Annotated in this window: 46 protein-coding genes, 1 pseudogene and 1 riboswitch (2 of these 48 cut by a window edge); of the genes and pseudogenes, 19 read left to right on the top strand and 28 right to left on the bottom strand. The window is 65.9% G+C overall.

Annotated elements, in window-relative coordinates:
* The 4 genes in view from rfbD to rfbB are tightly spaced (at most 14 nt apart) and all read right to left on the bottom strand, a layout consistent with a single transcriptional unit that may run on beyond the window.
* Positions 1-871 carry the 5' portion of a dTDP-4-dehydrorhamnose reductase gene (rfbD, locus tag ACZK5G_RS02690; protein ID WP_478465249.1) on the bottom strand. 23 nt of this gene lie to the left of the window's left edge, so 871 of the gene's 894 nt are visible here — the first part of the coding sequence; the start codon lies at positions 869-871; its stop codon lies off the left edge, out of view.
* A complete protein-coding gene (gene rfbC / locus ACZK5G_RS02685) occupies positions 868-1,425 on the bottom strand; it encodes a dTDP-4-dehydrorhamnose 3,5-epimerase (protein WP_197616420.1) in 558 nt (185 codons plus the stop codon). The genes rfbD and rfbC overlap by 4 nt, the downstream gene beginning before the upstream one ends.
* A complete protein-coding gene (gene rfbA / locus ACZK5G_RS02680) occupies positions 1,422-2,309 on the bottom strand; it encodes a glucose-1-phosphate thymidylyltransferase RfbA (RefSeq protein WP_478465247.1) in 888 nt (295 codons plus the stop codon). The genes rfbC and rfbA overlap by 4 nt, the downstream gene beginning before the upstream one ends.
* Positions 2,310-2,323: 14 nt before the next feature.
* Positions 2,324-3,379 (bottom strand): dTDP-glucose 4,6-dehydratase, encoded by a 1,056-nt coding sequence (gene rfbB / locus ACZK5G_RS02675; protein ID WP_478465245.1) that lies wholly within the window; start codon positions 3,377-3,379, stop codon positions 2,324-2,326.
* Positions 3,380-3,639: 260 nt separating this feature from the next.
* Here rfbB and ACZK5G_RS02670 point away from each other — a divergent pair, with 260 nt between their 5' ends.
* On the top strand, positions 3,640-4,386 hold the full coding sequence (locus ACZK5G_RS02670; protein WP_478465244.1) for an electron transfer flavoprotein subunit beta/FixA family protein: 747 nt from the start codon (positions 3,640-3,642) through the stop codon (positions 4,384-4,386).
* A complete protein-coding gene (locus tag ACZK5G_RS02665) occupies positions 4,386-5,324 on the top strand; it encodes an electron transfer flavoprotein subunit alpha/FixB family protein (RefSeq protein WP_014035895.1) in 939 nt (312 codons plus the stop codon). The genes ACZK5G_RS02670 and ACZK5G_RS02665 overlap by 1 nt, the downstream gene beginning before the upstream one ends.
* Positions 5,325-5,377: 53 nt before the next feature.
* Here ACZK5G_RS02665 and ACZK5G_RS02660 read toward each other — a convergent pair whose 3' ends face one another.
* Genes ACZK5G_RS02660 through ACZK5G_RS02645 form a run of 4 tightly spaced genes read right to left on the bottom strand, consistent with a single transcriptional unit; the run spans position 5,378 to position 10,304 of the window.
* Positions 5,378-7,021, bottom strand: coding sequence for a hypothetical protein (locus ACZK5G_RS02660; RefSeq protein ID WP_164080566.1), 1,644 nt, complete (start codon positions 7,019-7,021; stop codon positions 5,378-5,380).
* Between the two features lie 3 nt (positions 7,022-7,024).
* Positions 7,025-8,329, bottom strand: a complete 1,305-nt coding sequence (locus ACZK5G_RS02655) for an NAD(P)/FAD-dependent oxidoreductase (RefSeq protein ID WP_097048406.1) — start codon at positions 8,327-8,329, stop codon at positions 7,025-7,027.
* A complete protein-coding gene (locus ACZK5G_RS02650; protein WP_478465242.1) occupies positions 8,326-9,318 on the bottom strand; it encodes a lysylphosphatidylglycerol synthase transmembrane domain-containing protein in 993 nt (330 codons plus the stop codon). Before ACZK5G_RS02650 ends, ACZK5G_RS02655 begins: the two co-directional genes overlap by 4 nt.
* Complete coding sequence (locus tag ACZK5G_RS02645) at positions 9,315-10,304, bottom strand: glycosyltransferase family 2 protein (RefSeq protein WP_097048408.1); 990 nt, start codon at positions 10,302-10,304, stop codon at positions 9,315-9,317. The genes ACZK5G_RS02650 and ACZK5G_RS02645 overlap by 4 nt, the downstream gene beginning before the upstream one ends.
* Before the next feature lie 236 nt (positions 10,305-10,540).
* Here ACZK5G_RS02645 and ACZK5G_RS02640 point away from each other — a divergent pair, with 236 nt between their 5' ends.
* Together ACZK5G_RS02640 and ACZK5G_RS02635 are read left to right on the top strand one after the other, a co-directional pair.
* Positions 10,541-12,526, top strand: coding sequence for an HAD family hydrolase (locus ACZK5G_RS02640; RefSeq protein WP_164080564.1), 1,986 nt, complete (start codon positions 10,541-10,543; stop codon positions 12,524-12,526).
* A 16-nt stretch (positions 12,527-12,542) separates the two neighbouring features.
* Positions 12,543-13,742, top strand: coding sequence for a glycosyltransferase (locus ACZK5G_RS02635; protein ID WP_197616408.1), 1,200 nt, complete (start codon positions 12,543-12,545; stop codon positions 13,740-13,742).
* Positions 13,743-13,767: 25 nt separating this feature from the next.
* Here the strand turns inward: ACZK5G_RS02635 and galE are convergent, their stop codons facing one another.
* The 9 genes from galE to ACZK5G_RS02590 all read right to left on the bottom strand — a co-directional run bounded on the left by galE (position 13,768) and on the right by ACZK5G_RS02590 (position 24,193).
* Positions 13,768-14,781 (bottom strand): UDP-glucose 4-epimerase GalE, encoded by a 1,014-nt coding sequence (gene galE / locus ACZK5G_RS02630; protein WP_097048411.1) that lies wholly within the window; start codon positions 14,779-14,781, stop codon positions 13,768-13,770.
* A 42-nt stretch (positions 14,782-14,823) separates the two neighbouring features.
* Positions 14,824-17,088: a class I SAM-dependent methyltransferase gene (locus ACZK5G_RS02625; RefSeq protein ID WP_164080561.1), complete on the bottom strand. Its 2,265-nt coding sequence runs from the start codon at positions 17,086-17,088 to the stop codon at positions 14,824-14,826.
* Between the two features lie 16 nt (positions 17,089-17,104).
* Positions 17,105-18,532, bottom strand: coding sequence for an ATP-binding cassette domain-containing protein (locus tag ACZK5G_RS02620; RefSeq protein ID WP_197616405.1), 1,428 nt, complete (start codon positions 18,530-18,532; stop codon positions 17,105-17,107).
* Positions 18,522-19,385 (bottom strand): ABC transporter permease, encoded by an 864-nt coding sequence (locus tag ACZK5G_RS02615; protein WP_106550208.1) that lies wholly within the window; start codon positions 19,383-19,385, stop codon positions 18,522-18,524. Before ACZK5G_RS02615 ends, ACZK5G_RS02620 begins: the two co-directional genes overlap by 11 nt.
* Positions 19,386-19,416: 31 nt before the next feature.
* Entirely contained in the window at positions 19,417-20,592 is a 1,176-nt protein-coding gene (locus ACZK5G_RS02610) for a cystathionine gamma-synthase (protein WP_197616403.1), read from the bottom strand.
* A gap of 123 nt (positions 20,593-20,715) precedes the next feature.
* Entirely contained in the window at positions 20,716-22,086 is a 1,371-nt protein-coding gene (locus ACZK5G_RS02605) for a pyridoxal-phosphate dependent enzyme (RefSeq protein WP_032127973.1), read from the bottom strand.
* 299 nt (positions 22,087-22,385) lie between these two features.
* The gene (locus tag ACZK5G_RS02600) at positions 22,386-22,622 is read right to left on the bottom strand and encodes an HP1242/YdcH family protein (RefSeq protein WP_004154075.1); all 237 of its coding nucleotides are present in this window, start codon (positions 22,620-22,622) and stop codon (positions 22,386-22,388) included.
* A gap of 324 nt (positions 22,623-22,946) precedes the next feature.
* Positions 22,947-23,831 carry an OmpA family protein gene (locus tag ACZK5G_RS02595; RefSeq protein WP_107432729.1) on the bottom strand — a complete coding sequence of 295 codons (885 nt, stop codon included), beginning with the start codon at positions 23,829-23,831 and terminating at the stop codon, positions 22,947-22,949.
* The gene (locus tag ACZK5G_RS02590; protein WP_049398394.1) at positions 23,828-24,193 is read right to left on the bottom strand and encodes a DUF4398 domain-containing protein; all 366 of its coding nucleotides are present in this window, start codon (positions 24,191-24,193) and stop codon (positions 23,828-23,830) included. Before ACZK5G_RS02590 ends, ACZK5G_RS02595 begins: the two co-directional genes overlap by 4 nt.
* Positions 24,194-24,314: 121 nt before the next feature.
* Between ACZK5G_RS02590 and ACZK5G_RS02585 the strand changes: the two genes are divergently transcribed.
* The 3 genes from ACZK5G_RS02585 (at position 24,315) to ACZK5G_RS02575 (ending at position 28,291) form a co-directional block, all read left to right on the top strand.
* Positions 24,315-25,442 carry a PilT/PilU family type 4a pilus ATPase gene (locus tag ACZK5G_RS02585; protein WP_032127971.1) on the top strand — a complete coding sequence of 376 codons (1,128 nt, stop codon included), beginning with the start codon at positions 24,315-24,317 and terminating at the stop codon, positions 25,440-25,442.
* A 130-nt stretch (positions 25,443-25,572) separates the two neighbouring features.
* Complete coding sequence (locus ACZK5G_RS02580) at positions 25,573-26,850, top strand: putative DNA modification/repair radical SAM protein (protein WP_478465238.1); 1,278 nt, start codon at positions 25,573-25,575, stop codon at positions 26,848-26,850.
* The gene (locus tag ACZK5G_RS02575) at positions 26,831-28,291 is read left to right on the top strand and encodes a UdgX family uracil-DNA binding protein (protein WP_478465237.1); all 1,461 of its coding nucleotides are present in this window, start codon (positions 26,831-26,833) and stop codon (positions 28,289-28,291) included. The genes ACZK5G_RS02580 and ACZK5G_RS02575 overlap by 20 nt, the downstream gene beginning before the upstream one ends.
* Before the next feature lie 45 nt (positions 28,292-28,336).
* On the opposite strand, the gene maiA is transcribed toward ACZK5G_RS02575, so the two are convergent.
* Positions 28,337-29,005 carry a maleylacetoacetate isomerase gene (gene maiA / locus ACZK5G_RS02570; RefSeq protein ID WP_478465236.1) on the bottom strand — a complete coding sequence of 223 codons (669 nt, stop codon included), beginning with the start codon at positions 29,003-29,005 and terminating at the stop codon, positions 28,337-28,339.
* A 14-nt stretch (positions 29,006-29,019) separates the two neighbouring features.
* Positions 29,020-30,009, bottom strand: coding sequence for a fumarylacetoacetate hydrolase family protein (locus tag ACZK5G_RS02565; RefSeq protein WP_032127967.1), 990 nt, complete (start codon positions 30,007-30,009; stop codon positions 29,020-29,022).
* Between the two features lie 950 nt (positions 30,010-30,959).
* Between ACZK5G_RS02565 and ACZK5G_RS02560 the strand changes: the two genes are divergently transcribed.
* The gene (locus ACZK5G_RS02560; RefSeq protein WP_121504813.1) at positions 30,960-32,375 is read left to right on the top strand and encodes a DEAD/DEAH box helicase; all 1,416 of its coding nucleotides are present in this window, start codon (positions 30,960-30,962) and stop codon (positions 32,373-32,375) included.
* Between the two features lie 630 nt (positions 32,376-33,005).
* On the opposite strand, the gene ACZK5G_RS02555 is transcribed toward ACZK5G_RS02560, so the two are convergent.
* Both ACZK5G_RS02555 and ACZK5G_RS02550 read right to left on the bottom strand, forming a co-directional pair.
* Positions 33,006-35,600: a M14 family zinc carboxypeptidase gene (locus tag ACZK5G_RS02555; RefSeq protein ID WP_478465235.1), complete on the bottom strand. Its 2,595-nt coding sequence runs from the start codon at positions 35,598-35,600 to the stop codon at positions 33,006-33,008.
* Between the two features lie 74 nt (positions 35,601-35,674).
* A complete protein-coding gene (locus tag ACZK5G_RS02550) occupies positions 35,675-38,314 on the bottom strand; it encodes a TonB-dependent receptor plug domain-containing protein (protein WP_478465234.1) in 2,640 nt (879 codons plus the stop codon).
* Between the two features lie 192 nt (positions 38,315-38,506).
* Between ACZK5G_RS02550 and queD the strand changes: the two genes are divergently transcribed.
* Together queD and ACZK5G_RS02540 are read left to right on the top strand one after the other, a co-directional pair.
* On the top strand, positions 38,507-38,869 hold the full coding sequence (queD, locus tag ACZK5G_RS02545) for a 6-carboxytetrahydropterin synthase QueD (protein WP_005407953.1): 363 nt from the start codon (positions 38,507-38,509) through the stop codon (positions 38,867-38,869).
* A gap of 117 nt (positions 38,870-38,986) precedes the next feature.
* Positions 38,987-39,334 carry a phasin family protein gene (locus ACZK5G_RS02540; protein ID WP_132809089.1) on the top strand — a complete coding sequence of 116 codons (348 nt, stop codon included), beginning with the start codon at positions 38,987-38,989 and terminating at the stop codon, positions 39,332-39,334.
* Between the two features lie 681 nt (positions 39,335-40,015).
* Here the strand turns inward: ACZK5G_RS02540 and asnB are convergent.
* The gene (gene asnB, locus ACZK5G_RS02535) at positions 40,016-41,917 is read right to left on the bottom strand and encodes an asparagine synthase (glutamine-hydrolyzing) (RefSeq protein ID WP_478465232.1); all 1,902 of its coding nucleotides are present in this window, start codon (positions 41,915-41,917) and stop codon (positions 40,016-40,018) included.
* Positions 41,918-42,267: 350 nt separating this feature from the next.
* On the opposite strand from asnB, the gene ACZK5G_RS02530 reads away from it, so the two are divergent.
* Positions 42,268-42,957: a winged helix-turn-helix domain-containing protein gene (locus tag ACZK5G_RS02530; RefSeq protein ID WP_010484092.1), complete on the top strand. Its 690-nt coding sequence runs from the start codon at positions 42,268-42,270 to the stop codon at positions 42,955-42,957.
* Complete coding sequence (locus tag ACZK5G_RS02525) at positions 42,954-44,300, top strand: ATP-binding protein (protein ID WP_478465230.1); 1,347 nt, start codon at positions 42,954-42,956, stop codon at positions 44,298-44,300. The genes ACZK5G_RS02530 and ACZK5G_RS02525 overlap by 4 nt, the downstream gene beginning before the upstream one ends.
* Here ACZK5G_RS02525 and ACZK5G_RS02520 read toward each other — a convergent pair.
* Together ACZK5G_RS02520 and ACZK5G_RS02515 are read right to left on the bottom strand one after the other, a co-directional pair.
* Complete coding sequence (locus tag ACZK5G_RS02520) at positions 44,297-45,766, bottom strand: sensor histidine kinase (protein WP_478465228.1); 1,470 nt, start codon at positions 45,764-45,766, stop codon at positions 44,297-44,299. The genes ACZK5G_RS02525 and ACZK5G_RS02520 overlap by 4 nt on opposite strands.
* The gene (locus ACZK5G_RS02515; protein ID WP_014035866.1) at positions 45,763-46,482 is read right to left on the bottom strand and encodes a response regulator transcription factor; all 720 of its coding nucleotides are present in this window, start codon (positions 46,480-46,482) and stop codon (positions 45,763-45,765) included. The genes ACZK5G_RS02520 and ACZK5G_RS02515 overlap by 4 nt, the downstream gene beginning before the upstream one ends.
* Positions 46,483-46,626: 144 nt before the next feature.
* Between ACZK5G_RS02515 and msrB the strand changes: the two genes are divergently transcribed.
* From msrB to ACZK5G_RS02495, 4 genes are all read left to right on the top strand, one after another.
* The gene (gene msrB / locus ACZK5G_RS02510) at positions 46,627-47,199 is read left to right on the top strand and encodes a peptide-methionine (R)-S-oxide reductase MsrB (RefSeq protein WP_197617019.1); all 573 of its coding nucleotides are present in this window, start codon (positions 46,627-46,629) and stop codon (positions 47,197-47,199) included.
* A 2-nt stretch (positions 47,200-47,201) separates the two neighbouring features.
* Positions 47,202-48,971 (top strand): cytochrome c biogenesis protein DipZ, encoded by a 1,770-nt coding sequence (locus ACZK5G_RS02505; RefSeq protein WP_478465226.1) that lies wholly within the window; start codon positions 47,202-47,204, stop codon positions 48,969-48,971.
* A 14-nt stretch (positions 48,972-48,985) separates the two neighbouring features.
* A complete protein-coding gene (msrA, locus tag ACZK5G_RS02500) occupies positions 48,986-49,723 on the top strand; it encodes a peptide-methionine (S)-S-oxide reductase MsrA (RefSeq protein WP_164080445.1) in 738 nt (245 codons plus the stop codon).
* A gap of 205 nt (positions 49,724-49,928) precedes the next feature.
* Entirely contained in the window at positions 49,929-51,377 is a 1,449-nt protein-coding gene (locus ACZK5G_RS02495) for an aminotransferase-like domain-containing protein (protein WP_478465225.1), read from the top strand.
* Positions 51,378-51,452: 75 nt separating this feature from the next.
* Here ACZK5G_RS02495 and ACZK5G_RS02490 read toward each other — a convergent pair.
* Both ACZK5G_RS02490 and bioD read right to left on the bottom strand, forming a co-directional pair.
* Positions 51,453-51,557, bottom strand: a pseudogene (locus ACZK5G_RS02490) (dethiobiotin synthase); the annotation flags it as partial.
* A 573-nt stretch (positions 51,558-52,130) separates the two neighbouring features.
* Positions 52,131-52,814 (bottom strand): dethiobiotin synthase, encoded by a 684-nt coding sequence (gene bioD / locus ACZK5G_RS02485; RefSeq protein WP_478465223.1) that lies wholly within the window; start codon positions 52,812-52,814, stop codon positions 52,131-52,133.
* Positions 52,815-52,882: 68 nt separating this feature from the next.
* Here bioD and ACZK5G_RS02480 point away from each other — a divergent pair, with 68 nt between their 5' ends.
* A complete protein-coding gene (locus tag ACZK5G_RS02480) occupies positions 52,883-53,365 on the top strand; it encodes a GAF domain-containing protein (protein ID WP_005407940.1) in 483 nt (160 codons plus the stop codon).
* Entirely contained in the window at positions 53,362-53,724 is a 363-nt protein-coding gene (locus ACZK5G_RS02475) for a TfoX/Sxy family protein (protein ID WP_478465221.1), read from the top strand. Before ACZK5G_RS02480 ends, ACZK5G_RS02475 begins: the two co-directional genes overlap by 4 nt.
* 91 nt (positions 53,725-53,815) lie before the next feature.
* Here ACZK5G_RS02475 and ACZK5G_RS02470 read toward each other — a convergent pair whose 3' ends face one another.
* Positions 53,816-54,394, bottom strand: coding sequence for a histidine phosphatase family protein (locus ACZK5G_RS02470; protein ID WP_032128728.1), 579 nt, complete (start codon positions 54,392-54,394; stop codon positions 53,816-53,818).
* A 142-nt stretch (positions 54,395-54,536) separates the two neighbouring features.
* A riboswitch (cobalamin riboswitch) is annotated at positions 54,537-54,759 on the top strand.
* Between the two features lie 115 nt (positions 54,760-54,874).
* Here ACZK5G_RS02470 and btuB point away from each other — a divergent pair.
* Positions 54,875-56,719: a TonB-dependent vitamin B12 receptor gene (gene btuB / locus ACZK5G_RS02465; RefSeq protein WP_478465219.1), complete on the top strand. Its 1,845-nt coding sequence runs from the start codon at positions 54,875-54,877 to the stop codon at positions 56,717-56,719.
* Positions 56,720-56,946: 227 nt separating this feature from the next.
* Here btuB and gph read toward each other — a convergent pair whose 3' ends face one another.
* Positions 56,947-57,289: the 3' portion of a phosphoglycolate phosphatase gene (gene gph, locus ACZK5G_RS02460; protein WP_478465218.1), read on the bottom strand. It continues 314 nt past the right edge of the window; only the last 343 of its 657 coding nucleotides appear in the window; its start codon lies beyond the right edge, outside the window — the gene reads right to left on this strand; the stop codon is at positions 56,947-56,949.

Here is a 57,289-nt window from a genome sequence, read left to right as displayed (position 1 = left end):
GCTTCAGGCCGTCCTGCCATGTCGGCAGCACGATGCCGAAATCCTGCTGCAGCTTGCGGTTGTCCAGCACCGACCAGGCCGGACGCTTGGCCGGGGTCGGGTATTCGGAACTGGGAATCGCCTCGACGGTCGGCACCTTCGCCAACACGCCGGTCGCCAGCGCTTCGGCGAAGATCGCCTCGGCGAACCCATGCCAACTGGTCTGGCCGCTGGCCGTCAGATGCCAGGTGCCGGACAGCTGCCCCGGATGCTGCAGTGCCTGCGCGGTGACATCAGCGATCAGCGCAGCCGGTGTCGGCGTGCCGATCTGATCGGCTACCACACGCAACTGGTCGCGCTCGGCACCCACCCGCAGCATCGTGCGCAGGAAATTGGCGCCATGCGAGGCGTACACCCACGCCGTGCGGAAGATCAGATGGCGGCCACCGGCAGCGCGCACGGCCTCTTCGCCATCACGCTTGCTGGCGCCATACACACCCAATGGCGCGGTCGGCTCGTCTTCGCGGTAGGGCGTGGTGCCCTGGCCATCGAACACGTAGTCGGTGGAGTAATGCACGAAGGGCACGCCGTGCGCCGCACACCAGCGCGCGATCACGCCCGGCGCCTGCGCATTGGCGGCGAAGGCGGCCTCGGCATCCTGCTCGGCGCGATCGACCGCCGTGTAGGCGGCCGCGTTGACCACCACCGATGGCTGCAGGCGATCCAGCAATGCCGGTAGGCTGTCGGGCTGGCCGAAATCGGCGGTTTCGCAGGCACTTCCGTCGGGCAGTTGCCCGCTGCGGGTAGTTGCGACCACCTTGCCCAGCGGCGCCAGCGCGCGCAGCAGCTCCTGGCCGACCTGGCCATTGCCGCCGAACACCAGCACCGTCACGGGATGTAGACCGGCAGGCGGTCTTCGGCAATGTCCTTCAGGAAGGGCGCGGTGTCGTCTTTGGCCGACAGGGTCGGCGCACTGATCGGCCAATCCACTGCGATATCGCCATCGTTCCAGCGCACGCCGGCGTCGAAGTCCTTGAGGTAGACCTCGGTGCACAGGTAGCTGAACACCGCACGCTCGGACAATACGGCGAAACCGTGCGCAAAGCCTTCTGGAATCCAGAACTGCTTCTTGTTTTCCGCACTCAGCACCACCGCTTCCCACTGGCCGAAGGTCGGCGAGCCGCGACGGATGTCGACGGCCACATCGTAGACCTCGCCTTCGAGCACGCTGACCAGCTTGCCCTGCGGGCGCGGCCACTGGTAATGCAGGCCGCGCAGCACGCCCTGCGCGGAGGTGGAGACATTGCTCTGCACGAAACGGTCCGGCAGGCTCAGCGCAGCAAAGCGCTCTGCGTTCCAGGTTTCGAAGAAGTAACCGCGGGCATCGCCGAACACGGCCGGCTCGATGACCATACAGCCAGGCAACCTGGTTTCAATCACTTTCATGGAACGACTCCACGCAGGGCAAGTTTATGCAGGTATTCGCCGTAGCCGTTCTTGATCAACGGCGCGGCCAGTGTTTCCAGCTGTTCGGCAGTGATCCATCCCTGCCCGAATGCAATTTCCTCGGGGCAGCAGACCTGCAGGCCCTGGCGGGTCTGGATGGTCTCGATGAAGTTGGAGGCCTCCAGCAGTGACTGGTGGGTGCCGGTATCCAGCCACGCATAGCCACGGCCGAGCGCCTCCAGGTGCAGGTTACCTTCGGCCAGATAGCGCTTGTTGAGATCGGTGATCTCCAGCTCGCCGCGCGGCGACGGCTTCAGTTCGGCCGCGTAATCGCTGGCGTTGCCGTCATAGAAGTACAGGCCGGTCACCGCATAGTTCGAGTGTGGCTTTTCCGGTTTCTCGACCAGGTCGATGACCTTGCCGCTGGTGTCGAACTCGGCCACGCCGTAACGTTCTGGATCATTGACCCAGTAGCCGAACACGGTCGAGCCATCCACGCGCTCGTCGGCGCGCTTGAGCACCTCGCGCAGGCCGTGGCCGTGGAAGATGTTGTCGCCCAGCACCAAGCAGCTCGGCTTGCCGGCGACGAAGTCGCGGCCGATCAGATAGGCCTGAGCCAGGCCATCCGGGCTCGGCTGCACCGCATACTGGATGTCCATGCCCCACTGCGAACCGTCGCCCATCAACTGCTGGAACAACGCCTGCTCATGCGGCGTGTTGATGATCAGCACTTCGCGGATGCCCGCCAGCATCAGCACGCTGAGCGGGTAATAGATCATTGGCTTGTCGTACACCGGCAGCAGCTGCTTGCTGACGCCCTTGGTGATCGGATACAGCCGGGTGCCGGAACCACCGGCGAGGATGATGCCCTTGCGCTGGGTCATGGTGTCTCCTGGGTTCAGGCCGCGGTGCCGATGCGCTGCAGACGGTAGCTGCCGTCGAGCACGCCGTTGACCCATTCCTGGTTCTCCAGGTACCAGTCAACGGTGAAGGCGATGCCCTGCTCGAAGGTGTAGGCCGGTTCCCAGCCCAGGTCGTTCTTCAGCTTCGACGCATCGATCGCATAACGGCGGTCATGGCCGGGTCGGTCGGTGACGTAGGTGATCTGGCTGCTGCGCGGCTGGCCGTCCGCGCGCGGGCGGCGCTGGTCCAGCAGTGCGCAGATCGCCTGCACCACTTCAATGTTCTGCTTTTCCGAATTGCCGCCGACGTTGTAGGTCTCGCCGACCTGGCCCTTGGCCAGCACGGTGCGGATCGCTTCGCAGTGGTCGGACACGAACAGCCAGTCACGCACCTGCTTGCCATCGCCGTACACCGGCAGCGGCTCGCCGGCCAGCGCCTTGGCGATCACCAGCGGGATCAGCTTCTCCGGGAAGTGGTACGGGCCGTAATTGTTGGAGCAGTTGGTGGTCAGCACCGGCAGCCCGTAGGTGTGGTGGAACGCACGCACCAGGTGATCCGAAGCGGCCTTCGACGCCGAGTACGGCGAATTCGGGGCATACGGGGTGGTTTCGCTGAACTTGCCGCTCTCACCCAGGGTGCCGTACACCTCATCGGTGGACACGTGCAGGAAGCGGAAGGCCGTGCCCTGTTCAGCCGGCAGCGCCTTCCAGTAGTCGCGTACCGCTTCCAGCAGGCTGAGGGTGCCCACCACGTTGGTCTGGATGAAGGCGCCCGGACCGTCAATGGAACGGTCCACATGGCTTTCGGCGGCGAAGTTCAGCACCGCATCGGGCTGGTGCTCGGCCAGCAGGCGGGTGACCAGGGTCTGGTCGCCGATATCGCCTTGGACGAACAGGTGGTTCGAGTTGCCGTCCAGGCTGGACAGGGTCTTCAGGTTACCAGCGTAGGTCAGCACGTCGAGGTTGATGATCTTGACGCCGTGCGCCACGGCCTCCAGAACGAAGTTGCCGCCGATGAATCCGGCGCCGCCAGTGACAAGCCATGTGGGCACTACCTGTTCTCCTGATCGATGTATCGAAGTTCGGCGATACGGGAACCGTCCGATTCAACCGTACAGAATACATGGAGGGCCCCTGCGAACTGTCTGTCGAGCATGAACAAGGGCTCGGCGCGACTGTTTTTCCCGCAACGCAGCAAACCATACGCATTCGCATGGTAGCCCCAAGCCAGCTAGAATCGGGATCCCACCCCCGAACCGGTTGCTGCTCCAGGACCGGACGTTCTCTCCGTTATTGAAGGACCCCGTACCAGATGAAAATCCTCGTCGCGTACAAGCGCGTGGTGGACTACAACGTCCGCATTCAGGTCAAGCCGGACGGTTCCGGCGTGGTCACCGACGGCGTCAAGCTGTCCCCCAACCCCTTCGATGAAATCGCTCTCGAAGAAGCCCTGCGCCTGCGCGACAAGGGCATCGCCAGCGAAGTCGTGGTTGCCACCATCGCCCCGGCCGACGCCCAGGCGCACCTGCGCAACGGCCTGGCCATGGGCGCCAACCGCGCCGTTCATGTGGTCACCGACCAGGCCATCCAGCCGCTGACCGCGTCGCGCACCCTGCTCAAGCTGATCGAAAAGGAACAGCCGGACCTGGTGATCCTGGGCAAGCAGGCCATCGACGACGACGCCAACCAGACCGGCCAGATGCTGGCCACGCTGTGGGGCCGCCCGCAGGCGACCTTCGCCAGCAAGCTGGACATTGCCGACGGCAAGGCGACGGTGACCCGCGAAGTCGACGCCGGCCTGGAAACGCTGGAAGTCGATCTGCCAGCGGTGGTCACCACCGACCTGCGCCTGAACGAGCCGCGCTTCATCAAGCTGCCGGACATCATGAAGGCCAAGGCCAAGCCCTTGGAGACCCTGCAGCTGGCCGACCTCGGCGTTGAAGCCGCCGATACCTTCAAGACCACCCAGTACGCCGCGCCGTCCAAGCGTAGCAAGGGTGTGATGGTCAAGGACGCGGCCGAACTGGTTGCCGCACTCAAGCAGAAGGGGTTGCTGTAATGAGCAGGATTCTCGTCATCGCCGAGCACCACGACGGCAAGCTCAACGCCGCCACCGCCAAGACCGTCAGCGCCGCCGCTGCCATCAGTGGCGCCAGCATCGACGTGGTGGTACTGGCCGCCGATCCGGCTGCCGTGGCCGCAGAGGCCGCGAAGATCACCGGCGTCGCCAAGGTCCTGACCGTGGCCAACGCCGCCAACGCGCAGGCCATCGCCCAGGTGCTGGCGCCGCAGATCGCGCAGCTGGCCAAGGGTTACACCCACGTGTTCGGCCCGTCGACCACCTTCGGCAAGGACCTGATGCCGTGCGTGGCCGCCCTGCTCGGCGTCAACCAGGTCTCCGACCTGATGAGCGTTGAAGGCAGCCACACCTTCAAGCGCCCGATCTACGCCGGCAACGCGATCATCACCGTGGAAGCCCCGGCCGACCAGATCGTGGTCGCCACCGTGCGTGCCGCCTCGTGGCCGGAAGCCGCCCAGGGCGGCAGTGCCGCCATCGAAGCAGCCAGCGTCGACGCTGCCCTGCCGACCCACACCCGCTTCGTCGGCCTGGCCGCCGGTGCCAGCGACCGCCCGGACCTGCAGAGCGCCAAGCGCGTGGTCTCCGGTGGCCGTGGCGTCGGTTCGGAAGAGAACTTCAAGGTCATCTTCCAGCTGGCCGACAAGCTCGGTGCCGCCGTCGGTGCCTCGCGTGCCGCCGTTGACGCCGGTTACGTGCCCAGCGACCTGCAGGTCGGCCAGACCGGCAAGATCATCGCACCGGAACTGTATGTGGCGGTCGGCATCAGTGGTGCGATCCAGCACCTGACCGGCATCAAGGACGCTGGCACGATTGTCGCGATCAACAAGGACGGCGACGCGCCGATCTTCGAGATTGCCGATATCGGCCTGGTGGGGGATCTGTTTGCGATCCTGCCGGAGCTGGAAAAGGCGCTCTGATCTGCTGAAAGTGATGGCCGGCCCCGACAGGGCCGGCCTTTTTCATGTAGTGCTCAACGATCGATGTAGCGACCGGCGTCTGCCGTTTCCGCACCACCCAGCAGGCGCAGCATCAACATCACGCCAAATGCGATGTAGGCTGCCGCCTCCAACGTCGCCAGCAGGGACGGATAGTTCACACCCAATGCCACGATGTGATGGACCCTTTCCGGGCTGAAAAGCACTTTGCCGAAGATGCCCGCCATGTCCCCGACCTCGCCGGTTCCCCAACCCACCAACAGGAGGATCGACGCCAGCCAGACACCCGCGGCACGCCAACGGTCCTCAGCTTCGGCCACCAGCAGCATCAGGGCCGGGAACATCAGCATGGCCATGCCGAAGGTGTGCGCATAGGCCGCCTGGAACCAGGCAGTTAATGCTGCGGTCACCAGCGCGACAACCTGCCAGGCCCCCATGCCATCGGCAACGTGCTTCACCCGGTAAGCCAGGACCAGGAACGCAATGGTCAGGAAGGCCAACGGTCGGTTGATCACCACTGCATCGCCAAACAACGGGAACCAGGTGGCCCAGCCGATCCGCTGCGACTGCGGGTTCACCCCCAGTGACAGGGCATAGGCCGGCACCCGGCCGTAGCTCCAGTAGATGGCCAGGCTGGCCACTGTCACCGCGGCCGCGATCAGCAGGATGCGCCCCTTGAGTGCCTGCCTACGGGCAGCGAATAGGGCGATGGCCAATGCAGGGAGGACCAGCATGTGCTGAGGCTTGGCGAACACCAGGCCCAGCACCACCAGGCCCAGTCCGGCGGCCAGTGTTCCCGGAGCGAGAACCCGGCGCGCGCCCGCCACCAGCAGGGCCACCGCAATCACATCGACCTGGCCCAGGACCAGCGAATAGTAGAGGCCGAAGGGATTGAACAGCAGTACGAAGAACAGCAGGCGCGGATTGCCGCGCCAGCGCTCCTTGAACAGCAACTGCAATTCCAGGCACAGCCAGATATAGGCAGCCACGATCGACAGGCTGACCAGTGCATAGGGACGCAGATTCATCCCGATCGACTGCAGGTCGCTGTGGATGCCGGCCAGGGCCTGCATCCAGATCAGGCTCAGCGGGTTGTACGGGTAGATCGTCAGCGCCCCACTGGTACCGACCAGCACGTCATGGACGTAGTAGTTCAGGCCGAACTGCAGCCCGGTGATGACGCACCCGAAGGGACCCATGTCGATGATGCCGACCTTGAGCAGGGAGAACAGCAACAGGCCCGTCACCACCAGCAGATCCACCGGCCGCAACCACGGGAAGGTGGTGCGCAGCCGAACCAGCCACCGCCCTGCAACCTGGAGGCGCCACATCAGGACCATCAGGGCCAGCACTGCACCAAGGCCCAGCCAGCGGACCACCGCCAAATCCAGCGGACCACCGTCGGCACGGAACACCCGTACCTGGTCGTCGGCATGGCTGGACAGAGGTTGCCCGTCCTGGGTCAGGACATCACCTTCCCAACCCAGGCCACGCCCCCTCAGCACTTCTTCCGGGACCGGCCGTGCACGCTGGTCGAATACCTTCTTCCCACCGTCGTCCACCAGGACGTAATAGCTCTTTCCCCAGGTACCGTGCTGGAATGCCAGCACGGCGCGGCCAGCCACCAGGCACAGGTACCCCAGCAACAGGGTCAACAGAATCCGCGCGACGACGGCCATGATTCAGCCCCCGAGGATTGCGTGCGCCACTTTGCGACCTTCACGGATCGCATAGTTGGTACCACGATCTTCCGGGTAGATCTGCGCCATCGAGCACAGGTAGAAGCCCTGTTCCGGCCCGCGCACTTCCGGGATCAGGCGACTGTAGAACTTCTCGACAACCGGCTGGGACCAGCGCGCGCGCCAGAGGTGGTGCTTGGTGATCCACTCACGGCGCAGTGCAGGGAACATCTTCTGCAGATAGGGCAACGCGAAGTCGAGGAACTGATCACGGTCCATCGAATACAGCGCATCCGTATGCGGCAGGTACTTGGACAGGTAGACGATATGGCTGCCACCATAGGTCTCGGCACGCTCGAAGTTGGTGTGCTCGATGACGCCGACGAACGGGAAGCTGGGATCGTTGACGTTCAACCAATAGGTATCAGACAGCTTGCGGTCCATCTCCAGCACCAGGCAGACATTACCGATGTACTGGATGCGCTGCAACGACTGCACATACTCCGGCGACGCCCAGCCGGAGACCATGTCGGCCACCAGCGGCAGCGCGGTGGTGGCCAGCACTTTGTCGGCATCGATCGGGCCGGCACTTGTCTGCAACTGCCAGCCGTCACCCTTGGGGGCGAAGCTGTCGACACGGGTACCGGTGATGACCTTGCCCCCCAACGCCACGATGCGAGCCGCCAACGCCTCGGCAAGGCTGGCAAAGCCACCGCGGAAATAGGCCAGGCGCTCTTCACCGCCCTTGCCACGGCTACCGCCACGCAACTTCAGCTTGTTCCAGAACCATACGGCGGAAACCGTGTCGGCGTAAGGACCGAACTTGCCCTTCAGCAGCGGCTCCCACACCACCTCATAGACCTTCTCGCCGCCCAGGCTCTTCAGCCACTGGGACGCAGTCAGGCCTTCCAGCTCCATCCAATGCTTGACCCTGCGCGCGCGCAGGGCGAGCAGGCCCAGGCGGATGCGATCGACGAACGAAAGCGGTGTGAAGTTGAGCAGGTCCCAGGGCGTGGACAGGCGGAAGAAGTTGTTGGCGTAGTACATGCCGGTATTCGTCGGATTCACTTCAACCCGATCGTTCAGACCCAGCTCGTCGATGAGCTGCATGACCTCCAGGTCGTTGGTGAACCAGTGGTGATAGAAGCAATCCAGTTTTTCCCCACCGACGTCGAATGCCGCTGCCAGGCCGGCAACGTCGGCTTCTGCCTCCAGCACCGTCACCTGCACGCCATTGCGCGCCAGTTCATAGGCCGCGGTAAGACCGGTGAATCCGCCACCGATGATGGCAACGCTCTTGTTCTTCATTTCCTATCCTCGGAAGACGGCTTGCCCCGCATCGAGCGGGTCATCAGGAACAGACCGCCGATCACTGTCGGCGGCAGCCACAACATGAAATGGACCAGCAGGGCATAGACAGTCGATTCGGCAACACCGTTGCCCATCGCCGTCATCGCCCTGACCACGAAGTAGTCGAAAGTACCCACGTAACCAGGTGTGCCGGGGAGCAGCGTGGCCAGGGTTCCCAGCGGCAAAGCCAGCCAGGCTGCGGCGGCAACCGCGAGGCTGGCCAGCGCTTTGGCGCACATGTAGAACACCAGCCCCTCACCAGTCCAGGCCAGCACCGACCACAGCATCAGGCCAGCCATGGTGCCCTTGCCGGAAAGATGGCCGAGGGTATCGACCCCCTTCAACAGCTCATCCTGCACGCGGGCTCCGATGCGGGGCGAAATGCGCGAGAGCAGGCGACCGCCCCAGGCCAGCAACGGCGAGAACGCGCCCGGGAACAACAACACCAGGGCAATCACCAGCCCTGCCGCCGCCAGCGTCCAGATCCCGACACCGCCGGCCAGCGAATCACTGACGCCACTGACCCACAACGCAATGCCAAGCAGCAGCACGACCATCAGCAGGTCCAGCAGGCGCTCGACAAACAGGGTCGCCACCACAACACCGGAGGTGACTCCGAGACGGTCATTGAACGCAAAGGCACGGAGGATGTCGCCAGCGCGCATCGGCAATACATTGTTCATGGCGAAACTGCCCATGAATGGTCCCGCGCAGTCGCGCCAGCGCAGGGCGGCATTGTCGCGCGCCAGCATCCGGCGCCAGCGCTCGATGCGTGCCGAATAGCTCAGCAGGAAGCACAGCAGGGCCAATCCCAGCCAGCCCCAGCCGACGTTGGCAAAGGCATTGCTCAGCTGCTCGTAGCTGACCTGGCGCAGCACCAGCCAGCCGAACAAGCCTGCCACCCCCACCCCGACCAGCAGTCGCAGGACCTTTCGGGCCCCGCTCATTCGCCAGCCTCCGCCTGCCTGACGACTGTGGTGCCATCCCTTGTTTCCTGCACGATGTACAATGGGCGACGCTTTACCTCACGGTAGATGCGGCCGATGTACTCGCCCAGGATGCCAACGCAGATCAGCTGCACGCCCCCCAGGAACAGCACCGCGATCATCAGTGCGGTCCAGCCCGGCACCCATTCTTGGGTAAACAGGCGCATGGCCAGCGAATAGACGATGACCAGCATCGCGAGCAACGAGCTCAGCACGCCCAGCGTCACCGAAAGCTGCAGTGGCTTGGCCGAGAAAGACAGGATTCCGTCGGTCGCGAAGCGCACCATCTTCCGCAACGGATATTTGCTTTCGCCGGCAAAGCGCTTGTCGCGGCGATAGGGCAACGCGATCTGGTTGAAACCCACCCAGCTGACCATCCCGCGAACGAAGCGATCCTGCTCCGGCATCGACTTCAGCACCTCGACGACATTGCGGCTCATCAAGCGGAAGTCACCGGTATCCAGCGGGATCGGCACATCGGACAGGCGGTTGAGCACGCGATAGAAGACCCGAGCGGTAGCCAGCTTGAACCGCGATTCACCCGGGCGGTCCGTGCGGGTTCCATAGACAACGTCGAACCCCTCTTCCCAGCGATCGACCATTTCCGCGATGACTTCCGGCGGATCCTGCAGGTCGGCGTCGATCAGGACCACTGCATCGCCGCGCGCCGCGTCGATGCCAGCGGTCACCGCCAGCTGATGGCCGAAATTGCGTGCAAAGCCCAGCATGCGAACACGACGATCACTGGCGGCATAGTGTCTCAGCAGTTCACGGGTGCGATCCCGGCTGCCATCGTCTACGAATACCAATTCAACCTTCAGTCCACGGGCCTCAAGGGTTTCTGCGGTCTCGGAGAGGCGGCGCAGTGTCTCGGCCAGCACCTCTTCCTCGTTGTAGCAAGGTACGACGATAGACAACAATCTGCCGTCCGGATTGTTAATGCTCATTGCAGGGTCCTGGGTCCACATCCTTCGGATGAACGGCACACAGCCCATTCAGGCCGTGTCGTTTTTCAGCCGGAGATGATATCCGAGCCTCTCCACCTTTGCGCTACCGCGGTCCCGGGCGACGCTGATACCATCACTTTCCCCTCTTGCGTAATCCGCCCCCCCCTTTCGCTACAGGCCATTCGCGACAGTCCATGACCCAACAGCATTGCACCGATATCGACCCACAGCGGGTCATGAGTGAAATTGAACGCATTCAGCCTTCGGTGGTCTGCTTCGACTACTTCGATACCCTGGTATCCCGGGGCATCCACCCGGAGGATGTAAAGCGGCTGTGGGCCGAGGGAATTGCCCGCGTGTTTCCCGAGGGCCCCGACGGCCCCGAGCTGTATCGTCAGCGCAACGTCCGTGAGGCCGCCCATTGCGCCATTGATCGCGGCCCCGGCCTGGACAGCGAATTCCGTGCCAGCGAGGTCTATACCGAACTCTGGGATGCCAACCCGGGCTTGCAGTCGATGCCTCGTGCCGCATTCGCCACGCTGGCGCTGGACCTGGAAGTATCGCTGGAACTGTCTACCCAGCAGTTGGACGAACAGGTCGTGGGCCTGGTCCGGGAGCTCACGGCAAAGGGAGTCGAATGCTGGCTGGTCAGCGATTTCTATCTTGAAATCGACGTATTTCAGCGATTCCTTGCCCATCATGGGCTGGATTCGGCATTCAAACGCATGTTCGTCTCATGTGATTCGTTCACAACCAAGCGCGGCAGTGGAATGTATGCCCGTGTGCTTGCGGAAACGGGCATCACCGCAGATCGCGTGGTGATGATTGGTGACAACGAGCACGCTGATTTCAACAACGCCAGGGCCGCCGGCCTGCACGCCATCCACCTGGATCGCAGCCAGCGTCATGCCCACTACCAAGTGCTGGCTGAACGTGCCGCCGACCTTGCCGGCACCCGCTCCGACATCAATCGCCTGCTAGGTGCCGGCCCCGGCGTGTTCCGTGAGCTGGCGCTCACGCTCCACCTTTTCATTGATCGCCTGCACGCCCGCCTTGTCCGCGAAGGCGCCCATGACGTGTTCTTCCTGGCCCGTGAGGGCCAGTTCCTGAAGCGCATGTTCGATCACTATCAGAACACGCGGCGGCTTCAGGGCGCAGTTCGCATCCGAAGCCATTATCTGGAAGTCTCACGCCGTGCCACGCTACTGCCCTCACTGCAGCCACTGGCCGAGGAAGCCTTTGAGACGCTGTTCCGCCAGTACCGGCGCATTTCACTCAACGATTTCCTGTCCAGCCTTGGCCTGCAGTCGATGTCTGCGGAACTGGCCACGCGTCTTGGCGTGGATGCCGATGCCATCCATGACGACCTGCCGTCCAGCGAGGTCTTCTCTCGCCTTCGTGCCGACGCGCTGTTCCAGCAGACCTATGAGCAGGAGCGCCTGGCACGCCGCTCAGCATTCCTCGCCTATCTGGACAGCTTCGGCGCCGACACCGCAGTCCAGACCCTGCACCTGGTCGATGTGGGCTGGAAGGGCACCATCCAGGACAACATTTCGGCCATCGTGATCGGGGCGGATACCGGCCTGACAGCCGTACAGGGCCACTACATCGGTCTGGTCGCCAGCGGCTCGGCTTCGGACCGGAACCGGAAGGATGGCCTGCTGTTCTCCTGCATCGGCAGCACCAGCCGCAACTTCGCCATTTTCAACGAGAATCGAGCCCTGTTCGAAGTCGTGCTCGCGGCCGACCATGGCTCCGCATTGCGCTACGGCTTCGATGCCAGCGGCCTGCCCGTGGTCAGCCACCAGGAATTCAGCGAGGAATCGCTGTTCCGCAGCAAGGTCGCACCGCTGCAAGCCCAGTTGTGGGACCTGTTCGTCGAGCTGGACCGCGTCTTCCGCCACCACAACATCCCTGCCCGCGAGCTGGAACGCCTGGCTACGCACGCGCATGCACGCATGCTGCTGCAGCCGGACCAGGCCGCAATCGAGTGGTTCGAGAACGTTTACCACGTCGAGAATTTCGGCGTGTTCAATCATTCCACCTTCGATGTCGGCGCACATCAACCTTCGTTCATCGACAAGCTTCGTTTCTACCTGTCATTGCGCCGCAATGGCGTGGACAACCTTGGCTTCTGGCCCCTGTTGACCTGCCTGCAGCGCGGCGGCCGCTGGGTTGCCTCGCGCTACGCATCAGGTCGACTGCGCGGCATTGAAGATTGATCACCGGGAAGCATGAATGAAAATTGCGTTCTTTGTCGGCTCTGCCGACATCAGCGGCGGTACTTACGTGGTGTTCCAGCATGCACTGCATGCGATCCAGGAAGGGCATGACGTCACCCTTGTCCTGCAGTACCCCTATGTCGCGAGCCAACGCAAATGGCACCCCGCGCTCGATGTCCTGCGGATCGTGCAGATCTGGGACCTGGGTGAGGAGCACTTCGACCTGGCGATCGCCACCTGGTGGCGTACCGCCACCGAACTGCACAAGATCAATGCCGACCAGTATGCCTACTTCGTGCAGTCCATCGAATCGCGCTTCTACCCGGACGCGGAACGACCTCTGCAGTCGCTGGTCGACAGCACCTACGATCTGGGGCTGCCGGTCGTCACCGAGGCGACCTGGATCCAGGAGCACCTGCAGGAACGCCACGCCAACGATGCCCGCCTGGTGCGCAATGGCATCCGCAAGGACCTCTACCGCCTGGACGGCCCGGCCCACGCGCCGCGTGGTCGCGATCTGCGCGTGTTGGTCGAAGGACCCTTCGGCGTGTTCTTCAAGAACGTCGGCCGCAGCCTGAAACTGGCCAGGACCAGCCGCGCCGATCAGACCTGGCTGCTGACGTCCAGCCAGCTGCGCTGGTACCCGGGAGTCGACCGCCTGTTCTCAAGGGTTCCGATTGACCAGGTTCCCGCGATCTATCGCTCGTGCGATGTGATCGTCAAGCTGAGCTATGTCGAGGGCATGTTCGGGCCGCCTCTGGAAATGTTCCACTGCGGCGGCACCGCGATCGTCTACAACGTCACCGGCCATGACGAGTACATCCGCAATGGCGAGAACGCCTTGGTCCTGCAGCGTGACGACGAGGCCGGCGTGGTCAACGCGCTGAATCTGCTGAAGGACTCTCCGGACGAACTCCAGCGACTGAAGCACAACGCGATTGCCACGGCCGAGGCCTGGCCCGATTGGGATACCTCGTCGACCCAGTTCGAGGCAGTGCTTCGCCAGATGCACACGGTGCCGGCGGTCGACCGCACCGAACTGCGCGAACGCAACGAGCACTTCTGGGCGCGCTATGTTGCCGACGAGAACGAGCGTCTCAAGCACATCCCGCAACACGTAAGCCTGCGCAAGCGCGTGGGCGCGCGCCTGTACCGCATCCGCGCCATCCACGACTTCCGTCAGTGGTGCCGTTACATCGGCGAGGGCTGGTTCTGAACCAGCCTGCCACCCAGGACGCTGTTCAAGCGTCCTGATAGCCTCTCGGATACTGCGTCTGCCAGCGCCAGCTGTCCTCACACATGCGCTGCAGGTCGAACTGCGCCTTCCAGCCCAGCAACTGCTCGGCCAGGCCCGTATCAGCAAAGCACTCGGCCACGTCACCTTCCCGGCGCGGCGCGAAGTCCACCGCGATGCTCTGGCCCGACGCCCGCTCGAATGCATGCACCACCTCAAGCACGCTATAGCCGCGCCCCGTTCCCAGGTTCACGGTGAAGCCCCGCGGATGCTTCTGCAGGGCATCGATGGCGCGCACATGGGCCTCGGCCAGGTCGACCACGTGCACGTAGTCGCGCACTCCCGTGCCGTCACTGGTGGGATAGTCATTGCCGAACACGTTCAATGCGGTACGACGGCCAATTGCAACCTGCGAGATGTAGGGCATCAGATTGTTCGGCGGGCCGTTGGGATCCTCACCGATCAATCCGCTCTCGTGGGCACCGACAGGGTTGAAGTAGCGCAGCAGCGCTGCCCCGAACTCCGGCATGGAGGCGGTCAGATCGCCGATCATCTGTTCCATCACCAGCTTGGTACGGCCATAGGGATTGACCGCACCAAGGCCGGCCGACTCTGTGATCGGCGAGGTGTTGCCATCGCCATAGACCGTGGCCGATGAACTGAACACGAGTTTGCCGACACCTGCGTCCTTCATGGCCCGCAGCAGGCACAGGGTGCCGGTGATGTTGTTGTCGAAGTAGGAAAGCGGATCGGCGACCGACTGGGCCACCGACTTAAGCGCGGCGAAATGGATCACCGCCTCCGCACCGCTGCTGCGCAGCAGCTCGGCGAATGCCGGCTCGCGGATGTCCATCTGATGGAACTCGGGAGTGAAGCCGATGATCTTGGCCAGCTGGTCTACCACACGTGCCGAGGAGTTGCAGAGATTGTCCACCAGGCAGACATCGTAACCCTGCTCGACAAGCTTCACGCACGTGTGCGAGCCGATGTAGCCGGTGCCGCCAGTTACCAGGATCTTCATCCTTGTTCTTCCTTATTTCTTCGTACTTGCCGCTGGGATGGACTACTTGCCGAGCTTCTGGTTGAGGCTCGCAATGATCTGGTCACGCGCCGCGATTTCGGTATCCATATGGGTCATCACCTTCCAGCGAGCCTCCAGGAGGTCGGCCTGCCCCTGCAGAGCCTCATCGCGCGCGTCGATCAAGGCAGTCATCGAACGGATCGATTCATCGCGAGCATCGATCAGGTGCCCCTGCGATTGAATCACCTCATCCCGTTCGGACACCATCTGGTCCAGCGACTGCAGGATCTGCCAACGCTGGTCCAGCAGGCGCGCCTGGGATGCGATCGAGTCGGTACGCTCGCGGATCATCCATTTCCAGCATTGCCGGCTCTGCTCGAGCAGCCGCTCCTGGGGCAGTTGCCGCGCCGGAGACGACCAGCGCAGCGCCTTGATGCTGCGCGTTGCCGAGTCCAGAAGTTCCACACCGACGATCGACGCGAACTGCTGTGGCTGCTGCGAATCACCCAGGTAAGCCTCATGCCCGCACGCAAGCATCTCGAACGCGACTTCACTGGCCATGCGCCAGCGGGCCCGGGCCTGCTCCAGCCTACCGGCCGCTGCCAGCAACTGTCCGGCCTCGTAGGCAGCATCGACAATCTTGGTACCGATGGTCGGGCTGAACGAGCGCCAGTCAACGGCAACAACCGCATCAAGCGCTTCCAGGGCCCCCTCCAGGTCACCGATACGACGCAGCAGGGAGGCGCACAGATAGCGCAGCGAGATCGACCAGCGCACGGCGTGTGGCGACGGAATGGCGCAGTCCAGGTGTTCCACCATCCGCCTGATGAGGGCGTTGACCTCCGCGGCTGCCAGCTCCTGACGCTCAAGCATCTGGTAGCCGAGCACCGCCAATGCAGCCGCCACGTCCGGGGCACCCTCGTTCGCCGGCTCCCCCAGCACGCGCCGGGCGATATCGGCGAGTACCTGCGGATTGCGTGCGCGGAACGGAAACTCCACCAGCGCACGCAGCAGCCAGGGATTTCGATAGTCGCGGGCGAATTCCAGTACTTCAGCTGGCCTGTCACTGGATCCATAGACCGATTCGCGGTAGATGAATCCTGTCGCCAGCGGATCCCGCATCACGACCAGCAACAACTCGGCATCCTTCGGCACCGTGACCGCGGACTCCAGCCCGCAGGGAGAAAATGCACGGACCGCACCGCCCCTGCCCCGGGGAATGCCACCGAGCAAGCTGAAGGCCTGTTCCAGGTACCAGCCGGGCGGGAGCAGATCCTGCAGCTCGGGCCATGGCTCCGCAGCGTTGCCTCCATCAGCCACCAGCGACAGCAGTACGCGACCTCCAGGCGAGACCCCATCCTGCAAGGAGCCCAGCAGGCCCTCCATCGTCCCGCGCGTCACCGGGTCACCAAGCGCCGCGACAAAATCGACTTCAGGCGCTGCGCCGGCCAGCGTCGGGCGAAGACGGGGCTCCACTGCGGCGTAGGCCGCTTCAAAGGCCATACGTGCGGCGGGATCGATCACGCAGTACAGCGTGTCCGCCTCGGAGCGGCGTGACAGCAGATAGCTGCCTGCTCCAGTCGCTGCCGCCAGGTCCAGCACCCGGTCACCCGGCCGTACATAACCGGCCGCCCAGTGGTACTTGTAGAGTTCAGCGTCTGCCGCGATACCCGTGCTGCAGCAGGAGTCGTGCATTGCATCGCCCGCCACCGCTGGCATCGCCTCCAGCGCCAGCAGAATCACACCATCGTCGAAGTTCAGCGACTCGAAGTTGATCAGGTCGAAGTAGCCGGGGTGCTTGCGGAAGCCCGCGTTGAAGCACTTCTGCTCCCACCAGCTGCGCCCCTGGATGACCTGCCGGCCATCGCCCTCCGTCACGACCGCCGACACCTGCACGCGCACCAGCAGCTGCCCTCGGCAGATCCGCCGCAGCTCGGAGAGCACGCGCGGCACATCCGCTTCATCCAGGTACTCGATGAGGCCGTTGGCCACGACACAATCGAAATGGCCATCAGGATAGGGCAGTGACGTTGCAGCGGCGCAGATGAAGCGATCCGGCGCACGATGCTGCGCAGCAGTGATCGCGACCTGTGATACATCGACACCATGGGCGTCCAGGCCCTGCTTGAGCAGCTCGGTGACCAGCCCGCCGCGGCCACAGCCAACATCCAGCACCCTGCCTGCACCGGCAGTGGCCAGGATGGTCTGCGCGAACGCAGCAATTGCCGGATGGTCATCCTCCACTCCGGCGCTCCAGCACCGGTCCCAACGCAGCTGGTAGACCGCTACGCTCTCGTTCTCACCCATGTCCACACACCCATCGCTAACGATCCCAATCGGCCTGCATCCTCAGGTCGATGACACCGCCAAAGAAATGCTCGTCCCTGCGCATCAGCACCTGGAAGAACGCCGCTTCATCCATCCAGTGCAGTATGCGCTGGCTGGTGTAGTCCGGCCGCTCTTCAAACGACACAGCGGCCTGGATTTCATACAGATTGACACCGAGATCACAATCGCAGGTGAACGTGACGCTGAACCTCTCCCCCGCGGCGAACTGGCGGTTCCAGAAGACCTCGCCCTCTGCCAAGCCTGCCAGGCGCTTCATGTCCTGATTCAGGGTGCCCCACGAATAGATCTTGAAGCCTTCCTTGTTTCGAATGCGGATTCCGACATTCAAATTGCTGATCGCGACACGACTCTCGCATTCGACACGAATGGTGATGCGCTGCGAGGGGTAGTACACGGATACGTTGTCACCCGCCTCGTCCAGCGTCTCCACCTTCACCACGAAGGCCTGCTGGTCGCCGAAGGACATGTTGCCCGAGCGTGCGCCCTGGGCCACCTCGTCCTCTCCGACCGGCGGCGACGAAGCCGCATCGGCCTGCGTATCGAGGGGCAGCACGGGAAGCGAGGGCTCCGCTTCCTGCTTGTGGAGGGCTGCCGACGCCGCGATCTTCTCGGTCAATGACGAGAAGTAGCGCGACTCCTCCTCATGCAGCAGTCGCCGGTAGCTCACGATCACTTCCGAAGACGTTCCCCAGCCGATCTGCCGGCCATCGCGCAACAGCAGCGCCCGATTGGTCAAGGTGCGCACCGATTCCTGATCGTGGGAAACGAACAGCAACGATACGCCGTCACTGACGAGGCGCTCGATCTGCTGGAAGCAGCGCTTCTGGAACAGCGCGTCACCCACGGCCAGGGCTTCGTCAACGATCAGGATGTCCGGCCGCAGCTGCACCTGCACGGCGAATGCCAGGCGCACCAGCATGCCGCTGGAGTATGTCTTGACGGGTTGTTCCAGGTGGTCACCGATATCGGCGAACCCGGCGATGGCATCGAACTTCTCGTCGATCTCGGCTGGTGTCAGTCCCAGCAGTGCGCCGTTGAGATAAACGTTCTCGCGCCCGGAGTACTCGTGATTGAAGCCCGACCCGAGCTCCAGCAGCGCCGCGATGCGCCCGCTGGTGCGAACTTCACCAGTGGTCGGCGACAACGTACCTGTGATGATCTGCAACAGCGTGCTCTTGCCGCTGCCGTTGCGACCAACGATGCCAACCGCCTCACCGCGCTTGACCTCGAAATCGATGTCGCGCAGCGCCCAGAACTCACGGAACTGGTCGTGGCAAAGGCCCGGCGAGACACGGTTAAGTGCCGGAACGAAGAACTGCTTGAGCCGCTGACGCGGAGTGTCATACATCTCATAGCGCTTGCTGACGCCACGGACACTGATTGCTACTTCATCAGAGGACATCGGCAAACCCCTTCCTGGTCTTCTGGAACCACCAGAAGCCGAATATGGCAACAACACCGGCGATCACCGTACCCACCAGCAGCTGGCGGAAGTCAGGATAGGTTCCAAACACGATCACCTTGCGCGCATTCTCGATGATGAAGGTCAGCGGATTGAGCATCAGCCAGCCACGGTACTTCTCGGGAAGCGCGCTGATGGGATAGAACACCGGTGACAGGAACAGCAGGATCGTCATTGCCGTACCGGTCATCTGCCCCACGTCACGGACGAACACGCCCAGTGAGGCCAGGATCCATGACAGGCCCATGGCCGCAAGGACCAGGGGCAACATCACCAACGGCAGGAACACCACCGTCCAGTGCATCTCCTGCATGAAGGCCAGCTGCGCGGCAAACAACGCCAGGAGACTGATCGCCGCGTGGAACAGCGCCGAGCCCATCGAGATCAGCGTAAGAATCTCCAATGGAAACACGACGCGCTTGACGTAGTTCACATTGCCCACGATCAGACCGGGAGCACGGTTGATGCATTCGGCCAGGAAGGTATGCATGATCAGGCCGGAGAACAGGATGATCGCGAATGCAGCCTTGCCGCCCGGGGCATCAGTGCCCCAGCGGGCGTTGAAGATCACCGAGAAGAAGAACGTATAGATGACCAGCATCAGCAGCGGATTGAAGAACGACCACGCCAGGCCGAGCAACGACCCCTTGTAACGTCCGGTCACTTCACGCCGGGTCATCTGCACGATCAGACTGCGATGGATCCAGATGCTCCGCGCCAGCTTCCTGGGCGCATTGAACAGGTTGGTACGCTCGGAAATCGAGTTCGGTGTATGGACGACAACGTCTTTCATCGATGTGTGTGCTCCCGGGCTGGCCGCTGTGTCACGCGCCCAGCGCCCGTTCCAGATCCACCTGCAGATCCCCCAACTCTTCAACACCCACGCTCAGCCTTACCAGCGCGTCGCTGATACCCAGCTGCTCGCGCCGCGCGACCGGGATCGAGGCATGCGTCATCACCGCCGGATGGTTCACCAGGCTTTCCACGCCGCCCAGCGATTCGGCAAGGGTGAACAGTTCGGTCTTCTCGCAGAAGCGCTTGGCCGCCTCGAAACCGCCCTTGAGCACGATCGAAACGATGCCGCCGTAACCGGCCATCTGCTTGCCGGCCAGCTCATGCTGCGGGTGCGACGGCAGGCCCGGGTAGATCACCTTTTCCACGGCCGGGTGCTTCTCCAGCCACTGCGCCAGGGCCAGCGCATTGGCGCAGTGTGCCTTCATGCGCAGCGGCAGGGTCTTCAGGCCACGCAGGGCCAGGAAGCTGTCGAACGGGCCCTGCACGCCACCCACCGAGTTCTGCAGGAAGGCCATCTGCTCGGCCAGTTCAGCGTTGTCGCCGACCACGACCATGCCGCCGACCATGTCCGAATGGCCGTTGAGGTACTTGGTGGCCGAATGCAGGACCAGGTCCGCACCCAGTTCCAGCGGACGCTGCAGCATCGGCGAGGCGAAGGTGTTGTCGACCACCACGATCAGGCCATGGCGCTTGGCGATGGCGGCGACCGCGGCGATGTCGACGATCTTCAGCATCGGGTTGGTCGGGGTCTCGATCCACACCATCTTCGTCTTCGGCGTGATGGAGGCCTCGAACGCGGCCAGATCGGTCAGGTCGACGAAGCTGAAATCCAGCCCGGCGGTGCGGCGACGCACGCGCTCGAACAGACGGAAGCTGCCGCCGTAGATATCGTCCATTGCCACCACATGGCTGCCGGCGTCCAGCAGCTCGATCACGGTCGAGCTGGCCGCCATGCCCGAAGCGAAGGCGAAGCCACGGGTGCCGCCTTCCAGCGACGCCACGCAACGCTCATAGGCGAAGCGGGTCGGGTTGTGGGTGCGCGAGTACTCGAAGCCCTGATGCTCGCCCGGGCTGGACTGGGCGTAGGTCGAGGTGGCGTAGATCGGCGGCATCACCGCGCCGGTGCTGGGGTCGGGCGACTGGCCACCGTGGATGGCCAGGGTAGCCAGGGCCAGGGCGCGATCCTGGGAAGTTGCGTTGGACATGTTCTTTCCTGAGGGGCGCCGACGCACGGCGCCATCGAAGGTGCGGAAGTCTACCAGCGCGGCCTTAACGACCTTTGACGCGGATAAACCAGGATTCAGCAGTGAACGTCGGCGATCAGCGGCTTACTGCACGCGACGGCGCAGATAGTTCAGCAGATCGATACGGGTGATCAGGCCCAGGAAAGTGTCGCCGTCCATCACGATCGCCACCTGGCCGCGGTCGAACACCGGCAGCAGCGCCTCGATCGGGGACTTCACGTCCAGCCGGTCCAGCTTGCTGACCATCGCGGTGGCGACGGTGTCGCGGAAGCGTGCCTCATCGCCATACACGTGCAGCAGCACGTCGCTTTCGTCGACGATGCCGACCAGCTGCTCGCCGTCCATCACCGGCAGCTGCGATACGTCGTACAGCTTCATGCGCTGGTAGGCGGTGGTCAGCAGGTCGTTCGGACCGATCACCACGGTGTCGCGCTGGCCGTACGGGCGCAGGATCAGGTCGCGCAGGTCGCCGTGCTGCGGGCGCTGCAGGAAACCGTTGTCCAGCATCCAGTAGTCGTTGTACATCTTCGACAGGTACTTGTTGCCGGTATCCGGCACCAGCACCAGCACCTTCTTCGGCGTGGTCTGCTCCTTGCAGTACTTCAGGCCGGCGGCCAGCAGGGTGCCGGTGGACGAACCACCCAGGATGCCTTCCTTGCCCAGCAGTTCGCGTGCGGTGTGGAAGCTCTCGGCATCGCTGATGGCATAAGCCTTCTTGACGCGGCTGAAATCGGAGATCGACGGCAGGAAGTCCTCGCCGATGCCTTCCACCAGCCAGCTGCCCGACTTGTCGTTCAGATTGCCGTCGTTGATGTACTCGGCCAGGATCGAGCCGACCGGATCGGCCAGCACCAGCTCGGTCTTCGGCGACAGCTTGGCGAAGGCACGCGACAGGCCGGTCATGGTGCCGGAACTGCCACAGCCGAACACGATGGCGTCGAGGTCACCGCCCATCTGTTCGAGGATTTCCGGGCCAGTACCGAATTCATGCGCGGCCGGGTTGTCCGGGTTGCCGAACTGGTTGATGAAGTAGGCGCCCGGGGTCTGCTCGGCGATGGTCTTGGCCAGGTCCTGGTAGTACTCCGGATGGCCCTTGGCCACGTCAGAGCGGGTCAGGCGCACTTCGGCGCCCATCGCCTTCAGATTGAAGATCTTTTCCCGGCTCATCTTGTCGGGAACGACCAGAATGAGCTTATAGCCCTTCTGCTGGGCCACCAGTGCCAGGCCCAGGCCGGTGTTGCCAGCCGTGCCCTCGACCAGGGTGGCACCGGGCTTCAGGTCGCCGCGCTTTTCCGCCGCCTCGATCATCGACAGGCCGATGCGATCCTTGATCGATCCGCCCGGGTTGGCGCTCTCCAGCTTCAGGTAGAGCTCGCAGACGCCGGTGTCCAGGCGCTGGGCCTTGACGATCGGGGTCTGGCCGATGAGTTCGAGGACGGAAGAATGGATGGGCATTCGGAGGACTTTCGGTTCGCGCCGCACAGGGCCGGACCGATGATTATCCGACGGATGGCGATGAAAGTCAGGTCGGCAGGGCCGCAGCCCGTCCACCGTAAAAAGAGATGCGGACGGCCCCGGATCGACGAGGAGACCGGTACCGCCCGCATCGGTGAGCTGTGCCTGCAGGCCAAGGCACCACGGCCTGTGGTGCCTTGGCGCGGCCGCCTCATCGGCGGTGCCGCGATGCCGGGGCAGGAGCGCCCGGCGGGGCCATCGATGGCCGGGTCACGCCGTTCCGGGCGTGACGGGGTGCGTCAAAGCGTGGGGGACGTCATTGGGAGCGGTGTTTCGTACATTCGCAGAAGTCGTTGCTTGGCCAGCAGCTTCTCGCGCTTCATGCGACCCAGGGTGACATCATCGATCGGGAGTACACCCAACTCCGCGTCCATGCACTTCTTGTTCAACTTGCGGTGCTGGTCATGGAGTGCCCTGAACTCCGGATCACGCGCGCGACGGGCGTCGATCTCGCTCTGGGGCTGATCTTCAAACATGATGGACCTCCTTCGACAGATACACGAACGCCCCGGCCGCAAGGCACGGGGCGTTGTTCATGGAGGAGCGCCGGTCGATGGCCACCTGGACGCCTGCAACGACCTGCGGCACTGGCCTGCGCACGTCGATCTGCTGCGGTTCGCGCCCTGTTTGCATCGGCCCGGCCCTCCCATCGTCCGGTCCGCGGCATTGCGTCCCGGACGATTGACCCTACGCCTGCTCAAGGCGGGGTACAAGACCCCTGCGGCAAAAAGACCGAACCCCGCCGGGGCGGGGTTCAGGCTGAATGCTCATTGCAACGAAAAACAAACAATATCAAGCAATTAGGGGGCGATGATGACCTCGGCCGAGCGTGCCCGGGTGGACGCAGCCTTCTTGCCGCTGAGCTGGATCCGGTTGCTCGCGACACCGGCCGCGACCAGGGCGTCGCGCAGCGCTTCGGCGCGTTTCTGGCCGACGCCGTTGGCGCTGTCATAGGCCTCGATGCGCAGGCGGCCCTTCTTGCCGATGTTCAGGTACTCGGCCAGCGCCTTGGCCTGGTTGCGGGCCCCACCGGACAGGCTGGAGGCGCCAGCGGCGAATGCGTCACCATTGAAGGTGAAGACCTCACCACGGCCATCGAACTTCGAGCCCGGCAGCTTCTGCCCGGATACCAGCTCGGCTTCCTCGCGGGCCAGCTTGGCGGCGTTCTGCTGGGCAGCGCTGAGGCGCTGCTGCTGCTTGCCGGCCACGCTGGTCAGAGCATTCTCGGCATCCTGGCGGGCCAGGGTCTCGGCCTCGGCGGCCTGGCGCAGGCGCTCAGCCTCCTCGGCCTGCATCTGCGCCTGCATGCGCAGCTGCTCGGCCTCCTGGCGGGCACGGGCGGCATCGCGGCGGCTGGCCTCGATCAGCAGATCACTGCGGGTGCGCTCGAGGCGATCGACCTCACGCGCGGCCAATGCGGCACGCACGGCAGTCTCGGCAATCTCCACCCGGCGCTCGGCCAGGTAGGTGGCCAGCTCCTGGTCGCGGCGCTTGGCCTTGTCCAGGGTGGCGATGGCCTGCTGGGCCTGCATGCGCTCGAAGGCGCCCAGCTCAGCCGTGTCGGGATTGGCCTGGATGGCCATCAGACGCTGGCTCAGCTGCGCCACCATCGGGTTGTCGGCGGCCAGGGCCAGGGTCGGCAGCGTCAGCAGGGCAGCCAGGGTTGCGGCAGTCATCGGCTTCACCGGCGGTCCTCCCCGGTCGACAGCTGGCGCTGCAGCTGGTTGACCTCGTTGCGGCGCAACTGCAGCTGCGCGGTGACGGTGGCTTCCTCGCTGCGGGCGCGGGCCAGGTCGGCATCGGCAGCGGCGCGCAGGGCGATCGCCGGAGCGTTCTTGCGCTCGCGGCGGTCGCCGGCAGCACGCTGGGCCTGTTCCAGCCCCTGCCGGGCCAGCCCGATCAGGTCCGGGGCGTACTGGTCGGCGTCGGCCTGGGTGGCCTTGTCGACCGCCTGCCGGGCCTGGGCCAGTTCCAGTGCGCCGTCCTGCGCCCAGGCGGGGGCAGACAGTGCGAATGCAAACGCCATCACATACAGGCCATGGCGCATTCGTGCGAAGCTAAGTCGTTTCATTGGGGAGGCCGTACCGGTTGTCGGTTCACGGCCATTGTCGTCAAGCCGACACCGTGCTGGCAACGGGCGTCGGCCGTTTCGTTGGGGAAAATTCGCAATGGATATCGGCTACTTCCTGAAGCTGATGACCGAAAAGAACGCTTCGGACATGTTCCTGACCACCGGAGCACCGGTCTACATCAAGATCGAGGGGAAGCTTTATCCGCTGGGCAACACCGGCCTGCCGCCGGGCATGGTCAAGAAGATCGCCTACTCGCTGATGGACGAAGGCCAGGTGCCGCAGTTCGAGCGCGAGCTGGAGCTCAACATGGCCATCGCCCTGCCCGATGCCGGGCGCTTCCGCGTCAACGTGTTCAAGCAGCGCGGCGAAGTGGGCATGGTCATCCGCGCCATCCGCAGCCGCATCCCGAGCATCGAGGAGCTGAACCTGCCGCAGGTGCTGAAGGACGTCATCATGACCCCGCGCGGGCTGGTGCTGGTGGTGGGGTCCACCGGTTCCGGCAAATCCACCTCGCTGGCGTCGATGATCGACCACCGCAACAGCACCACCACCGGCCACATCCTCACCATCGAGGACCCGATCGAGTACCTGCACAAGCACAAGATGTCGATCGTCAACCAGCGCGAGGTCGGGCTGGACACCCATGCCTTCCACAACGCGCTGAAGAACGCGATGCGTGAAGCGCCGGACGTGATCCTGATCGGCGAGATCCTGGATGCGGAAACGATGGAGGCGGCGATCGCCTTCGCCGAAACCGGCCACCTGTGCCTGGCCACCCTGCACTCCAACAACGCCGACCAGACCATCGAGCGCATCCTCAACTTCTTCCCGGAAAGCGCGCACAAGAACGTGCTGATGAACCTGGCGCTGAACCTGCGTGCGGTGATCAGCCAGCGCCTGGTGAAGAACAAGGAGGGCCGTCGCCTGCCGGCCACCGAGGTGCTGATCAACACGCCGATGATCCGTGACCTGCTGCGTCGCGGCCAGGTGCACGAGATCAAGGCGGCGATGGAAGGCTCGCTGGAGGAAGGCATGGAGAGTTTCGACCAGTGCCTGTTCCGTCTGGCCAAGGCCGGCATCATCGAGCAGGAGGAAGCGCTGCGCGCGGCCGACTCGCGCGATGGCCTGGCCCTGAAGTTCCGCCTGTCCGAAGGCAGCAGTGGCGAGCACGACCCGTACGCGGATTTCTCGGCCGGGCAGCCAAGCATCACCCACGGCTTCTGACCGCACGAAAAAGGGGACGGAGGGGATTAAGTCGTAAGTGCATTTACGACTTAATCCCCTCCGTCCCCTTTTTCTGAAGAATTCAGGGGCGGTCTCATCCAATGAGACCCCTCATCCGTAGGTTTCCTCAATGGAAACCATCCGCAAGCTGGCCATTCTGGCCGATGCCGCCAAGTACGATGCCTCCTGCGCCTCCAGCGGCTCGGGCAAGCGCGATTCGCGCGTCAGTGGCGGTATCGGCAGCACCGAGGGCATGGGCATCTGTCACAGCTACACGCCCGATGGCCGCTGCGTTTCGTTGCTGAAGATCCTGCTGACCAACTTCTGCATCTACGACTGCGCCTATTGCGTGAACCGCGTCTCCAGCAACGTGCCCCGCGCACGTTTCAGCGTGGACGAGGTGGTCACACTCACCCTGGACTTCTACAAGCGCAACTACATCGAGGGCCTGTTCCTGTCCAGCGGCATCATCCGCAATGCGGACTACACCATGGAACAGATGGTGGAAGTGGCCCGGCAGCTGCGCGAAGAACACCGCTACGCCGGCTACATCCACCTCAAGACCATTCCCGAGGCCTCGCCGGAGCTGCTGGCCAGTGCCGGGCGCTATGCCGACCGCCTGTCCATCAACGTGGAACTGCCGACCGAAGCCGGCCTGAGCGCCTTGGCGCCGGAGAAGACGGTGCATTCGATACGCGGCGCGATGGGCGAACTACGCTGGCGCATCGAGGAAGCCAAGGAGGCGCGCAAAGCCCCCACAGCGATGGCACCGAGGGCCAGCCGCAGTCCACGCCCTCCCCGTTTCGCACCCGCCGGGCAGAGCACGCAAATGATCGTCGGCGCGGACGGGGCCAACGACCAACAGATCCTGGCCAGCGCCGATGCGCTGTACGGCAACTACCGCATGCGCCGGGTGTACTACTCCGCGTTCAGCCCGATTCCGGACGCCAGCCGGCAGCTGCCACTGCAACCGCCTCCGCTGCAGCGCGAACATCGCCTCTACCAGGCCGACTGGTTGCTGCGCTTCTACGGGTACGGCGTGGATGAGATTACCGATACCACCCAGGACGGCATGCTCGACCTGGATATCGACCCGAAAATGGCTTGGGCGATCCGTCACCCCGAGCGCTTTCCTGTAGATCTCAACCGCGCGCCGAAGGAAATGCTGCTTCGCGTACCCGGGCTGGGCGTGCGCAACGTGAAACGGGTGCTGATGGCACGCCGCCACGGTCGCCTGCGGGTTGCCGATGTAGCACGCCTGAAGGCACCGATGAGCAAACTGCTTCCGTTTGTGCAGCTGGCTGACCACCATCCACGCAAATCGCTGGACGATCCGGCGGCGCTGCGCGCGCAGTTGGCCCCACCGCCTCGTCAGGGATCGCTGTTTGATGCACCGCCCGCCGCCTGACGCGCAGCGCTGGTCGCTGCGGGTGGACCCGCAGTGGTCGCTGCAGGCCTGGCGCGATGCTGCGCGCGAAGCGTTGCTGCGAGGCGTGGCCCCGCCTCAGCTGGACTGGCTGGAAGGGAGCGAAACGTCGTTGCTGGATGCGCCGGCCGTGCAGCGGGCGCCGATGCTGGCTGATGCCAGTGCACCCAACGTGCCCCGCGATTTCCTGGAACTGGCGGCCACCTGCCTGTGCCATCGCGCCCCCCAGCGACTGGCCTTGCTGTATCGCCTGCTGTGGCGCATCGTCCATGGCGAGCGTTCGGTGCTGAGCAACCCCGCCGACGCCGATGTCCTGCGCGCAACGGCGCTCGCCCAGGCCGTCCGCCGTGACACGCACAAGATGAAGGCATTCGTGCGCTTCCGCGAGGTGCCTGGCCAGCCTGATGCGTTCATCGCCTGGTTTGAGCCACAGCACCACATTGTCGACCGGGTCGCGCCCTTCTTCGCGCGCCGCTTCACCGGCATGCGCTGGGCGATCCTCACGCCTTCGCGCAGTGTCGCATGGGACGGGCAGGCGCTTGCTTTCGGCCCCGGCGCACGGCGCGAGGATGCCCCGGCCGAGGATGCGCGCGAATCACTGTGGCAGACCTACTACGCCAACATCTTCAATCCGGCGCGACTCAATACACGCATGATGATGCAGGAGATGCCGGCAAAATACTGGCGCCACCTGCCGGAGGCCCAGCTGCTGCCACGCCTGGTGCGCGATGCGGCCGACCGCGTGCAGGAAATGCATGACCGTCCCGCGCAGGCACCGCAGCGCAGGATCCCCCTGCGTGCAGGTGTTGCGATGCCAGCAGCGGATGCCAGCAGTCTGGAGAAACTACGCGGACAGGCCAGCACCTGCCGCCAGTGCCCGCTGTGGGAGCAGTCCACGCAGACCGTGTTCGGGCAGGGGCCTGCAGACGCCCGCATGATGCTGATCGGGGAACAACCTGGCGACACCGAGGATCTGCGCGGACAGCCGTTCATGGGTCCTGCCGGTCAGCTACTGGACCGTGCGCTGACCGAATTGGGAATCGATCGCGCGGCGCTGTACCTCACCAACGCCGTGAAGCACTTCCATCATGAACGGCGTGGCAAGGTGCGACTGCACAAGCGACCGGAAAGCCGGCACATCCAGGCCTGCCGCCCCTGGCTGATGGGTGAGATCGCGCGCGTGCGGCCCCAGGTGATCGTGTGCCTCGGCGCGACAGCGGCAGCCTCGGTGTTTGGTCGTGGGTTCGACCTCTCACGCGACCGCGGACGCTGGCACACCCTCGAGGACGGCACCCGCGGCTATGCCACAGTGCACCCGGCATGGGTATTGCGGCAGACCGACGATGCGCGCCGCGAGGATGCCTATCGGCTGTTCCGCGATGATCTGGCCCGATTGCAACAAAAAGGGGACGGAGGGGATTAAGTCGTAAGTGCACAAACGACTTAATCCCCTCCGTCCCCTCTACTTTCAGGCGGCGTCGGGCTGGTTTTCCGGGCGTGCGCGGTCGAAGGCGTCCAGTGCTTGGCAGGCAGCTTCGATACGGCGCAGGGTCGGGTACAGCGCCAGGTCCAGACCGAAGCGATGCGCGTTGTACAGCTGCGGCAGCAGACAGATATCGGCCAGGCCGGGACGGTCACCGTGGCAGAAGGTGCCCGTCGCGCTGCTGTTGGCCAACATTGCCTCCATGGCAGCGAAACCCTCGGCGATCCAGTGCAGGGTCCACTGCGTGCGGGCGTCGGCAGGCACCTGCAGGGTGCGCTCCAGGTACTGCATCACCCGCAGGTTGTTGATCGGGTGGATGTCGCAGGCCACCAGCTGGGCCAGCGCGCGCACCCGCGCACGGCCGGCGGCATCGGCCGGCAGCAACGGCACCTGCGGGAAGCGCTCATCCAGATATTCGAGGATCGCCAGCGACTGGGTCAGTGCATGCCCGTCATGCAGCAGGGTTGGCACCAGCTGCTGCGGATTGAGTGCGCGATAGGCGTCAAGGTGCTGCTCGCCACCTGCGCGCACCAGGTGCACCGGCCGGGCTTCCCAGGCCAGGCCCTTCAGCTCCAGGCCGATGCGCACGCGGTAGGCGGCGCTGGATCGCCAGTAGGTGTACAGCACGATGCCGTCGTCGACCGGGATCTCCATCGCCGCCTCTCTGCTCAGGGCCTGGTGGCCTGTTCGATGCGCTGCTCGATCGCACCGAAGATGCTGTTGCCGGCGGCATCGAGCATCTCGATGCGGACCACGTCGCCGAAGGACATGAACGGCGTGCTCGGCTTGCCGTCGCGCAGGGTCTCCACCACGCGCTGCTCGGCGAAGCAGGAGGCACCCTTGCTGGTGTCTTCGTTGGCGATGGTGCCCGAGCCAACGATGGTGCCGGCGCTGAGCGGACGGGTCTTGGCCGCATGTGCGACCAGCTGGGCGAAGTTGAACTGCATGTCCACGCCGGCTTCCGGCGCGCCAAACCACTGGCCGTTGATGTGGGTCAGCAGCGGCAGGTGCACCTTGCTGTCCTGCCACGCGGCGCCCAGCTCGTCGGGGGTGACGAACACCGGCGACAGCGCCGAGCGCGGCTTGGACTGCAGGAAGCCGAAGCCCTTGGCCAGTTCGCCCGGAATCAGGTTGCGCAGCGAGACATCGTTGACCAGGCCGACCAGCTGGATATGGCCTGCGGCCTGTTCCGGGGTGGCGGCCATCGGCACGTCGTCGGTGATCACCACGATCTCTGCTTCCAGGTCGATGCCATAGTCCTCGCTGACCACCTTGACCGCGTCGCGCGGACCGTAGAAACCGGCGCTGGTCGCCTGGTACATCAGCGGGTCGGTGTAGAAGCTCTCCGGCACCTCGGCGCCACGGGCGCGGCGCACGCGCTCGACATGCGGCAGGTAGGCGCTGCCATCGACGAACTCATAGGCACGCGGCATCGGCGCGGCCAGCGCCTGCGGGTCCAGGTCGAACACGCCATCGGCGTCGCCCGCGTTGAGCGATTCGTACAGGGCGTTCAGGCGCGGCGCGATGTGGCTCCAGTCCTCCAGGGCCTGCTGCAGGGTGGCGGCAATGCCGGTGGCGCGCACGCCGTGGCGCAGGTCACGCGAGACGACGATCAGGGTGCCGTCGCGGCCGCCTTCCTTCAAAGAACCAAGCTTCATGGGTGGGTGTCCGGAGTCGTGGGCAAACAAGTTTCAAGTGTAATCAAATCTGCGTCGACGCCAAGCTGCAGCGCGGCATCGGCCCACCCTACCGTAGTGGGGGGTTCGGCAGGGTTGCACCCTGCACCTGCTTCCAGCCAGGGCAACGTCAACAGCAACAGCCGGCTCTGGGTTGTCTGTGAGCTGGGCGGGACGGTGTGGGTGGGCAGGACACGCCGTAAACCCGTCCCTGGGGGCTCGATGGCGCCATCCATGGCGCCAACGGTCCTGCCCACCCACACCGTCCCACCCCTGACAATTTCCCGATGACGGATCGAACATCCACATCATTCATCGTCGAAATCCGTCAGATATCGAAATTGATCGAATGAGATTCGACAGATCGCGGAAGCCTCTCGAAGGCGGGGTGGGTCCGGTTGCGGGGCGTGAGCCGCATGGATGCGGCGACCGAGCTTACATGGGTGAGGGCGCTTTGCTTGCGAAGCACCGCTTCGCAAGCGCCCGAACGCACAGCCGCCAGCGGCTGGGCCGGGCCCCGGAGGGGTACTTGCAGCGCCCCCCCGCAACCGGACCCACCCCGCATCCCTAAGGAAACCGGCTTTTGACGTTGACGTTGACGTTGCTTCAGCCTCTGCGGGTGCAGGGCGCAGCCCTGCAGAGAGCCCCCCTACCTGAACAGGCCTTTTTGCGTGAAGTCTCAAACATCGTTTAGACTTGCAGGGTCTGCAGCGGCCGTCCGTTTCCCTCCGGGACCGCCGGCGACCAGGGTCCGCCCTCTTCGCCCGCCCCCACTCCGACGCCGTTCGTCACGCATTCCAGCCTGCGCTTCGTGCCGGCTGCACCCAATTCTCGCAGCGCGGTTCACGGGAACGCTCCGAGTCAGCCGATCAGTTTGATCTGCCCCCGTCTGTCCGTTCGGACAGGCGTTTCTTGTACTTGGAGCAATCTCAATGTCTTTTGAATCGCTGGGCCTGGCGCCCTTCCTGCTGCGTGCGCTTGCCGAGCAGGGCTACGAAAACCCGACCCCGATCCAGCAGCAGGCGATCCCGCTGGCGCTGGCCGGCCGCGACCTGCTGGCCGGTGCACAGACCGGTACCGGCAAGACCGCTGCCTTTGGCCTGCCGCTGCTGCAGCACCTGGGCACCGCCTCGCAGGAAGTGCGCAGCGGCCCGCGCAAGCCGCGCGCGCTGATCCTGGCCCCGACCCGCGAGCTGGCCACTCAGGTGCATGACAGCCTGCGCGGCTACAGCAAGTACCTGCGCATCCCCAGCGCCTGCATCTACGGCGGCGTCGGCATGGGCAACCAGCTGGACATCCTGCGCCGTGGCGTGGACCTGCTGGTGGCCTGCCCGGGCCGCCTGATCGACCACCTGGAGCGTCGCAGCATCGACCTGTCCGGCATTGAACTGCTGGTGCTGGACGAAGCCGACCGCATGCTCGACATGGGCTTCCTGCCGTCGATCAAGCGCATCCTGGCCAAGCTGCCGAAGCAGAACCGCCAGACCCTGCTGTTCTCGGCCACCTTCGAGGACAACATCCGCCAGCTGGCGCTGGAGTTCATGCGCAACCCGGAACAGATCCAGGTGACGCCGAAGAACACCGTGGCCGAAACCATCACCCATCGCGTGCACCCGGTCGATGCCGGCCGCAAGCGCGACCTGCTGCTGCACCTGCTGGCGCAGGACAGCCGCGAGCAGACCCTGGTGTTCGCCCGCACCAAGCACGGCAGCGACAAGCTGGCCACGTTCCTGGAAAAGTCGGGCATCAAGACCGCGGCGATCCACGGCAACAAGAGCCAGGGCCAGCGCCTGCGTGCGCTGGGCGACTTCAAGGCCGGCCGCGTGACCGTGCTGGTGGCCACCGATATCGCCGCGCGCGGCATCGACATCAACGAGCTGCCGAAGGTGATCAACTTCGACCTGCCGATGGTGGCCGAAGATTACGTGCACCGCATCGGCCGCACCGGCCGCAACGGCGCGACCGGCCAGGCGATCTCGCTGGTGGCGCAGGATGAAGTGAAGCTGCTGCGCGCGATCGTGCGCCTGCTGGGTCGCGACATGGACATCCGCGATGTGCCGGGCTTCGAGCTGCAGACGCCGATCCGCTGGGGCAACAGCGCGCCGGGCAAGGCCGAGCACGAAACCGGTGAGCGCGCACCGCGCAAGAACCACGCGCGCCGTCCGCACGGCGATGCACCGCGCCATGCGCATGCGGGCCCGAAGAAGGCCGGTGGTGGTCGTCGCGAGGGCGGTGGCAATGGCCAGCAGCGTGCAGGTGCCGGTCAGGGCCAGCGTCGTGGCGGTGGCGGCAATGGTGGCGGCCGTGGCCGCGGCCAGGGTGGCAACGGCGGCGGTCGCGCCGGCTGATCCCAGCTGACAGCTGTTGTGCTTCCCGCTGCGCGGGAAGGCTATCGAGGGACGGCGCTGACGCGCCGTCCTTTTTTGTTGCTGGCTACCGGGTGATGAAGCACGCGGTGGCAGTACCGAGGGCGGATGGGCACGGGGGCAGCGCAGAACACGCTGTAAATACGTCCATGTAAGCTCGATGGCGCCATCCATGGCGCCAACGGTTCTGCGCTGCCCCCATGCCCATCCGCTTCAAGCATTGCCTGCGCCTTCTTCTCCCGCCGGGTAGCCGGGAGAAGAAAGATCAAATTCAAATTCAAATTCAAATTCAAATTCAAAGGCAAAAGCCGAAGTCGCAATTCCTGGCTTTGCTTTTGCTTTTGCCCTTGCTCCCGCCTTGGGGTTCGATGCGTCCGCGTCCGCAGGAAACTGTCGAGGGGAGGCCGGGCGGGCTGCGCAGGACCGTTGGCGCCATGGGCCCGAGGCATGCCTCGGGCGGGTTGGGCAGGACGCCCAACCCCGGCCTTGCCGTGTGCGCAGGACAGCGCACACGAGCAAGCGCCGATCGAGCTTACACGGACGTATTTACAGCGTGTCCTGCGCAGCCCGCCCGGCCTCCCCACCCATATATCAACTGAAGCGCGTGCAGCCTCAACCCCGCGCTTTACTCGGATTCACCAGATTCCCGAAGAAGATCGCGTTGATCAATAGCCGATCCGTCCCGTGCCAGTACTTGCGATGCGCCGGATCATCGGCAAACAGCACCACGTTGCCCTGCCCCTGCGCCGACACCAGCAGCCACGCGCTGCCTGCCACCCTCGCGCGGTTGCGCTCGGACAGATAACCATTCACCCGCGGCGGCGTGTCGATGCGCACCACCGTCGAGAACGGGTTCGCGCTCGGCTGCAACGTCACCGTGTTTTCCTTGTTGATCGCCAGCTGACGGCGTGGCACACCGAACGCCAGCGGATGACTGGTATCAACATCGGCACTGAGGATGTTGCCGCTGACCCGCTCGATCGCGGCGATGTCGCGCTGATCGCCGAATGCACGGCGGCTCTCGTCAGCGGTTTCTTCTTCCTTGCCAAGCTTCTCGCCGTCGGCCAGCTTCTGTTCGATCGCCCATTTCGAGGCACTGCCGTAGGTCACCAACGAACCACCGGCCTGCACCCAGCGCTTCAGTGCAGCCACCGCCGTGGCATCGACGCCGGCATAGGTTCCGCCGGACAACACGATGGTGGTGTAACGGTCCAGCGGCACTTTGCCCAGCTGCTGCGGATCCAGCTTGCTGGCCGGCAACCGCAGCTGCTGGTCCAACAGGAACCACGCCGATCCGATTTCGGTGGCGGCCACGCCCTCGCCCATCACCAGTGCCACCGAGGGCTTGCGCAGCGCTTTGACGCCGTCACTGCCGAGGTCGATGCCTTCGCGGCTGCGGCCACTGGACAGCGCGTGCACCTGCACACCTGCCTCGCGTGCGGCGGATGTCACTGCCTCAAGCAGCGCCGTGCCCTGCAGTGGTTGCCCGGCCACCGGAATCACCAGGCTGCCGGCGGCGAAGCTGGCCTCGCCCTGCGCCGTCGCGGTGGTGAACGGCTGGAATGCCGCGCGTGCATTCACGCCCTTGCCCTGCAGCGCGGCCAGCGCGCGCCCGGCATTGTAGTCGCGCCAGTCGATCGCGTAGGCGAATCCTGCCTGGCCGCCCAGCACGGTGCCCTGCTCCGCCGGCAGCGCCGCCACGCGTGCGCCGCCGTCGATGCGGCTGCGGCTACCGGCGAAGGCCACGCCGTAGGCCGGTGCAATCGCGTAGCTGGTGCTGCCGTAGAACACATCGCCCTTGATCGGCGGCGTCTCGGCAAAGATCGAATGCACCAGGCGGAACTGCGCCTGCTGCACCGGCACCACGTAGGCGCTGCTGGCATCGAAGCGCTGGCCGTCGACAGTGACTGCACGCTCCAGCGTGCGCACTTCGATGCGATGCAGCAGCAACAGTTCCAGCAGGCGCCGGGTCAGTGCCGGATCATGCGCGTCGCCGAATACGAAGCTCTTCACCGGCTGCTGTGCGGCCTGCTTCAACGCGCTCTGGAAGAACTGCTTCTGCAGGTCGAACAGGCCGCTGCGCTCGGCTACCGCGCCGCGCACCGTGCCCAGCCCGGTAGCCACCTGGTTGCGGATGGTGAACGGGAAGGTCAGCAGGCCGTTCACCGATTCCTGCACGCGGCCGCGCGAGCTGGCCTGCTCGACGGTAACGCCGACAGCACCATGGAAGTCCGGGTAGGTGGAGCCGTAGACCGGCGAGAAGTTGTCGAAATTCTCGCCGGTGTAGTACAGCGACCCCAATGCATCCAATGCCTGCGCCTGGTACTTGGCCAGGGTCTTGTTGAACTCGTACGACGCCGCCGGAATCAGCGGGCTGTGCATGCTCTTCGGCGAGGGCTCGAAGTAATAGGTGCTGTCCTTGCCCATCTCGTGGAAATCGATCTGCACGTTCGGGTACCACTGGTGGAACACCTCCACCTTCGGCCGCGAGTCCTGCTGGGTCAGGGCCAGCCAGTCGCGGTTGAGATCGGTGAAGTAGTGGTTGGTGCGGCCCTGCGGGAACGGCTCGACGTGTTCCTTGTCGGCCGGGTCGGCCGAAGCCGGATCGGAGGCCCACGCGTTGTGCCAGTTGGCAGCACGATCACGGCCGTCCGGGTTCTGCGCCGGGTCGAACAGCACCACCGCCTGCTGCAGCCATTGCTGGGTTTCGGCACTGCGGTTGGCCACCAGGTAGTACGCCGTCAGCATCGCCGCTTCGGCACTGGAGGTCTCGTTGCCATGCACGCTGTAGCCCAGCCACACCACCACCGGGCTGTCACCGGCGGCGCTGCGCGGCTGCGCCGGATCGGCCAGGGTCGCGTGCTGCTGGCGGATCTGTTCCAGCCGCGCGTGGTTGCCTGCAGCGGTGACGGTGGCGATCAGCAGCGGGCGACCTTCATAGCTGCGGCCGATCTCGCGCACACTGATCTTGTCCGAGCGTTTCGCCAGTTCCTGGAAGTACGCCACCAGCTGGTCGTGCCGGGTGTAACGGCTGCCGATCGGGTAGCCGAGGAACTGCTCCGGCGTGGGCACCGCTGCATCGAACGCCGCTGCGTCGGTCACCTGCGGGAAGAAGTACGCGCTCTGTGCCTGCGCCGGCTGCGGCGAGGACAGTGCGGTGGCGGCGGCAAGCAGCAACGGAAGAACGGCACGGCGATGCAAGGACACGATGACTCCCCTGGAACACAACGGCAGACAGTCGCGCGGCCGGTCCCTTCAGGTGACCGGCCGCGGCGGATGGATCAGAAGCGGTAATCGAAGCCCAGCGTGAAGTAGCGGCCACGCAGGTCGTACTGGCTGAAGTCGTACGGCGCGCGGATGCCCGGGAAAGAGGCGTCGTACGGCGGCGTCTTGTCGGCCAGGTTCTGCACCTTGGCGTACACCGTCAGCTTGTCGATGCCGGTGTAGGCCAGGTACAGGTCGTACTGGCTGTAGCTGTCGACACGCTGCTGCACGGCCTTGGCGGCGGTACTGGCTTCCTGGCGGTAGCTGCTGGTGTAGTACCAGGTCACGGCTGCGTTGAAGTCGCCGTACGTCCAGTCCAGCGTGGTGGTGGCCTTGTCCTTGGGCAGGGTTGCGCCCAGGTTGCTGCCGGCGTAGTCCACCAGTGGGCCGCCGACCACGGTCGGGCGACGGTAGTCGCGCACGTGGGTGTAGGCCGAGGACACGGTGAAGTCGCCCAGCGCAGCGGTCGGGATGCGCTGGCGCAGCTCGACGTCGATGCCCGAGGTCTTCAGCTCGCTCAGGTTCTGGTAGCGGTTGTAGACCGCCTGCAGCTTGCCGCGCTCATCGCGCTGCACCGCACCGGCCACGTTGTCGTTGACCAGGGTCTGGGTGTTGTTGGTGCCGACCAGGTTGTCCAGCTGGATACGGTAGTAGTCCACGCTCAGGTTGGTGTTGGCCCACGGCGACAGCACCACGCCGAAGTTCACGCTCTTGGTGCGCTCGGGCTTCAGTTCGTTGTTGCCGACGGTGAAGAAGGTCGGGTTCTGGCGCGAGCCCGGCACGTCCGGATCACGCGGATCGACCACGCTGCCGTAGGCGATGCTGGTGCTGTTGGAGTTCTCCGACAGCGACGGCGCACGGAAGCCCTTCGACGCCGAGGCACGCACCAGCAGGAAGTCGAGCGGCTGCCAGCGCAGGCCGATCTTCGGCGAGAACGCATCGCCGAAATCATCGTAGTGATCGGCGCGCGCGGCAGCGGACAGCTCCAGCGTCGATGCCAGCGGCACGTTCACTTCGGCGTAGGCCGCACTGACCTGGCGTTTGCCGTGCACTTCGGCGATCGCCGGGCGCACCTGCAGGCCGGCATCGATCTGCCACGGATTGTTGGAATCGAGCTTCTCACGGCGCCACTCGGCACCGGCAGCGAAGCCGATCTCACCTGCCCAGGTATGACCCAGGCTGCCGGAGATCTTCGCGTCGATGCCCTGCAGCTTGGACTCAGCCGGACGCAGTGTGGCGATGTTGATCGAGTCACGCACCGACTGCGGCGTGGCGGCCGGGTTCAGCAGGTTGTAACTGCCGGTGACCAGCGCATCGGCCAGCGCCCAGCGGTTGGCGAAGCCACCGGAGACGCTCTCGCGCTCGCTGCTGCGCGCGCCGAACGCTGCGACCTCCCAGTCCCACTTCGCGGTGGTGCCACGCAGGCCGAACACGCCGCGGTAAGCGGTGGAGCGGTTGGTCTTGAGGGTGCCGCCAAGGTCGAAGAAGGTGTATTCGATCGGGATCGCACGTCCGTACGGGTTGTACGGGTTGCTGGCCGGCAGCAGCGACGACACCGGCTCGGCCAGGCCACTGTCCGCGTTCAAGGCGAAGCGGCCACTTTCCAGAGTGAAGAACGGGCTGCTGCCGAACCACGCGGTGCTTTTGATCTGGCTGTACAGCACTTCGCCGAAGGCTTCGACGTTGTCGTTCAGGCGGAAGGTACCGTTGGCATAGGCCTGGTAGCGCTTGGTCGAAGGGATCAGCGTGGTGAACGGCGCCTGGTTGAAGCCGCAGGTATCACCGGCCAGGCCGTCGATCGGTGCGCTGGCGACGCGGGTGGTACCAGCCGGGCAGTTGCCGCTGGCATCGAGCATCGGCACCGACACGCCGTTGACCAGGTAGCGCGCGCCCTTGGCCGACCAGCCGTTCCAGCGGCCGCCGGGCTTGTCGGTGTAGATGCCGCTCTTTGTCAGGTTGCGTTCGTCCTGATCCAGGCGTTCGCGGTTGTAGCCCTGCAGGCTGAAGAGGATGTTGTAGCCGTCGGTATCGAGATCACCGAGGCCGCCGACGAACTTCAGGTTCTGCTCGTGCAGGCCGCCCTGGTCGGCGCCGCCGAAGCTGCCGCCGATCTCGGCGCCTTCGAAGTTCTGCCGGGTGATGATGTTGACCACACCAGCCACGGCATCGGAGCCGTACACCGCCGAGGCGCCGTCCTTGAGCACTTCGATGCGCTCGACCGCAACCAGCGGAAGCGCGTTGAGATCGACGAAGGTGTCGGACAGGCCGCCGGCCGGGAAGCCGTAGTTGGCCAGGCGGCGGCCGTTGAGCAGCACCAGTGTGTTCTTCTGCGACAGGCCACGCAGGCCGATGCCGGCCGAGCCGGAGGCCCAGCCGTTGTTGGTGGTTTCGTTGCTGGCGTTGCCGGTGTTGGCCGAGATCGAACGCAGCACATCGGCCACGGTGGCCTTGCCGGTCTGTTCCAGCTGCTGGCGGCCGATCACCTGCACCGGGTTGGAGGCCTCGGTATCGGTGCGCTTGATGTTGGAACCGGTGACGCGCACGGCGGCCAGGGTGCTGGCTTCGCCACTGGCGTCGGCGGAGGTTTCGGCGGCGGCGGACAAAGGCGCGGCCAGAGCGACGGCCAGGGCCGCCACGAGCAGGGTGTGCTTGGGCATGACGATGTGGGGGAGGTGGTAAGGGCGACGAAGTTCCGCAGTAGTCCATGCCTGGCCGGGGCCCGGCCAATAACATCTCTTCATACGGATATAAGAGAAACTAACATCTCTTCATCCGGATGAAAAGACTTACTTCACGAAAGTCCAACATCCGCTCAGGCTGGCCGGCCACCTGCGGCGTACAATCGCGCCATGGAAATCTTCAAAGTCTTCATGCTCGAGGCGGCGCACCGCCTCCCCAACGTGCCGCCGGGGCACAAGTGCGCGCGCCTGCACGGCCACTCCTTCCGGGTGGAACTGAAGGTCGAGGGCGAGCCGGGTGCGCAGACCGGCTGGATCATGGATTTCGGCGACGTGAAGGCGGCCTTCCAGCCGATCTACGACCGCCTGGACCATCACTACCTCAATGACATCCCCGGCCTGGAGAACCCGACCAGCGAGAACCTGGCGGTGTGGATCTGGAACGAGCTCAAGCCGAGCCTGCCGGCGCTGAGCGAGATCACCGTGCACGAAACCTGCACCTCGGGTTGCCGTTACCGCGGCCCGACGGCCTGATCGACTCATTGATCTGAAAGGTGTTTCAAAGGCGCCCTGGGCGCCTTTGTTATTTTTGTTGCATTGCCGCATCAACGGCGTATGCTGCACTGCATCAAGCCACTCCCTGATGCCCCCATGGCCACCGCCTTCAGCGATCGCTTCAGTGATGCCACCCGCCAGCTCGCCGCCGCGGCAACGCGCGCGAACCGGTTGGCGTTGGAGAACGCGGAAAGCATGTTCGGGGTGCAGCTGAAGGCGATGGAGCGCAACCTGACCGCGACCGGCGGCTGGCTCGGCGAGCTGGCCCGCAGTGACGACGCGGCCGGGGTGCTCAACAAGGGCGCACAGCTGTGGCAGGACAACCTGCAGCGGCTGGGCCAGGCCCAGCAGGACGTGGTCGGGCTCGGCCTGCAGGCCGGCAAGGCCTGGTCCGAACTGGTGCACGGCTACAACGAATCAACGGCGGACGCGAACAACCACTGACGCGACGCAACGCTCATTGCGTGGGTCCCTCCCCCCACGCAATCCGGACCCGGCAGATCCCTCCCTCTGCCGGGTCTTTTTTTGCCTGGCGTTTGGACTGAAGAGCGCTTCTTCGCCTGGATTCCCTGCGAGCTGAGGGGCCCCGCCGGGGCAGGCAGGGGCCTGGGCAAATGTCCCCCGGCGCCGGCCGTTGGCCGTCACCTCCTCCTTTACTTTGCCCAGACCCCTGCCCACCCCGACGAGGCTCGGCTTACGGCAGGTAAAGCGCAGCGCTCGTGGCAACCTCTCAATGAGGCGCCGACAAACTCCGAACGCAGGGCGGAGGCCCTTGCGTACGAAGTAAAGGGGGAGGTGACGGCCAACGGCCGGCGCCGGAGGACATTCGTACGCAAGGGCCTCCGCCCTGCGCCACGCTGAACAAACCGCCACAAGCGCGTCTTCGTCCGGATTCGCCGCAAACTGATGGACCCCGCCGGGATGGGCGTGCGGTGAGCAGAGCGCAGCGCTCGCGACAGCCCTTCAATGTGGTGCCGACGAACTCCGAACGCGGGGCGGATGCCCTTGCGTACGAAGTAAAGGGGGAGGTGACGGCCAACGGCCGGCGCCGGAGGACATTCGTACGCAAGGGCATCCGCCCCGCGCCACGCTGATTCAATCCGCTGCACGCAATGCAGAAACCGCTCAGCGCCCGCGGTCACCGTGCCAGTGCTGGTGCCACGCCTGGAACATCAGCACGTTCCACAGGTGCGTGTGCCACTTGCGCTCGCCACGCAGGAACGCCTCCCAGATGCCGCGCACGCGTACTGCATCGAAGCAGCCCTGGTTGCGTAGCAGCTGCGGGTCCAGCAGCGCCTCCGCCCAATCGCGCAGCGGGCCCGCCAGCCAACGCGCCATCGGCGGGCCAAAACCGCGCTTGGGGCGGTACACCAGCGGTTCCGGCAGGTAGCGCGCCAGCAGGTGCTTGAGGATCCGCTTGTGCTCACCATCGTGGTACTTCAGGTGCTGCGGCAGGCGCCAGGCCAGGCGCACCACTTCCATGTCCAGCAACGGCGCACGCGTCTCCACGCCCGCCGCCATGCCCGCACGATCGACCTTGGCGAGGATGCCCTCGGCCAGATCCATGCGGAAATCCAGCAGCTGGATGCGCGCCTCGGCCGGCAGCGCGGTGTCCTGCTGCTGGAAGATCGTCATTGGTTCGCGCGCGCCCAGCACCACCTGCGCCGGCTGCCGCCAGCGGGTGACACGTTGCAGGTAATGCCCTTCCACATCGTTGGCGGCAACCTCGGCCACCAGCGCACGCCAACCGCCCAGGCGGCCACGTTCGACGTTCATGCGGTTGCCACTGCGCCGCGCCAGGTCACGCACCCAGTCCGGCAAGCCACCACAGAGGCGTGCATTGCGCAGCGCCCGGCCATAGCTGGGATGACCGAAGAACAGTTCATCGCCACCGTCGCCGGTCAGCGCCACCGGCTTGCGCGCGCCCAGCAGTTCGCTGGCCAACAGGGTCGGCAGCTGCGAGGCGTCGGCGAACGGTTCGCACCAGACCTGCGGCAGGCGCTGCAGCAGGTCCAGGCCCTGGCGCGCGTCCATGCGGTGCAGGTGATGCTGCACGCCCAGGTGGCGTGCGACCTGCGTGGCCCAGTCGCTCTCATCGTGGCCCGGATCGTCGAAGCCCACCGTCCATGCCTCGATCGGCAGGGTCGATTGGGCCTGCATCATCGCCGTCACCAACGACGAATCGGTGCCGCCGGACAGGAACGCGCCGCAGGCCAGCGGCGAGTGCATGCGAGCGGCGATGGCCTTCTGCAACACCGCTTCCAGCTGGTCGGTGGCCTGTTCCAGGCTCGGCGCCGGCTGCAGCGGTTCCTGCAGCGCACTCTGCATCGCATCGCGTGCGCACCAGTAGCGCGCGCCCCCTTCCGCCGCCTGGCTGGAACCGCCGGCAGCGTGGTCATCCAGATCGACGCGCAGCACCGCGCCGGCCACCAGCTTGTGGATGCCCCGGTAGATGGTGTGCGGCGCCGGCACATAGTCGTGGCGCAGCAGCAGGCTCAGCGCATCCTGGTCGATGCTCGGCGCGAAACCGGCGAAGGCCTGCAGCGCCTTCATTTCCGAGGCGAACAGGAACTGGCCCTGGAACCAGCCGTAATACAGCGGCCGCTCGCCAACCGGATCACGCGCCAGCCACAACGCTCGCGACTCACGGTCCCAGACGCTGAAACCGAAGGCGCCCTCAATGCGCGACAGCGCCCGCTCTACGCCCCATTCAACGATCGCCTGCAGCAGCAGCCGGGCGTCACTGCAGCTGCGTGGCAGCTCGCGCAGCTGCGCCTGCAGGTCGGCGCGGTTGTACAGGCGGCCGTCCAGGCACAACACGTAACGGCCGCAGTCCGAGCTCAGCGGCTGCAGCGGGGTATCGGTCGGCGCCCGGCAATGGCCCAGCGCGAGGCCGGCCTCGGCGTCGGTCCAGTAACCGATGCGGCCCCGGCCACGCTGCTGCAGGGCGCGCAGCATCGGCGCCAGCTGCTGCAGCAGGTGTTCGTCCTCGGCGGGCGGCAACCAGGCCCCGACCACGCCGCTCATCGGGCACCTCCGCAGCGGCAGCGGCGGGACGGGTTCAGCAGGCAGGGGGCGGCGAGCGACATGGGAACGGCACGCGGAGCGGAGGAGACTCCATGCTCGGCGCCCCACCTGCCCCGCGTCAGTCGCTTTGCTGTCAGCGATGGTCACCAGACGTATCACGAAGGTAACGTTTTGTAACGGCAACAAGCTATGCTGGACGCCAAGTTGTTGCCAGGCCGGAGGCCCGGCCCGAGCGCCAGCAACCCCGGCTGAATGGCGCCCGCCCCCGGGACCCGGGCGGCCCGCAGGCTGGGATAGCATCGCCGCGCTCGTGCCGTGGCGGTACGTTTGCGCCCACGGAGGCCTTGAAAATGCTGGATATCGTACTGGTTGAAGACGATGCCCGCCTGGGTACGATGGTCAGCGACTATCTGCAGCGGCATGGCTATCAGGTGGCCCATGAGCGCAGTGGTGAGCGCGCGGTGGCCCGGATCCTGGCCGAGAAGCCGGCCCTGGTCCTGCTCGATGTCGGCCTGCCCGACCAGGATGGTTTCGAAGTGTGTCGGCAGATCCGGCCCCACTATGACGGCATCATCTGTGTGCTGACCGCCCGCACCGACAACATCGACCAGGTGCTGGGACTGGAGCTGGGGGCCGACGATTACATCGGTAAACCCATCGAACCGCGGGTGCTGCTCGCCCGCCTGCGTGCCCACCTGCGCCGCCATCGCCGGGTCGAACCTCGCGACGGCAGCCTGCGCTTCGGCGAGCTGAACATCGACCCGTCCACCCGCAACGTGCACCTGCAGGGCGGCCTGCTGGAGCTGACCACGGCCGAGTTCGACCTGCTGTTCCTGCTGGCCAGCAACGCCGGCCAGATCCTGGACCGCGATGCGCTGCTGCGCGGCCTGCGTGGCATCGCCTTTGACGGCCTGGACCGTTCGATCGATGCGCGCATTTCGCGCCTGCGCCGCAAGCTGGGCGACAACCCGGAACAGCCGGAACGGATCAAGACCGTCCGTGGACGCGGCTACCTGTTCAGCCGCTCGGCATGGGGATGAAGCGCACGCACTCGGCGATGCGCGGCCACGCCTTCCACTTCCTGCGCTACGGCATCGGCTTCCTGGTCGCCCACCTGCTGCTGATCGTGCTGGGCCTGTGGGCCTGGGATGCGCTGCTGGAAGACCGCACCGAAGCCAGCCTGCTGGCCGAGATGCGTGGCACCCATGCGCTGCTGCAGCAACGCTTCGCGGAAACACCACGTGACCAGTGGCCGGCGCTGGCACGAGGGCTCGACGCCGACTTCGCCTATGCCCTGCGAATGGTGCCGCTGGCCGAGGCGGAGAAGGCGCTGTCGGCCAGCCAGCGACCGCCGTTCAACAACGGCCGGGTGCAGATCGACCTGGAACACATGCGCAGCCTGCAGCGGATCGGCGACAGCAATTATGCCGTGATGCTGGGGCCACTGGATGAAGCGTTGCCTGAGGAAGGCTGGCAGGACAGCGAAGTGTCCGGCGTGGCGATCCTGCTGCTGATCCTGATGGTGGCCGTGGCGCTGCCGATGTATGTAATGGTCTACCGCCTGTGGCGCGATGTGTCGCAGCTGGCACAGGCGGCGCGGCAGATGCGCGACGGCCAGCTGGATACGCGTGCGCCGCGTGCCGGCACCGCGCTGGTGCGGCCGCTGGCCAATGCCTTCAACCACATGGCCGAGCAGCTGCAGCAGCTGCTGGAAAGCCAGCGCGTGCTGGCGCAGGCGGTGGCGCACGAAGTCCGCACGCCGTTGGCGCGGATGCGCTTCGGCCTGGCCGACCTGGAGGACACCGCGCTGGACGAGATACAACGCGATGCGCTGGGCGGGCTGCGCACCGATGTCGATCGGCTGCAGCACCTCACCGATGCCGGCGTCGAATACGCCGCACTCGGTCGTTGCCATCAGCTGACCCGCCAGCGCCTGCAGCTGGCCGCACTGGTCCGTGGCGTGGTGGCCCAGTTCGCACCGCTGCCGCTGCCGGTACAGCAGGCGCTGTCGCCAGCAGGCCTGGTCAACGTCAACCGGCATATGCTGGAACTGGCGCTGCGCAACCTGCTCGGCAATGCCCTGCGTTACGCACGGCGGCAGATCCGTATCGCCAGCACGGTCAACGACGGCTGGCTGTGCCTGCAGGTGGAGGACGACGGCCCCGGCATTGCGCCCGAACTGCGCGGCCAGGTGCTGCAACCCTATGTGCGGCTGGACCCGGGCAGCCCCGGTTTCGGTCTCGGCCTGGCACTGGTGCAGGTGGTGGCCGACAAGCATGGCGGCCACGTTGAAGTGACCGACTCCGAACTGGGCGGTGCCTGCATCCGCCTGCACCTGCCGCTGGAAAGCGGCGGTGCCGTGGAGAGCGAGGCGGCCTGCTAGACCGCCGGTTCCGCGCGCGGCAGGGCAAACACGAACAGCGCGCCACGCTCACTGTCGCGCAGTTCGATGCGGCGGCCATGCAGCTGCACGATCCGCTGCACGATCAGCAGGCCAAGCCCACCGTTCTCGCCACGCCGTGCGCCCAGCGCGGCCGGCGCCTGGAACAACTGCGCACGCAGCGCCGCTGCCACGCCGGGACCATCATCGGCCACGCTCACCTCGATGCTGTCCGCGGTCGCACGCAGGCACACTTCGATCCGCCCACCTTCCGGTGCGTGCCGCAATGCATTGTCGAGCAGGTTGGTCAGCACGCGCTCGACCAGGCCCAGGTCAGCACGTACCAGCGGCAGGCCGGGCGGGAACTCGGCGTGCAGGCGCTGGTTGCGCGCCTGCGCGGCCAGCTCGAACTTCTGCAGTACGTCCTGCAGCAGTTCCGGCAGCGCGAACACTTCCCACTCCAGGCGCACTTCGCCATGCTCCAGCCGCGCCAGCTCGAACAGCGCGCGCGCCAGCCGACCAACCTTGGCGCTCTGCGCCAGCGCGATACCGAGGTAGCGGCGGCGCTCGTCCGGTGACAGCGTGGCGTCCTTCAGCGCCAGCGTTTCCAGATAGCCATGCAGCGACGACAACGGCGTACGCAGGTCGTGCGAAATGTTGGCAACCAGTTCGCGCCGCTGCAGGTCCTGCTGGCGCAGCTGCTGCCACTGCTCCCCCAGCCGCTGCGCCATCTGCGCGTGCGCGTGTTCAAGGATCACCAGTTCGTCGCGCTCGCCCGGGCGCAGCGGTTCGGGCGGCGGCAACGGTGTCGGCGCATCGATATCGAAGGCCTGGATGCGCCGGGTCAGCCGCCGCAGCGGACGCGTCACCCAGTAGAACGCCACCAGCCCGGCAAACAGGCCGAGGCCCCCCACCAGCACGACTGACCACAGCGTGGTGTTCCATTGGCTGCCCGCGGCAAGATCGTCGGCGAGCATCTGCCGGTGCTCGCCGACCAGCACCACGTATACATAGCCGGCCGGCCGGCCCTGCACGATCAATGGTGCGGCGCTGAACACCTTGCGGCCATCGGCGCTGCGCGGGTCATCACCGAGGATCGGCAGCGGCGCACCGGCCAGCAGGCGACGCAACGGTGCCACGTCCACCTTGTTGCGCACCAGATGCCCACTGGGTGCATCGTGGCCGAGGATGCGACCCTGGTCGTCCAGCAGGTAGACCTCGACGCTGGGATTGACCGCCATCAACTGACCGAACAGCGCGCGCACCGCCGCATCGCGCATGCCGCTGGTGTCCATCAGTTCGCTGCGCTGGGCGATGTGCTCGGCCAGGCCCAGCGACAGCCGCTGCACCACTTCCTGCTCATGGCGGGTATTGGCGCGCATCTGCAGCGCCAGCAGCGCCATGCAGCACATCAGCATCAGCGCGGCGATCACCGCCGCCAGCTTCTGCCATAGATTGGGCTTGATCATGCCGCCGCCCCGGCCGGGTCGACCAGCTTGTAGCCGCGGCCCCACACCGTCAGCAGCCGCCGCGGGTTGGCCGGGTCCGGCTCGATCTTGCTGCGCAGGCGGTTGATATGGGTATTGACCGTATGCTCGTAACCATCGTGCTGATAGCCCCAGACCTGGTTGAGCAGCTCCATGCGCGCGAACACCTGGTCCGGATGACGGGCGAAGAACAACAGCAGATCGAACTCGCGCGGGGTCAGCTCCAGCGCGTTGCCATCCACCGAGGCGGTACGCGCGACCGGATCGAGTTGCAGCCCACCCAGCTCGATCGCGCCGGCATCGATGCGCGCGCTCTGCGCCATCGCCTCGGCGCGGCGCAGCAGCGCGCGCACCCGTGCCACCAGTTCCGGCATCGAAAAAGGTTTTGCCAGGTAATCGTCCGCGCCGAGTTCCAGGCCGACGATGCGCTGGGTTTCGCTGCCGCGCGCGCTGATGATGATGATCGGTACATAGCGCGCCATCGCGCGTGCACGCTGGCACACCTGCAGCCCATCCACGCCGGGCAGCATCACGTCCAGCACCAGTGCATCCCACGGGCCGTCCTGCTCGAGCAGGCGCAGGCCGGCATCGCCGCTGGCGGCATGGGCGACGTCGTAACCCTCATCGCCCAGATGCATGCGCAGCAGGTCGGCGATGTGGGCATCGTCTTCAACGATCAGCACGCGTTTGGTCGACATCGGCAGCTCGGGGCCAGTGGGGAGGCTGGCTGCATTGTGGCGCGGGACGGCCGCCGATACCTCACGAAAAATTGAATCCTGCGTGAGGATTCGTTGACCCGGGCGGGCGCAGCATGGCCCCGTCGCCCCTTCCCGGAGTCCGCCATGTCCCTCTCCCGCCGCCATCTGCTGGGCCTGGGCGGTGTTGCCACCGCCGCCGGCCTGCTCGGCCTGGGGGCCTGCAGCCGCGCCGCCCCGGCGGCCGCTGAAGCACGCCCGCCGCGACAGTTCGAGGTCATGCACAGCGATGCGCAGTGGCGCCAGCAACTGACCCCGGCGCAGTACGCGGTGCTGCGCCAGCAGGCCACCGAGCGCCCGTACAGCAGCCCACTCAACAAGGAACATCGGCAGGGCACTTTCGCCTGCGCCGGCTGTGCGCTGCCGCTGTTCTCCTCCTCCACCAAGTTCGAGAGCGGCACCGGCTGGCCCAGCTTCTGGGCACCGCTGCACAACGCCATCGGCGAAGACCGCGACGTCACCTTCGGGATGCTGCGGGTGGAGGTGCACTGCCGCCGCTGCGGCGGCCATCTCGGCCATGTGTTCAACGATGGGCCACGCCCGACCGGGCTGCGCTACTGCATGAACGGTGCGGCGATGGTGTTCGTTCCCGGTGCCCCTGCTGGCACTGCCGACGGCTGGCGGGTGCCGGTCGGTTCTTCCCCTGCTTCCGGAGCCTGACGATGCTGCTGTTGCTGCTTGCCTATCTGGGGGGCGCGCTGACCCTGCTCAGCCCCTGCATCCTGCCGGTGCTGCCGTTCGTGTTCGCGCGTGCCGATCGCCCGTTCCTGCGCAGCACGCTGCCGTTGCTGCTGGGCATGGCGCTCACCTTCACCGTGGTCGCCAGCCTGGCCGCGGTGGGCAGCCAATGGGTGGCGCAGGCCAACCAGGTTGGACGCTGGATCGCCCTGCTGCTGATGGCGCTGTTCGCGATCGCGCTGCTCTGGCCGCGGCTGGCCGACCATCTGCTGGCGCCGTTCCAGCGCGTGGGTGCCCGCCTGAGCGCACGCGCCGATGCGGCGGATGCCGCGGGGCACGGCGGCGCGTGGACCTCGCTGCTGATCGGCATCGCCACTGGCCTGCTGTGGGCGCCGTGCGCCGGGCCGATCCTCGGCCTGGTGCTGACCGGTGCTGCCCTGCATGGCGCCAGCGTCGGTACCAGCACCCTGCTGCTTGCCTATGCATCGGGTGCGATCACCGCGCTGGCGCTGGCGGTGTGGGTCGGCGGCCGGGTGTTCCGTGCGCTGCAGGCGCGGCTCGGCCTCGGCGATGTCCTGCGCAAGGTGCTGGGTGTAGCCGCGCTGCTGGCCGTCGTAGCGATCGGCCTCGGCTGGGATACCGGCCTGCTGACCCGTCTTTCGACGGTCAGCACCGCGCGCATCGAGCAAAGCCTGCTGGACGCAGTACCCGGCGCGCAGCCGGCGGCACCGCCGATGATGATGATGGCCGGCGCCAATGCAGGTGCCGATGCACCGCTGCCGGTGGAAGGCACCCTGCCCGCGCTGGACGGTGCCACCGGCTGGCTCAACAGCCCGCCGCTGAGTGCACAGCAGCTGCGCGGCAAGGTGGTGCTGGTCGATTTCTGGACCTACTCCTGCATCAACTGCCTGCGCGCGATGCCGTTCGTGCACGAATGGGAACGTCGCTACCGTGACCATGGGCTGGTGGTGCTCGGCGTGCACACGCCGGAGTTCGCCTTCGAACGCAACCCGAGCAATGTGATGAAGGCGGTGCAGCAGCTGAAGGTCGAGTACCCAGTGGTGCTCGACAACCAGTACACGATCTGGCGCGCCTTCAACAACCGCTACTGGCCGGCGCAGTACTTCGTCGACGCGCAGGGCAACATCCGCGGCCATCAGTTCGGCGAGGGCAACTATGCGCGCTCGGAACAGATGATCCGTCGCCTGCTGACCGAAGCCGGGCAGACCAACCTGCCACCACCGGCCGATCCCGCTGCCGCCGACCTGAAGGGCGTGGCCGTGCAGGCCGACATGGGCAACCTGCGTTCGCCGGAAACCTACCTGGGCCACGCCCGCGCCGAGCAGTTCGCCTCGCCCGGCGGGCAGCGCAGCGACACCGCGTTCGACTACACGCTGCCCACCACTCTGGCGTTGAACCAATGGGGACTGTCCGGGCGCTGGACCGTCACCGACGAAGCCGCACAGCTGCAGCAGGCCGGTGGCCGCATTGCCTTCCAGTTCCATGCGCGCGACCTGCACCTGGTGCTGGCACCGAGCGAGGACGGCAAGCCAGTGCGCTTCCGCGTCTGGCTGGATGGCAAGCCGCTGCCCGCCGCCGATGCCGGCAGCGATGTCGGCGCCGATGGCAGCGGCGTGGTCAACGAACACCGCTTGTACCAGCTGGTGCGCCAGCGCGGCACGGTCGGCCCGCATCGCTTCGAGATCGAATTCCTCGATGCGGGCGTGCAGGCCTATGCCTTCACCTTCGGTTGAAACGGGAGCACACGATGAAACTCTCTTTTGAACAAGGTATCGCCGCCGGTGTCGCCGGCTTGGTAGCTGCTGCATTGATCGCTGGCGTGCTGCTGGTCGACCACGGCGCAGTCGCGGCACCGCTGGAAGCCAGCGCGCAGGCCAAGGCACTACCGGCGCCCAGCGGCGACGCCGCGTTCCGCGATGACGCCACCCATGCCAGCGTGGTGTTCGCCGGCGGTTGCTTCTGGGGCGTGCAGGGCGTGTTCCAGCACGTCAAAGGCGTGAGCAATGCGGTGTCCGGCTACATCGGTGGCAGCGCGGCCAATGCGCGCTATGAGCGCGTCAGCGGTGGCCAGACCGGTCATGCCGAAGCCGTGAAGATCGACTACGACCCGCGCCAGGTCAGCTATGGCCAGCTGATGCAGGTGTTCTTCTCGGTGGTGCACGACCCGACCCAGCTCAATCGGCAGGGACCGGACCAGGGCAGCCAGTACCGCTCGGCGATCTTCAGTGATGACGCACGCCAGCAGGCGGCCAGCCGCGCCTACATCGCCCAGCTCGGCCAGGCCGGCAGCTACCGCGCACCGATCGTCACCCAGCTGGTCAGCGGCCAGCACTTCTACCCGGCCGAGAGCTACCACCAGAACTACATGACCAACTACCCGCAGGCGGCCTACATCCGCTACTACGACGCACCGAAGCTGGCGGCACTGGGCAAGCAGTTCCCGGCGCTGTACCGGCGCGACGCGGCGCTGGTGCCGATGCGGTAACGACCCGGGTAGTGCCGGCCGCTGGCCGGCTCCTGCGGATCTGGGGATCGCCGGCCAGCGGCCGGTACCACCTCCCAAAAAAAGACGCACGGCCATCCAGCCGTGCGTTTGGGAAGTATCGGCCGTGCCCCGATCAGGCCCGTCCGACGATGACATGCTAGGCTCGCCATCATCATGGGTACAGCACCAGATGGCGGGAAGTTCGATGGATACAGATAACCAGAGCGCGATGATCCCACCCCGCTACCAACGGCTGTCCGATGAACTGGCCGAAGCCATCCACGGCGGACGTCTCCCGGTCGGCAGCCGCCTGCCTTCACTGCGGCAGATGGCCCTGCAGCGAAGGCTCAGCCTGAACACGGTGATCGCGGCCTATCGCCAGCTGGAGGACGCCGGCCTGGTCATTCCGCGGCCCAAGGCCGGCTTCGAGGTGGCGCCGCGATTGTCGGTGCCAGAGCGTTCGCTGCGTGATACCCCGTCCGCACCCACCGCACCACTGCAGCAGGTGCTGATGGCGCGCGTGCTGGAGGCACAGCGCCGCCCCGGTGTGATCGACCTGGCGTTCGCCGGTCCGCGCGGTCGCCAGTTCTATCCGGGCGCACAGCTGGCCCGTCACACCGCGCAGGTGCTGCGTCACGGCCAGCAGACGGTGGAGACCTACGCGCGCCCCAACGGTTCACCCCGGCTGCTGGCGCAGATCGTGCGCCGTGGTCCACGCATGGGCCTGCACACCCACAGCGAGCGGCTGCTGCTGACCCACGGCGCGATGGAGGCCCTGCAGCTGGCACTGCGCGCGGTCACCCAGCCCGGTGATGCGGTCGGCATCGAGGCGCCGTCCTACTTCAACCTGTACCCGTTGCTGGCCAACCTCGGCCTGCAGGCCATCGAGCTGCCCACCCACCCGCAGCATGGGCTGGACGTCGACGCATTGGACGCACTGCTGGAGCACACGCCGCTGGCCGCACTGGTGGTGATGCCGACCGTGCACAACCCGCTGGGCTGCACCATGCCGACACCCGCCAAACAGCGCTTGGCCGAACTGGTCAACGCACGGCAACTGCCGCTGATCGAAGATGCGGTGTATGCCGAGCTGCAATTCTGCGAACCGCCGGCGCCCTTGCTGAAGGCATTCGATCGCGATGGCTGGGTGATGGTGGTCGGTGGGTTTTCCAAGACACTGGCGCCGGATTACCGCATCGGTTGGCTGGACGGGGGGCGCTTCGCCGAGCGCATCGCACTGCTCAAGTTCCAGTCCACCGGTGGCGAACCGCAGCTGCTGGGCGATGCGGTGGCGGCGTATCTGGAAGCAGGCAGCTACGAACACCACCTGCATCGCATGCGCCGGCTGTACCGCGAACAGGTGGGACGGCTGCGCCAGCTGGTGGCCGAACACTTCCCGGCCGGCACCCGTGCCACCGAGCCGCAGGGCGGCTTCCTGCTGTGGCTGGAACTGCCGGGCGTGGATACGCGTGAGCTGTTCGAGCGTGCGCTGGCAGAGGACATCGTGTTCATGCCCGGCCAGGTGTATTCACGTGGTGCGCGCTATCGCCACTGCCTGCGGCTGTCGTGCTGCCAGACGCTGGATGCGCGCTTCATCGGCGCGGTGGAGCGGCTCGGTGCGATCGCGAAGGAGCTGGCGGCTGCGGCACGGTAACGCCGGCCGCTGGCCGGCAACCTCGGGATCGCCGGGTGGATGCAGTTGCCGGCCAGCGGCCGGCACTACCCAGGATCATTCGAGCAGGTACGCCGACAGCGCTTCGCCATCCGCACCCGGCAGATGCGGCAGCCGTCCCCAGCACGGCATCGGCGGGCGCTGCTGCAACGTCGCAATGGAACGACTGGGTGCGATTGCGCGGGAGCTGACAGCTGCAACACGGTAGTGCCGGCCGCTGGCCGGCAACCTCGGGATCGCCGGGTGGATGCAGTTGCCGGCCAGCGGCCGGCACTACCCAGGATCACTCGAGCAGGTACGCGCTCAGTGCTTCGCCATCCACTCCCGGCAGATACGGCAGCCGCCCCCAGCACGGCATCGGCGGGCGCTGCTGCAACGTCGCAATGGAACGACTGGGTGCGATTGCGCGGGAGCTGACAGCTGCAGCACGGTAGTGCCGGCCGCTGGCCGGCAACCTCGGGATCGCCGGGTGGATGCAGTTGCCGGCCAGCGGCCGGCACTACCCAGGGTCACTCGAGCAGGTACGCCGACAGCGCTTCGCCATCCACTCCCGGCAGATACGGCAGCCGCCCCCAGCACGGCATCGGCAGGCGCTGCTGCAATGTCGCAATGGAACGACTGGGTGCGATTGCGCGGGAGCTTGCGGCTGCGGCACGGTAACGCCGGCCGCTGGCCGGCAACCTCGGGATCGCCGGGTGGATGCAGTTGCCGGCCAGCGGCCGGCACTACCCAGGATCATTCGAGCAGGTACGCCGACAGCGCTTCGCCATCCACTCCCGGCAGATACTGCAGCCGCCCCCAGCACGGCATCGGCAGGCGCTGCTGCAACGTCGCGATGTTCTCATCCTGGCGCTGCATCACCGGGTCGATGTGGTTGCCGATCCAGCCCAGGCACTCCACGCCGCTGGCCTGCAGCGACTGCGCGGTCAGCCGCGCATGGTTGACGCAGCCCAGCCGCATGCCCACCACCAGCAGCACCGGCAACTGCAGTGCTCGCACCAGGTCCAGCTGGTCCAGCGTGGCCGAGACCGGCGCCAACCAGCCGCCGACACCCTCCACCACCACGATGTCGGCCTGTGCGCGCAGCCGCGCGAACGCGGCCACGATCGGTGCCAGCTCCACCTGCACGCCGTCCTCGGCAGCGGCCAGCTCCGGTGCCAGCGGCTGCCGCAACGCGTATGGATTCAGATCGGCATAGTCCGGCACCGGCCAGCTGGCCGCCTGCAGCGCCAGTGCGTCCTCGTTGCGCAGGCCCTGCCCCAGATCCTCGCTGCCGCTGGCCACCGGCTTCATGCCCACCGCGCGCAGGCCGCGCCGGCGCAGTGCATGCAGCAGCGCGGTGCTGGCCGCGGTCTTGCCGATCTCGGTATCGGTGCCGGTGACGAACAGGGCAGGCGGCAGCGTGGCGGGCAACGGCATCGATAAGCTCCAGCGGGGCAACAGAGCCTGCATTATCGCCGGCCCGGCGCGCTTGCTAGACTGCGGGCATGTTCGCCAATGCCTCGCTTACCGGCAGCAAGCCGGAACAATACGCCCAGCTGCTGGAACAGGCCCGTGGCCTGGTCTACGCCGAGTCCGACCGCATCGCCAACGCGGCCAACCTCTCCGCACTGGTCTATCACGCTCTGCCCGACCTGAACTGGGTGGGCTTCTACCTGTACGACGGCAAGGAACTGGTGGTCGGCCCGTTCCAGGGCCTGCCGGCCTGCGTGCGCATCCCGCTGGACAAGGGCGTGTGCGGTGCCGCCGCCAGCCAGCGCGTGACCCAGCGCGTGGAGGACGTCGATGCCTTCCCCGGCCACATCGCCTGCGATTCGGCCTCGCGTTCGGAACTGGTGGTGCCCCTGCTGCGCGGCGATGAACTGATCGGTGTGTTCGACATCGACAGCCCCAAGGTGGGCCGCTTCGATGCCGACGACCAGGCTGGTCTGGAGGCGATCGCCCGCGTGTTCGTCGAGGCGCTGGGATGAGCGCACCGAAGCTGCGCAACATCGGCCCGAAGAGTGCGGCGTGGCTGCGTCAGGTCGGCCTGCGCAGCCGCCAGGATCTGGTTGCGATCGGCGCGGTCGGTGCCTTCGTCAAGGTCAAGCGCGCCGGCTTCAAGCCCAGCCTGAACCTGCTCTATTCACTGGAAGGCGCGTTGCTGGACTGCCATTGGCAGGAACTGAGCGAGCCGCAGCGTGAGGCGCTGGTGCAGGATTACGAAGCGCGCATCGCTGCGCATCCGCTGAAGGCGGCCGGCCCCGCTTCGGGCCCGGTGCATGAGCAGCGCTTCGATGCCGACGACGACGCTGAGGACAGCGTGGCCGAGCGCGCGGACGAGGATTGAGGCCTCCGCGTTCCTGGGGATGCCGGCCAGCGGCCGGCACTACCACTGTGATGCGGGATCGGTAGCGCCGGGTCATGCCCGGCGAGTGCGGTCAGGGCTGCTGCAGCTCCAGCAGTTCGCCCACCAGCCCGACCTCGCCGCGCTCCAGCCACACCCGCAGGCGTGTGCCGTGGTCAATACGCAGGGCCCAGCACAGCGACATCGGCAGGCCGCAGACCTGCGACAGCACCATGCGCAGCGGGCCGCCGTGGCTGACCACCAGCGTCGGCACCGGATCGTCATCATCCAGCAGGCGATCCAGCGCGCGCGCGATGCGCCGCTCGAAGTGGCCCCAGCTTTCGCCGTTCGGCGGCGGGAATGCATGCGGGTCGGCATGGAAGGCCGCCAATGCGTCCTCCGGCAGGTCGAACAGCGACTGCCCGTCCCAATCGCCGAAATCCAGCTCTTCCCATTCCTCGTCCGCTTCCACGTCCAGCCCACGCGGGGTAGCCAGGGCCATCGCCGTGTGCAGCGAGCGGAGCCGTGGCGAACTGATCACCCGCTCCCACGGCTGCGCGGCGTAGGCATCGACCAGTTCCTGCGGCAGGCGGGCCAGCTGCGGTGGATCGCTGCGGCCATCGAGGAACTCATCGCGACCGTTTCCGGCATGGCGGACCAGGTCGAGGATCATGCGTGCGTCCTGTGCAGGCAACGCGGGAACAGCGGAAAACGGGCGGACATCGGCAACGGCACCACGGGATCGAGGGACCATTCTAAGGGCACAGCAAAGGCAGTCGAGCAGGCTCGACGCTACGGGCCGCCTGCGATGCCGTAGACTGCGCGCACTTCCAGGTGACCTGCGGCCACGGCCGGCAGGTTGAAACGGGAAGCCGGTGACGCGTGATTCCACGCCATGCCGGCGCTGCCCCCGCAACGGTAAGCACGCCAGTTCCAGGCAACAACGCCACTGTGCCACGGGCATGGGAAGGCGCCTGGACGGTGGCCTCGCGCCACCCGGCGGCAAGCCCGGAGACCGGCCAGGAAGCCTCAGGTCGCGATGCGGTGGGCATGGCGCTGGATGACCGCAGCCTGCGCTGCGGCGTCGGCGCATGCCTGCCTTCGCGGCTCCTCCCCTTCGCCACACGGGCGTGCGTGGCACCTGGAGTCCCCCATGAAGCTGCAGTCCCGAATGCTGTCCCTGGCCGTGCTGGCCGCCCTGCCCGCGCTGGCCCAGGCCGCCGATGACACCACCGCGCTCGACCAGATCCTGGTCACCGCCACCCGCACCCCGATCGCCCTGCAGGACAGCATCGCGCCGGCCCAGGTGATCGACCGCGCGCAGATCGAATCCAGCCAGGCCACGTCGCTGCAGGAACTGCTGCGCGGCCGCGCCGGCATCAACCTGACCAACTCCGGCGGCCTCGGCAAGCAGAGCTCGCTGTTCCTGCGCGGCACCAACTCGGGCCACACCGTGGTGCTGGTGGATGGCGTGCGCATCAACAGTGCCGACCTCGGCCTGGCCATGTACCAGGACCTGCCACTGGCGCAGATCGAACGCGTGGAAATCGTGCGCGGCCCGCAGTCCAGCCTGTACGGTGCCGACGCCATTGGTGGCGTGATCCAGATCTTCACCCGCCGCAACCAGGGCGATTTCGCTCCGCACTTCCAGCTCGGCGGTGGCAGCAACGGCCTGCGCGAAGCCAGCGGCGGCATCGGCGGTGGCACCGAACGCGGCTGGTTCGGCGCCGACATCGCCTACCAGCATTCCGACGGCATCGATGCCTGCCGCGGCTCCGCCTCGGTGTTCACCGCAGGCTGCTTTGCCGACGAGCACGACCGCGACGGCTACCGCAACCTGTCCAAGAGCCTGCGCGGCGGCTACAGCTTCAACGACCAGTGGACCGTGGAAGGCAGCGCACTGCGCGCCGACGGCAAGAACCACTACGACGGTTACTACAACTATTCGGAAACCCGCCAGCAGGTGCTCGCTGGCAAAGTGCGCTACACCCCGTCTGAACGCCTGGCTTTCACAGCCAACGTCGGCCGCAGTGACAACGAGTCGGACAACTTCGGCGCACCGGGGGTGTTCGGCAGCGCCCAGACCCATCGTGACAGCGCCTCGCTGCAGGGCGACTTCGGCGTGGCCGAGGGCCAGCTGCTGAGTGCAGGCGTGGATTGGAGCGAAGACAACCTGGACGGCAGCAGCGCCGGATATCTCGTCGACAGCCGCCGCAACACCGGTGTGTTCGTGCAGTACCAGGGCCGCTTCGGCCGCCACCAGCTTCAGGTCAGCGCGCGCAATGACGACAACCAGCAGTTCGGCAACCATGCCACCGGCAGCGTGGGCTGGGCGATGGAACTGGAGCACGGCCTGCGCGTCAATGCCAGCTACGGCACGGCGTTCAAGGCGCCGACCTTCAGCGACCTGTACGACCCGTGGAGCGGCGTGCCGACGTTGAACCCGGAGAAGTCCAAGAGCGCCAATCTCGGTGTTTCGCAGCAGGGCCAGGGCTGGCACTGGGGCCTGGACGTCTATGAGACCCGCATCGATGACCTGATCACCTACGATGCGTCCACGATGAAAATGCAGCAGGTGGAGAAGGCGCGCATCCGCGGTGCCGAGCTGACCGGTGGCGTGCTGTTGGCCGGTTTCGACATCAACGCGCAGCTGAGCTACACCGACCCGCGCAACCGCACCCATGGCAGCAGCCAGTTCGACAACTGGCTGCCGCGCCGTGCGCAGCAGACCGCGCGCCTGGACGTCGACCGCCGCTTCGGTGACTTCCGCGCCGGCCTGACCGTGCAGGGTGCGGGCAAGCGCTATGACAACGCCAGCAACTCGGTGAAGGTTGGCGGCTACGGCACGCTGGACCTGCGCGCCGAGTACGCGCTGACGCCGTCGTGGTCGCTGCTGGCGCGTGCCGCCAACGTGTTCGACCGCCGCTACGAGACGGTGGCGTGGTTCAACCAGCCTGGTCGCGAGTACCAGCTCAGCGTGCGTTACCAGCCGAAGTGACCGCGACGGTCGTGGCAGTGCCGGCCGCTGGCCGGCAACATCATGACCTTCGGCAACGCATCCCGGGTTGCCGGCCAGCGGCCGGCACTACCCAATGCGCCGATCCGGGATTGCCGGCCAACGGCCGGCACTACCCAATGCGCCGATCCGGGATTGCCGGCCAGCGGCCGGCACTACCCATTGCGCCAGCCCGGGTTACCGGCCGGCGACCAGGGATGTCCGTTGCATCAGCCCTGCAACCCCGGCAACTCACGCAGGTCGTCGATCACCGCCACCGCATGCGCGGTGGCCAGGTCCAGGCCACGCGGATAGCCGTAACGCACCAGTGCGATCGGCATGCCCGCATCTTCGGCAGCGCGGTAGTCGGTCAACGAATCACCCACCATCAGGCATGCGTCCACCGGCAGCCCAAAGTGCGCGGCGACGTGCCGCAACGGTTCGCCGCTGGGCTTGCGCTGCGGCAGCGAATCGCCGCCCAGTATCAGCGCGAACGCATCACCGATGCCCAGGTGCTGCAACAGCGGCGCCACCAGCGCTTCGGGCTTGTTGGTGCAGATGGCCAGCGGAACA

It is taken from the genome of Stenotrophomonas sp. 62841_Sma (assembly GCF_056482945.1).
Note: the sequence above shows the minus strand (reverse complement) of the source record. Positions and strands in the feature narration are given on the sequence as shown.

What these genes read in the sequence shown, in the direction of transcription:
- rfbA (WP_478465247.1), bottom strand. Translation starts at nt 2,309, where the DNA reads ATGACCCAGCGCAAGGGCATCATCCTCGCCGGTGGTTCCGGCACCCGG.
- ACZK5G_RS02610 (WP_197616403.1), bottom strand. Translation starts at nt 20,592, where the DNA reads ATGTCCAACGCAACTTCCCAGGATCGCGCCCTGGCCCTGGCTACCCTG.
- ACZK5G_RS02560 (WP_121504813.1), top strand. Translation starts at nt 30,960, where the DNA reads ATGTCTTTTGAATCGCTGGGCCTGGCGCCCTTCCTGCTGCGTGCGCTT.
- ACZK5G_RS02655 (WP_097048406.1), bottom strand. Translation starts at nt 8,329, where the DNA reads ATGAAGAACAAGAGCGTTGCCATCATCGGTGGCGGATTCACCGGTCTT.
- ACZK5G_RS02590 (WP_049398394.1), bottom strand. Translation starts at nt 24,193, where the DNA reads ATGCGCCATGGCCTGTATGTGATGGCGTTTGCATTCGCACTGTCTGCC.
- ACZK5G_RS02530 (WP_010484092.1), top strand. Translation starts at nt 42,268, where the DNA reads ATGCTGGATATCGTACTGGTTGAAGACGATGCCCGCCTGGGTACGATG.
- ACZK5G_RS02665 (WP_014035895.1), top strand. Translation starts at nt 4,386, where the DNA reads ATGAGCAGGATTCTCGTCATCGCCGAGCACCACGACGGCAAGCTCAAC.
- ACZK5G_RS02480 (WP_005407940.1), top strand. Translation starts at nt 52,883, where the DNA reads ATGTTCGCCAATGCCTCGCTTACCGGCAGCAAGCCGGAACAATACGCC.
- bioD (WP_478465223.1), bottom strand. Translation starts at nt 52,814, where the DNA reads ATGCCGTTGCCCGCCACGCTGCCGCCTGCCCTGTTCGTCACCGGCACC.
- msrB (WP_197617019.1), top strand. Translation starts at nt 46,627, where the DNA reads ATGTCCCTCTCCCGCCGCCATCTGCTGGGCCTGGGCGGTGTTGCCACC.
- btuB (WP_478465219.1), top strand. Translation starts at nt 54,875, where the DNA reads ATGAAGCTGCAGTCCCGAATGCTGTCCCTGGCCGTGCTGGCCGCCCTG.
- ACZK5G_RS02550 (WP_478465234.1), bottom strand. Translation starts at nt 38,314, where the DNA reads ATGCCCAAGCACACCCTGCTCGTGGCGGCCCTGGCCGTCGCTCTGGCC.
- ACZK5G_RS02470 (WP_032128728.1), bottom strand. Translation starts at nt 54,394, where the DNA reads ATGATCCTCGACCTGGTCCGCCATGCCGGAAACGGTCGCGATGAGTTC.
- ACZK5G_RS02600 (WP_004154075.1), bottom strand. Translation starts at nt 22,622, where the DNA reads ATGTTTGAAGATCAGCCCCAGAGCGAGATCGACGCCCGTCGCGCGCGT.
- ACZK5G_RS02475 (WP_478465221.1), top strand. Translation starts at nt 53,362, where the DNA reads ATGAGCGCACCGAAGCTGCGCAACATCGGCCCGAAGAGTGCGGCGTGG.
- msrA (WP_164080445.1), top strand. Translation starts at nt 48,986, where the DNA reads ATGAAACTCTCTTTTGAACAAGGTATCGCCGCCGGTGTCGCCGGCTTG.
- ACZK5G_RS02645 (WP_097048408.1), bottom strand. Translation starts at nt 10,304, where the DNA reads ATGAGCATTAACAATCCGGACGGCAGATTGTTGTCTATCGTCGTACCT.
- queD (WP_005407953.1), top strand. Translation starts at nt 38,507, where the DNA reads ATGGAAATCTTCAAAGTCTTCATGCTCGAGGCGGCGCACCGCCTCCCC.
- galE (WP_097048411.1), bottom strand. Translation starts at nt 14,781, where the DNA reads ATGAAGATCCTGGTAACTGGCGGCACCGGCTACATCGGCTCGCACACG.
- ACZK5G_RS02615 (WP_106550208.1), bottom strand. Translation starts at nt 19,385, where the DNA reads ATGAAAGACGTTGTCGTCCATACACCGAACTCGATTTCCGAGCGTACC.
- ACZK5G_RS02575 (WP_478465237.1), top strand. Translation starts at nt 26,831, where the DNA reads ATGCACCGCCCGCCGCCTGACGCGCAGCGCTGGTCGCTGCGGGTGGAC.
- ACZK5G_RS02525 (WP_478465230.1), top strand. Translation starts at nt 42,954, where the DNA reads ATGAAGCGCACGCACTCGGCGATGCGCGGCCACGCCTTCCACTTCCTG.
- ACZK5G_RS02650 (WP_478465242.1), bottom strand. Translation starts at nt 9,318, where the DNA reads ATGAGCGGGGCCCGAAAGGTCCTGCGACTGCTGGTCGGGGTGGGGGTG.
- asnB (WP_478465232.1), bottom strand. Translation starts at nt 41,917, where the DNA reads ATGAGCGGCGTGGTCGGGGCCTGGTTGCCGCCCGCCGAGGACGAACAC.
- ACZK5G_RS02635 (WP_197616408.1), top strand. Translation starts at nt 12,543, where the DNA reads ATGAAAATTGCGTTCTTTGTCGGCTCTGCCGACATCAGCGGCGGTACT.
- ACZK5G_RS02660 (WP_164080566.1), bottom strand. Translation starts at nt 7,021, where the DNA reads ATGGCCGTCGTCGCGCGGATTCTGTTGACCCTGTTGCTGGGGTACCTG.
- maiA (WP_478465236.1), bottom strand. Translation starts at nt 29,005, where the DNA reads ATGGAGATCCCGGTCGACGACGGCATCGTGCTGTACACCTACTGGCGA.
- ACZK5G_RS02670 (WP_478465244.1), top strand. Translation starts at nt 3,640, where the DNA reads ATGAAAATCCTCGTCGCGTACAAGCGCGTGGTGGACTACAACGTCCGC.
- ACZK5G_RS02495 (WP_478465225.1), top strand. Translation starts at nt 49,929, where the DNA reads ATGGATACAGATAACCAGAGCGCGATGATCCCACCCCGCTACCAACGG.
- ACZK5G_RS02640 (WP_164080564.1), top strand. Translation starts at nt 10,541, where the DNA reads ATGAGTGAAATTGAACGCATTCAGCCTTCGGTGGTCTGCTTCGACTAC.
- ACZK5G_RS02580 (WP_478465238.1), top strand. Translation starts at nt 25,573, where the DNA reads ATGGAAACCATCCGCAAGCTGGCCATTCTGGCCGATGCCGCCAAGTAC.
- ACZK5G_RS02585 (WP_032127971.1), top strand. Translation starts at nt 24,315, where the DNA reads ATGGATATCGGCTACTTCCTGAAGCTGATGACCGAAAAGAACGCTTCG.
- ACZK5G_RS02625 (WP_164080561.1), bottom strand. Translation starts at nt 17,088, where the DNA reads ATGGGTGAGAACGAGAGCGTAGCGGTCTACCAGCTGCGTTGGGACCGG.
- ACZK5G_RS02620 (WP_197616405.1), bottom strand. Translation starts at nt 18,532, where the DNA reads ATGTCCTCTGATGAAGTAGCAATCAGTGTCCGTGGCGTCAGCAAGCGC.
- ACZK5G_RS02565 (WP_032127967.1), bottom strand. Translation starts at nt 30,009, where the DNA reads ATGAAGCTTGGTTCTTTGAAGGAAGGCGGCCGCGACGGCACCCTGATC.
- ACZK5G_RS02540 (WP_132809089.1), top strand. Translation starts at nt 38,987, where the DNA reads ATGGCCACCGCCTTCAGCGATCGCTTCAGTGATGCCACCCGCCAGCTC.
- ACZK5G_RS02605 (WP_032127973.1), bottom strand. Translation starts at nt 22,086, where the DNA reads ATGCCCATCCATTCTTCCGTCCTCGAACTCATCGGCCAGACCCCGATC.
- rfbC (WP_197616420.1), bottom strand. Translation starts at nt 1,425, where the DNA reads ATGAAAGTGATTGAAACCAGGTTGCCTGGCTGTATGGTCATCGAGCCG.
- ACZK5G_RS02505 (WP_478465226.1), top strand. Translation starts at nt 47,202, where the DNA reads ATGCTGCTGTTGCTGCTTGCCTATCTGGGGGGCGCGCTGACCCTGCTC.
- ACZK5G_RS02520 (WP_478465228.1), bottom strand. Translation starts at nt 45,766, where the DNA reads ATGATCAAGCCCAATCTATGGCAGAAGCTGGCGGCGGTGATCGCCGCG.
- ACZK5G_RS02515 (WP_014035866.1), bottom strand. Translation starts at nt 46,482, where the DNA reads ATGTCGACCAAACGCGTGCTGATCGTTGAAGACGATGCCCACATCGCC.